Annotated in this window: 50 protein-coding genes and 1 pseudogene (2 of these 51 cut by a window edge); 29 read left to right on the top strand and 22 right to left on the bottom strand. The window is 72.2% G+C overall.

Annotated elements, in window-relative coordinates; translation table 11 throughout:
• The 3 genes from ACFYYH_RS15110 to ACFYYH_RS15120 all read left to right on the top strand — a co-directional run.
• A protein-coding gene (locus tag ACFYYH_RS15110) for an MOSC domain-containing protein (RefSeq protein ID WP_388550605.1) crosses the window boundary here: on the top strand, positions 1-298 show its 3' end. Its footprint begins 653 nt before the window's first position; only the last 298 of its 951 coding nucleotides appear in the window; the start codon falls outside the window, past its left edge; its stop codon occupies positions 296-298.
• A gap of 302 nt (positions 299-600) precedes the next feature.
• Positions 601-1,209, top strand: coding sequence for a hypothetical protein (locus ACFYYH_RS15115; RefSeq protein WP_388550609.1), 609 nt, complete (start codon positions 601-603; stop codon positions 1,207-1,209).
• Between the two features lie 304 nt (positions 1,210-1,513).
• A complete protein-coding gene (locus ACFYYH_RS15120) occupies positions 1,514-3,922 on the top strand; it encodes a right-handed parallel beta-helix repeat-containing protein (protein WP_388550611.1) in 2,409 nt (802 codons plus the stop codon).
• A gap of 120 nt (positions 3,923-4,042) precedes the next feature.
• Here ACFYYH_RS15120 and ACFYYH_RS15125 read toward each other — a convergent pair whose 3' ends face one another.
• Positions 4,043-6,508: a hypothetical protein gene (locus tag ACFYYH_RS15125; RefSeq protein ID WP_388550613.1), complete on the bottom strand. Its 2,466-nt coding sequence runs from the start codon at positions 6,506-6,508 to the stop codon at positions 4,043-4,045.
• A gap of 291 nt (positions 6,509-6,799) precedes the next feature.
• Here ACFYYH_RS15125 and ACFYYH_RS15130 point away from each other — a divergent pair, with 291 nt between their 5' ends.
• The 3 genes from ACFYYH_RS15130 (at position 6,800) to ACFYYH_RS15140 (ending at position 8,862) form a co-directional block, all read left to right on the top strand.
• On the top strand, positions 6,800-7,648 hold the full coding sequence (locus tag ACFYYH_RS15130) for a DeoR/GlpR family DNA-binding transcription regulator (RefSeq protein WP_388550615.1): 849 nt from the start codon (positions 6,800-6,802) through the stop codon (positions 7,646-7,648).
• A 236-nt stretch (positions 7,649-7,884) separates the two neighbouring features.
• The gene (locus ACFYYH_RS15135) at positions 7,885-8,349 is read left to right on the top strand and encodes an SRPBCC family protein (RefSeq protein ID WP_388550618.1); all 465 of its coding nucleotides are present in this window, start codon (positions 7,885-7,887) and stop codon (positions 8,347-8,349) included.
• A gap of 45 nt (positions 8,350-8,394) precedes the next feature.
• Positions 8,395-8,862: an SRPBCC family protein gene (locus ACFYYH_RS15140; RefSeq protein WP_388550620.1), complete on the top strand. Its 468-nt coding sequence runs from the start codon at positions 8,395-8,397 to the stop codon at positions 8,860-8,862.
• A 90-nt stretch (positions 8,863-8,952) separates the two neighbouring features.
• Here ACFYYH_RS15140 and ACFYYH_RS15145 read toward each other — a convergent pair whose 3' ends face one another.
• Positions 8,953-10,134 carry a PLP-dependent cysteine synthase family protein gene (locus ACFYYH_RS15145; protein WP_388550623.1) on the bottom strand — a complete coding sequence of 394 codons (1,182 nt, stop codon included), beginning with the start codon at positions 10,132-10,134 and terminating at the stop codon, positions 8,953-8,955.
• A 223-nt stretch (positions 10,135-10,357) separates the two neighbouring features.
• Here ACFYYH_RS15145 and ACFYYH_RS15150 point away from each other — a divergent pair, with 223 nt between their 5' ends.
• The 4 genes from ACFYYH_RS15150 to ACFYYH_RS15165 all read left to right on the top strand — a co-directional run bounded on the left by ACFYYH_RS15150 (position 10,358) and on the right by ACFYYH_RS15165 (position 12,916).
• Positions 10,358-10,675, top strand: coding sequence for a hypothetical protein (locus ACFYYH_RS15150; RefSeq protein WP_388550626.1), 318 nt, complete (start codon positions 10,358-10,360; stop codon positions 10,673-10,675).
• A gap of 267 nt (positions 10,676-10,942) precedes the next feature.
• Positions 10,943-11,467 carry an ATP-binding protein gene (locus tag ACFYYH_RS15155; RefSeq protein WP_388550629.1) on the top strand — a complete coding sequence of 175 codons (525 nt, stop codon included), beginning with the start codon at positions 10,943-10,945 and terminating at the stop codon, positions 11,465-11,467.
• Between the two features lie 164 nt (positions 11,468-11,631).
• A complete protein-coding gene (locus tag ACFYYH_RS15160) occupies positions 11,632-12,216 on the top strand; it encodes a TetR/AcrR family transcriptional regulator (protein WP_388550632.1) in 585 nt (194 codons plus the stop codon).
• Between the two features lie 130 nt (positions 12,217-12,346).
• A complete protein-coding gene (locus ACFYYH_RS15165; protein WP_388550635.1) occupies positions 12,347-12,916 on the top strand; it encodes a DUF4865 family protein in 570 nt (189 codons plus the stop codon).
• A gap of 109 nt (positions 12,917-13,025) precedes the next feature.
• Here the strand turns inward: ACFYYH_RS15165 and ACFYYH_RS15170 are convergent, their stop codons facing one another.
• Positions 13,026-14,249, bottom strand: coding sequence for an ROK family protein (locus ACFYYH_RS15170; RefSeq protein ID WP_388550638.1), 1,224 nt, complete (start codon positions 14,247-14,249; stop codon positions 13,026-13,028).
• 91 nt (positions 14,250-14,340) lie between these two features.
• Between ACFYYH_RS15170 and ACFYYH_RS15175 the strand changes: the two genes are divergently transcribed.
• The 4 genes from ACFYYH_RS15175 to ACFYYH_RS15190 all read left to right on the top strand — a co-directional run bounded on the left by ACFYYH_RS15175 (position 14,341) and on the right by ACFYYH_RS15190 (position 17,263).
• Positions 14,341-15,768 carry an MFS transporter gene (locus ACFYYH_RS15175; RefSeq protein ID WP_388550641.1) on the top strand — a complete coding sequence of 476 codons (1,428 nt, stop codon included), beginning with the start codon at positions 14,341-14,343 and terminating at the stop codon, positions 15,766-15,768.
• Between the two features lie 177 nt (positions 15,769-15,945).
• Complete coding sequence (locus ACFYYH_RS15180; protein WP_388550643.1) at positions 15,946-16,296, top strand: SCO4225 family membrane protein; 351 nt, start codon at positions 15,946-15,948, stop codon at positions 16,294-16,296.
• Positions 16,297-16,534: 238 nt separating this feature from the next.
• Complete coding sequence (locus tag ACFYYH_RS15185) at positions 16,535-16,852, top strand: DUF6332 family protein (RefSeq protein WP_388550646.1); 318 nt, start codon at positions 16,535-16,537, stop codon at positions 16,850-16,852.
• A gap of 57 nt (positions 16,853-16,909) precedes the next feature.
• Positions 16,910-17,263 carry a VOC family protein gene (locus tag ACFYYH_RS15190; protein WP_388550649.1) on the top strand — a complete coding sequence of 118 codons (354 nt, stop codon included), beginning with the start codon at positions 16,910-16,912 and terminating at the stop codon, positions 17,261-17,263.
• A 472-nt stretch (positions 17,264-17,735) separates the two neighbouring features.
• Here ACFYYH_RS15190 and ACFYYH_RS15195 read toward each other — a convergent pair whose 3' ends face one another.
• Positions 17,736-19,037 (bottom strand): geranylgeranyl reductase family protein, encoded by a 1,302-nt coding sequence (locus ACFYYH_RS15195; RefSeq protein ID WP_388550651.1) that lies wholly within the window; start codon positions 19,035-19,037, stop codon positions 17,736-17,738.
• Between the two features lie 161 nt (positions 19,038-19,198).
• Here ACFYYH_RS15195 and ACFYYH_RS15200 point away from each other — a divergent pair, with 161 nt between their 5' ends.
• Both ACFYYH_RS15200 and ACFYYH_RS15205 read left to right on the top strand, forming a co-directional pair.
• Positions 19,199-20,563, top strand: a complete 1,365-nt coding sequence (locus tag ACFYYH_RS15200; protein WP_388550653.1) for a dipeptidase — start codon at positions 19,199-19,201, stop codon at positions 20,561-20,563.
• 96 nt (positions 20,564-20,659) lie between these two features.
• A complete protein-coding gene (locus tag ACFYYH_RS15205; RefSeq protein WP_388551183.1) occupies positions 20,660-21,364 on the top strand; it encodes an MBL fold metallo-hydrolase in 705 nt (234 codons plus the stop codon).
• Between the two features lie 161 nt (positions 21,365-21,525).
• Here ACFYYH_RS15205 and ACFYYH_RS15210 read toward each other — a convergent pair whose 3' ends face one another.
• On the bottom strand, positions 21,526-22,563 hold the full coding sequence (locus ACFYYH_RS15210) for an NUDIX domain-containing protein (RefSeq protein ID WP_388550656.1): 1,038 nt from the start codon (positions 22,561-22,563) through the stop codon (positions 21,526-21,528).
• A 238-nt stretch (positions 22,564-22,801) separates the two neighbouring features.
• On the opposite strand from ACFYYH_RS15210, the gene ACFYYH_RS15215 reads away from it, so the two are divergent.
• From ACFYYH_RS15215 to ACFYYH_RS15225, 3 genes are all read left to right on the top strand, one after another.
• Positions 22,802-22,966: a hypothetical protein gene (locus ACFYYH_RS15215; protein ID WP_388551198.1), complete on the top strand. Its 165-nt coding sequence runs from the start codon at positions 22,802-22,804 to the stop codon at positions 22,964-22,966.
• Positions 22,967-23,034: 68 nt separating this feature from the next.
• The gene (locus ACFYYH_RS15220) at positions 23,035-23,502 is read left to right on the top strand and encodes a hypothetical protein (protein ID WP_388550658.1); all 468 of its coding nucleotides are present in this window, start codon (positions 23,035-23,037) and stop codon (positions 23,500-23,502) included.
• Between the two features lie 448 nt (positions 23,503-23,950).
• On the top strand, positions 23,951-26,749 hold the full coding sequence (locus tag ACFYYH_RS15225) for a BTAD domain-containing putative transcriptional regulator (RefSeq protein ID WP_388550660.1): 2,799 nt from the start codon (positions 23,951-23,953) through the stop codon (positions 26,747-26,749).
• A gap of 143 nt (positions 26,750-26,892) precedes the next feature.
• On the opposite strand, the gene ACFYYH_RS15230 is transcribed toward ACFYYH_RS15225, so the two are convergent.
• A complete protein-coding gene (locus tag ACFYYH_RS15230) occupies positions 26,893-27,879 on the bottom strand; it encodes an ROK family protein (protein WP_388550663.1) in 987 nt (328 codons plus the stop codon).
• 193 nt (positions 27,880-28,072) lie between these two features.
• Here ACFYYH_RS15230 and ACFYYH_RS15235 point away from each other — a divergent pair, with 193 nt between their 5' ends.
• On the top strand, positions 28,073-29,116 hold the full coding sequence (locus ACFYYH_RS15235; RefSeq protein ID WP_388550666.1) for a LacI family DNA-binding transcriptional regulator: 1,044 nt from the start codon (positions 28,073-28,075) through the stop codon (positions 29,114-29,116).
• Between the two features lie 43 nt (positions 29,117-29,159).
• Here ACFYYH_RS15235 and ACFYYH_RS15240 read toward each other — a convergent pair whose 3' ends face one another.
• The 5 genes from ACFYYH_RS15240 to ACFYYH_RS15260 all read right to left on the bottom strand — a co-directional run bounded on the left by ACFYYH_RS15240 (position 29,160) and on the right by ACFYYH_RS15260 (position 33,798).
• Positions 29,160-30,470, bottom strand: coding sequence for a DUF6986 family protein (locus ACFYYH_RS15240; RefSeq protein ID WP_388550669.1), 1,311 nt, complete (start codon positions 30,468-30,470; stop codon positions 29,160-29,162).
• Positions 30,471-30,662: 192 nt separating this feature from the next.
• Complete coding sequence (locus ACFYYH_RS15245; protein ID WP_388550672.1) at positions 30,663-31,625, bottom strand: electron transfer flavoprotein subunit alpha/FixB family protein; 963 nt, start codon at positions 31,623-31,625, stop codon at positions 30,663-30,665.
• Positions 31,626-31,685: 60 nt separating this feature from the next.
• Complete coding sequence (locus tag ACFYYH_RS15250) at positions 31,686-32,480, bottom strand: electron transfer flavoprotein subunit beta/FixA family protein (protein ID WP_388550674.1); 795 nt, start codon at positions 32,478-32,480, stop codon at positions 31,686-31,688.
• Positions 32,481-32,698: 218 nt separating this feature from the next.
• Positions 32,699-33,208: a flavin reductase family protein gene (locus ACFYYH_RS15255; RefSeq protein ID WP_388550677.1), complete on the bottom strand. Its 510-nt coding sequence runs from the start codon at positions 33,206-33,208 to the stop codon at positions 32,699-32,701.
• 176 nt (positions 33,209-33,384) lie between these two features.
• Positions 33,385-33,798, bottom strand: coding sequence for a TlpA family protein disulfide reductase (locus ACFYYH_RS15260; RefSeq protein WP_388550679.1), 414 nt, complete (start codon positions 33,796-33,798; stop codon positions 33,385-33,387).
• A 163-nt stretch (positions 33,799-33,961) separates the two neighbouring features.
• On the opposite strand from ACFYYH_RS15260, the gene ACFYYH_RS15265 reads away from it, so the two are divergent.
• Positions 33,962-34,378, top strand: a complete 417-nt coding sequence (locus ACFYYH_RS15265; RefSeq protein ID WP_388550682.1) for a DUF4395 domain-containing protein — start codon at positions 33,962-33,964, stop codon at positions 34,376-34,378.
• A gap of 143 nt (positions 34,379-34,521) precedes the next feature.
• Complete coding sequence (locus ACFYYH_RS15270; protein ID WP_388550684.1) at positions 34,522-35,250, top strand: lysophospholipid acyltransferase family protein; 729 nt, start codon at positions 34,522-34,524, stop codon at positions 35,248-35,250.
• A 42-nt stretch (positions 35,251-35,292) separates the two neighbouring features.
• Here ACFYYH_RS15270 and ACFYYH_RS15275 read toward each other — a convergent pair whose 3' ends face one another.
• The 5 genes and pseudogenes from ACFYYH_RS15275 to ACFYYH_RS15295 form a co-directional block, all read right to left on the bottom strand.
• Entirely contained in the window at positions 35,293-36,000 is a 708-nt protein-coding gene (locus ACFYYH_RS15275; RefSeq protein WP_388550687.1) for a B3/4 domain-containing protein, read from the bottom strand.
• Positions 35,997-36,236, bottom strand: a pseudogene (locus tag ACFYYH_RS15280) (hypothetical protein); the annotation flags it as partial. The gene ACFYYH_RS15275 and the pseudogene ACFYYH_RS15280, both read right to left, overlap by 4 nt.
• A gap of 59 nt (positions 36,237-36,295) precedes the next feature.
• A complete protein-coding gene (locus ACFYYH_RS15285; protein WP_388550689.1) occupies positions 36,296-37,381 on the bottom strand; it encodes a threonine aldolase family protein in 1,086 nt (361 codons plus the stop codon).
• Positions 37,360-38,133 (bottom strand): SDR family NAD(P)-dependent oxidoreductase, encoded by a 774-nt coding sequence (locus ACFYYH_RS15290; RefSeq protein WP_388551184.1) that lies wholly within the window; start codon positions 38,131-38,133, stop codon positions 37,360-37,362. Before ACFYYH_RS15290 ends, ACFYYH_RS15285 begins: the two co-directional genes overlap by 22 nt.
• Before the next feature lie 26 nt (positions 38,134-38,159).
• Entirely contained in the window at positions 38,160-39,554 is a 1,395-nt protein-coding gene (locus ACFYYH_RS15295; protein WP_388550692.1) for a DUF6421 family protein, read from the bottom strand.
• Positions 39,555-39,844: 290 nt separating this feature from the next.
• Between ACFYYH_RS15295 and ACFYYH_RS15300 the strand changes: the two genes are divergently transcribed.
• Entirely contained in the window at positions 39,845-40,528 is a 684-nt protein-coding gene (locus ACFYYH_RS15300; RefSeq protein WP_388550694.1) for a glycerophosphodiester phosphodiesterase, read from the top strand.
• 43 nt (positions 40,529-40,571) lie between these two features.
• Here ACFYYH_RS15300 and ACFYYH_RS15305 read toward each other — a convergent pair whose 3' ends face one another.
• The 5 genes from ACFYYH_RS15305 to ACFYYH_RS15325 form a co-directional block, all read right to left on the bottom strand.
• Positions 40,572-41,120 (bottom strand): GNAT family N-acetyltransferase, encoded by a 549-nt coding sequence (locus tag ACFYYH_RS15305; RefSeq protein ID WP_388550696.1) that lies wholly within the window; start codon positions 41,118-41,120, stop codon positions 40,572-40,574.
• A gap of 186 nt (positions 41,121-41,306) precedes the next feature.
• On the bottom strand, positions 41,307-42,149 hold the full coding sequence (locus tag ACFYYH_RS15310) for an NAD-dependent epimerase/dehydratase family protein (protein ID WP_388550699.1): 843 nt from the start codon (positions 42,147-42,149) through the stop codon (positions 41,307-41,309).
• Complete coding sequence (locus tag ACFYYH_RS15315; RefSeq protein WP_388550702.1) at positions 42,149-43,027, bottom strand: carbohydrate ABC transporter permease; 879 nt, start codon at positions 43,025-43,027, stop codon at positions 42,149-42,151. The genes ACFYYH_RS15310 and ACFYYH_RS15315 overlap by 1 nt, the downstream gene beginning before the upstream one ends.
• Before the next feature lie 16 nt (positions 43,028-43,043).
• Positions 43,044-44,003, bottom strand: coding sequence for a carbohydrate ABC transporter permease (locus tag ACFYYH_RS15320; RefSeq protein WP_388550704.1), 960 nt, complete (start codon positions 44,001-44,003; stop codon positions 43,044-43,046).
• Entirely contained in the window at positions 44,000-45,388 is a 1,389-nt protein-coding gene (locus ACFYYH_RS15325; RefSeq protein WP_388550706.1) for an ABC transporter substrate-binding protein, read from the bottom strand. Before ACFYYH_RS15325 ends, ACFYYH_RS15320 begins: the two co-directional genes overlap by 4 nt.
• 158 nt (positions 45,389-45,546) lie before the next feature.
• Here ACFYYH_RS15325 and ACFYYH_RS15330 point away from each other — a divergent pair, with 158 nt between their 5' ends.
• The 6 genes from ACFYYH_RS15330 to ACFYYH_RS15355 all read left to right on the top strand — a co-directional run bounded on the left by ACFYYH_RS15330 (position 45,547) and on the right by ACFYYH_RS15355 (position 55,189).
• Entirely contained in the window at positions 45,547-46,332 is a 786-nt protein-coding gene (locus tag ACFYYH_RS15330; protein WP_388550709.1) for an IclR family transcriptional regulator, read from the top strand.
• 103 nt (positions 46,333-46,435) lie between these two features.
• Entirely contained in the window at positions 46,436-47,728 is a 1,293-nt protein-coding gene (locus tag ACFYYH_RS15335; protein WP_388550712.1) for an enolase C-terminal domain-like protein, read from the top strand.
• Positions 47,725-48,393, top strand: coding sequence for a ThuA domain-containing protein (locus ACFYYH_RS15340; protein WP_388550715.1), 669 nt, complete (start codon positions 47,725-47,727; stop codon positions 48,391-48,393). The genes ACFYYH_RS15335 and ACFYYH_RS15340 overlap by 4 nt, the downstream gene beginning before the upstream one ends.
• A complete protein-coding gene (locus ACFYYH_RS15345; RefSeq protein ID WP_388550718.1) occupies positions 48,378-49,457 on the top strand; it encodes a Gfo/Idh/MocA family protein in 1,080 nt (359 codons plus the stop codon). Before ACFYYH_RS15340 ends, ACFYYH_RS15345 begins: the two co-directional genes overlap by 16 nt.
• Positions 49,458-49,644: 187 nt before the next feature.
• Positions 49,645-52,764, top strand: a complete 3,120-nt coding sequence (locus tag ACFYYH_RS15350) for an alpha-mannosidase (RefSeq protein ID WP_388550720.1) — start codon at positions 49,645-49,647, stop codon at positions 52,762-52,764.
• The gene (locus ACFYYH_RS15355) at positions 52,757-55,189 is read left to right on the top strand and encodes an ROK family protein (RefSeq protein WP_388550723.1); all 2,433 of its coding nucleotides are present in this window, start codon (positions 52,757-52,759) and stop codon (positions 55,187-55,189) included. The genes ACFYYH_RS15350 and ACFYYH_RS15355 overlap by 8 nt, the downstream gene beginning before the upstream one ends.
• Before the next feature lie 171 nt (positions 55,190-55,360).
• Here ACFYYH_RS15355 and ACFYYH_RS15360 read toward each other — a convergent pair whose 3' ends face one another.
• On the bottom strand, positions 55,361-56,531 hold the 3' portion of the coding sequence (locus tag ACFYYH_RS15360; protein ID WP_388550726.1) for a glycoside hydrolase family 71/99-like protein. 104 nt of this gene lie beyond the right edge of the window; 1,171 of the gene's 1,275 nt are visible here — the last part of the coding sequence; its start codon lies beyond the right edge, outside the window — the gene reads right to left on this strand; its stop codon occupies positions 55,361-55,363.

Raw genomic sequence — 56,531 nt, forward strand, 5'->3', positions numbered from 1 at the left:
ACCGCTGCCGATGGACCGGTTCCGGCCGAATCTCGTCATCGCGGGTACGGAGCCCTGGGCCGAGGACGAGTGGCGGCGCGTCGCCGTCGGAGACGTGTCCTTCCGGGTCGCCAAGCCCTGCGGACGGTGTGTCGTCACCACCACGGACCAGCGGACCGCCGAGCGCGGCAAGGAGCCGCTGCACACCCTCGGCCGCCACCGCCGGTTCAACGGTCGGCTGATCTTCGGGCAGAACCTCGTCCCCGAGTCCACCGGCACGCTCCGGGTGGGCGATCCGTTCACGGTGCTCGACCGGTAAACGGCCCCGCCTAGGACCCCCGGTCCGGCCGAGGAGTGACGGAGGAACGTCCGCGCCCGCCCCGCGGGCTGCCGTGTCCGGTCCAGGACCGCCCCGCGGGCTCCCCGTGCCCCGCGCGCGCCCGGCTCGGGCGGCACTCCGGGCGCATCGGCCCGGCACACGCGGGCACCCGGATCGGTACACCCGGCTTTGACCGCTTTGAGTGCAAGGGACAACGAAGTGAGCTTGCTCTCTCTTCGCACTCATCACGCGTAAACCGTGCTGCCCGCGGCTAAAACGGACACGGAAGGGGGTGCGGAACGGTGCGCACGATACTGGGACTCTGGCGCTGGCGGCGCAACCCCCTGCGCAGAACGACCGATCTGGTCGAGGCATGGGCCGCGCTCGTGGCGGTGGGCCTGATCGCCCTGGCCGCCCCCGCCGTCGGCTGGCTCTGCGGGAACGCCGTCGACGCGTCACTGCGGGAGACGGTCAGGCACCAGCACGACCAGCGGCACCGGACGACCGCCACGGTCGTCGGCCGCTCCACGGAGCGCCATGCCGTCGCGTTCGACGCCGAGTCGACCGCCGAGCACGACACGGGCAGCCGGGTGATCGCCACCTGGCGGGCGGTGGACGGCAGTTCGCACACGGCTCCCCTCTCCGCACCCTCACGCGAACCCCGGCCGGGCGACACCTTCGGGATATGGGCCGATGAGCGCGGCAGGCCGGTGAGGCCCCCGATGAACGCGGACAGCGCGCGCACCCACGCCATGCTGGCCGGGTTCGGCGTCGCCGTACTGGCCGCCGGTCTGGCCGAGTGCGGCAGGCGGCTGATCGTATGGCGCCTCGTACTGCGGCGGCACGAGCGGCTCGACCGCGCGTGGGCCGATGCCGGGCCCGACTGGGGCCGCACCGGCGCCGGCAGTTGAAGCCGGTGGCCAAGGGCCCGGGTGGGGAAAGTTCCGCCCGGCCTCCCGGCGGACCACGCCGCTTCCGCCGCCCTCCCCGGGGCCTCCCGTTTGGATCTTGGCGGGCTGTCCGGGCCCCGTGCCGGTTCCCCCCGCGGAACGCGGGGACGACGTCCCGTCCGAGAGCGGCCTCTCGCGTCAACTCCGGCCTGTCATGCGCGCTACGGTGGTGCCGCCCGGTCCGCCCTTGCGACCGGGGGTCCGGGGCCGGCGCCCGGGACGGCACAACACGCGCACACGCACGAGGTGGGGGCACAACAGCGCCATGGCACAGGGCACGGTCCAGGTGACGCACTCCGGAACATCGCGTTGGCGGCGCCGCACGGGCGAGTACGCCTCCCTCGCCGCCGCCCTGGAGGCGGCCGGCGACGGCGACATCCTCACCGTCGCCCCCGGCACCTACCGGGAGAATCTCATCGTGGCGCGCGCCGTCACGCTGCGCGGTCCTGAGGGCTCGCTCGGCTCCGTGCGGATCGCGCCCGCCGACGGCGTGCCGCTGACCGTCCGCGCCTCCGCCACCATCCAGGACCTCCATGTGGAGGGCCAGGACACGACGGCCCCCGCGCTGCTCGTCGAGGACGGCGCTCCCGAGCTGACGGAGCTGCGGATCGTGACCCGCTCGGCGGCCGGCATCGAGGTGCGGGGCGCGGCCCGGCCCACGGTCCGCCGCTGCACCGTCGACAATCCGGCCGGGGTCGGCATCGGCGTGCTCGACGGCGCGGGCGGGGTGTTCGAGGACTGCGAGGTCGTCGCCGCCGGACAGTCCGGGGTCGCGGTGCGCGGCGGCGCGCATCCACGGCTGGAGCGCTGCCGTGTCCACCACGCCTCGGGCGCGGGTCTGTCCGTCACCGGCGAGGGCAGCGGCATGGAGGCGATCGGCTGCGAGGTGTACGAGATCAAGGGCACCGGGGTGCAGGTGACATCCCGCGCGGCGGCCCATCTCAGCGACTCCTCCGTGCACCGCACCTCGGCGGACGGGATAACCCTGGACACCGACGCCGTCCTCACCCTCTCCGACTGCGACATCCACGACATCCCGGAGAACGCGGTCGATCTGCGTTCCCGCTCGGTGCTGACGCTGACCCGCTCCACCGTGCGGCGCTTCGGCCGCAACGGGCTCTCCGTCTGGGATCCGGGCACCCGCGTGGACGCCAACCAGTGCGAGATCCAGGACAGCACGGGCGACTACCCGGCCGTCTGGGTCAGTGACGGCGCGACGGTCGTCCTCGACTCCTGCCGGGTGCACGACGTGCCCGACGCGCTCTTCGTCCTCGACCGCGGCTCGCGCGCCGATGTCGTCGACAGCGACATCTCGCAGGTGCGGAACACGGCGGTGTCGGTGAGCGACGGCGCGACCGCGCAGCTCGACGACTGCCGGATCAGGGAGGCGTCCACCGGGGCCTGGTTCCGTGACCACGGCAGCGGCGGCACGCTCAACTCCTGCACGATCGACGCCGTGCAGACCGGCGTCATCGTCACCAAGGGCGCCGATCCGACCATCGAGCGGTGCACGGTCACCTCGCCCGCCGAGGCCGGCTTCTATGTCTCCGCCGAGGGCCGCGGCACCTTCCACAACTGCCGGGTGACGGGCAGCGGCGGCTACGGCTTCCATGTCATGGACGGCTGCCGTACCTCACTCACCCGGTGCCGTACGGAACGGTGCGCGCGCGGCGGATACGAGTTCGCGGAGGACGGCCCGACCGTCGAGGACTGCACCAGCGACGAGAGCGGCGTCCTGACGCCGTCCCCCGAACCGCCGGCCGTACTGACGGCGACCCAGACCAGTAGCGTGCTCGGCCCGATCCCCCCGCAGCCCGCCGCCACCGCGACCGCGCGGGACACCGCCCCCGCCGCGACGCCCGCGCGGTCCTCCGAGGACGTCCTCGGGGAACTCGACGCGCTGGTCGGTCTCGACAGCGTCAAGCGGGAGGTCCGCGCGCTCACCGACATGATCGAGGTCGGACGGCGCCGCAAGGAGGCGGGTCTCAAGGCCGCCTCCGTCCGCCGCCATCTCGTCTTCACCGGCTCCCCCGGCACCGGCAAGACGACGGTGGCCCGGCTGTACGGCGAGATCCTGCACTCCCTCGGGGTGCTGGAGCGCGGCCATCTCGTGGAGGTCTCCCGGGTGGACCTGGTCGGCGAGCACATCGGCTCCACCGCGATCCGTACGCAGGAGGCCTTCGACCGGGCGCGGGGCGGGGTGCTCTTCATCGACGAGGCGTACGCCCTCTCCCCCGAGGACTCGGGGCGGGACTTCGGCAAGGAGGCGATCGACACGCTGGTGAAGCTGATGGAGGATCACCGGGACGCGGTCGTGGTGATCGTCGCCGGCTACACCGCCGAGATGGAGCGCTTCCTGACGGTCAACCCCGGTGTGGCGTCCCGTTTCTCACGGACCATCACCTTCAGCGACTACGAGCCGGACGAGCTGCTGCGGATCGTGGAGCAGCAGTCGGAGGAACAGGAGTACCGGCTCGGCGAGGGCGCGGCCGACGCGCTGATCAAGTACTTCACGGCGCTGCCGAAGGGGCCCGCCTTCGGCAACGGCCGCACGGCGCGGCAGACATTCGAGTCGATGGTGGAACGGCACGCGGGCCGGGTCGCCCAGCTGCCGGAGACGAGCACGGACGATCTGACGCTGCTCTACGCGGACGACCTGCCCCAACTCCCCTGAGAGTCACCGGGGTTCCCCGGGGTGCGCCCGCGCGGCCCGAGGGTCCCGGGCGTGCTCCCCCGAGGGCCCAGGGCCTCTCGTTCGGATCTTGCCGGGCTCGCCAGATCCAAACGAAAGATCCTAAAGTGCCGGCTGTCGGCCGCCCAGCTCGCCGCGCTGCTGGGGCACCACCGGCGGGGGCAGCCGGTCGAGCAGCGCGGCCCGTTCCCCGGCGAAGGCCGGGTCCGCCTGGTAGTCGGAGTGTCCTAGGACCGGCTCCGGCAGCGGATGCAGTGCCGTACGTCCATAGGCGAGCGGGTCCTTCAGCGGTCCCCGGTCCACCTCGGGACGGTCGGCCACGGCGGGGACACGGACCGGGCCGCCGATCGGGTCGGTGGCCCGCCACAGATTGCGCCAGCAGTGCACCTCCCTGCTCAGGTCGCTCAGCGGTCCCGCGCCGAAGTAGGCGGGGAACCAGCGTCCGTACAGCCGCTCCAGCGGAGATCCGTACGTCAGCAGCGCCACCCGGTGGCGTGTGGCGGCGGGGAGCTGCCAGACGGCCGCCGCGGCCAGCACACTGCCCTGCGAGTGGCCCGAGAGGACGAGCCGGCCGCCGGTGCGTCCGGTCCAGGAGGCGATCCGCCAGGTGAGGTCGGGGACGGCGCGCTCGGCGTAGCAGGGCGGCGCGAACGGATGGGCGGCACGCGGCCAGAAGGTGCCCACGTCCCAGAGGATGCCGATGGTGCGCCGGGCCGACGCGTCCCGGTAGGCGCGGCGGCCCCAGGTGACGAACAGTATGAAGCCGAGGCCGACCAGCCAGGAGCCCAGTGCCTGCGCGGTGTCGGCCACTGACTCCACGAAGGAGTCGGTGCCCTCCGCCGCCTGGCCGGGCACCTCGCCGCTCAGCCACGAGCCGGCGATCGCGGCGGCACCGAGCAGCAGGGAGGCACCGGAGACCAGACCCACGAGCCAGGGCGCGGCGTCGGTGAGCATGGCCCTGGCGCGGGTGCCCGCCACCTGACGGGTACGGATCGCGTCCGGCGTCACCGTGCCGTACTCCGCCTCGACGACGGGCGTCAGCCGGCGGGTGGTGCGTACGGTGCGTACGGCGAGGACGACCACCGGGATCAGCATCAGGACGAGCAGTACGGGGATGACCGAGGCCTGCCAGCTCAGCAGCACCGGCGGTCCCACGATCGCGCCCTCGCCCATTCCGGGGGTGGCGTCGCCGTCGAGCCAGTCGGCGACGCGCTGGGCGACCCCGCCGGTCATCACCCCGCCCAGCCCGCAGGCGAGCATCGCGACGGCGGGTCCGCCGAGGCCGTGCATCGCCGTCCTCGCGTGCGGCGCGCGGCGGTGGAGCGCCTGGGCCGTGACGGCGAGCGCGATGACGAGGGAGACCTGCGAGAGGGCGATCACCCGGAAGGCCGTGTCACCGGGGAGCGCGCCGGCGGAGACCCAGCCGGGCCTGGACCAGGCCGCGTACACCACGGCCAGGACGAGCAGAGTGAGCGCGGCGGCGGGCAGCCGGCTGATCAGCATCCGGTCGAGGCCGGTGTCGCGTCGGCGCTCGCTGCGGCCCCGGCTGCACACCACCTGGACCACGACGGCCGCGCAGACGAGGAGCGCCGCCTGGAGGAGCCGGCCCACCACGGCGGGCGAGGTGTCGGCGGAGCCGCTGTCGTGCTCGGTGGCGGCCGTCGTCAGCGCGGCGGCGACGGTGAGGAAACCGGCGGCGGTGTGCGCGGCGCGGAGCCGGGCGACGAGCCGGCGTCCGTACCAGAATCCGGGACGGCCGAGCGCGGGCCGCATCCGCGCCGGGCCCTCGCCGGGGGCCGGAGGACCGTCGACGCCGTCGGCGGCACTGGCGGTGGCGTCGGTGGCACTGGCGGTGGCATCGGTGGCACCGTCGGTGGCGTCGGCGGCAGCACGGGCGTTGCTGTCGGCGTGGGTGCCGAGGCCGGCTGACGAGGCGTCGGTGGGCGGGCGCTGGGCCTCGTACGCGCTCCACGTACGGTTGGACAGGTACCAGAGCAGCCCCACCAGCGCCGTGGGCACCAGTGCCGCGAGGGCGAGCCGCCGGCCGGGCTGTGACCACCAGCCGTGCCCCTCCGGCGACAGGAAGCCGAGCCAGGACCGCTCCGCGACACAGTCCGCGGAGCCCGCGCACTGCCACGCCGTCAGATCGAGCGCGACCTCGCAGGCCGCGGCGGTCAGCAGCACGGTGAGGGTCAGGGCGACCAGCCGTACGAGGACCCCGTACACCCGCTGGGACTTGCCCAGGCCCTTGGTGGCGGGTCGCATCCAGTGCGCGAGGTTGACCACCATGAAGGGGAGCAGCAGAAGCCAGAGTGCGCGCGAGCCGTTCCCGGAGGTGAGGTTGGACCAGCAGTACGCCTCGGGGATCGGCCGCTCCGCATAGCGCCCGGGATACCGCTCCGCGTCGGCGTCGTCCGTACGCCGGTACACGGCGGCCGTCTCGTCACCGGTGATCCTGACCGTGCGCGGATCGTCCAGCATCTCCTGCGGGGTGGCCCCGCCGACGCCGTGGACGAGCAGTTCGAGCGCGGCTCCGCCACTCTGCGGATCCGGGGTTTCTGATGGCACTTCGGTGGCTCGCTCTCGGAGTGACAGGGTGGGCCGGGCACGGTCCGCGCGACAGGGGGCACCAGAATCCGGGATCCCGTCCGTTCGCCGTGCGCCCCTCACGGAATCTCCCCGGAGCCCGCCTCCGCCAACCCCCGGCACGGGTGTCCGAACCCCGTGGGAGGATGAGGGACCCGTACCGATCGGACATCCCCGGCCATCGGGGACGACAACGTACGACGACGACGCACGACGACGACGCACGACAGCGACAGCGACAGCGACGAGGACGCGGAAAGGACCGGCCCGGCGGTGAGTGACAGTCAGAATCTCCTCGCGGAACAGCGACGGGCCCTGATCCTGGACGAGGTACGCCGACGCGGCGGGGTCCGGGTCAACGAGCTGACGCGCAGGCTCAAGGTGTCCGACATGACGGTGCGGCGGGACCTGGACGCGCTGGCCCGCCAAGGGGTCGTCGAGAAGGTGCACGGCGGTGCGGTGCCGGTGGTCGAGACGAGCACGCACGAGCCGGGGTTCGAGGCGAAGTCGGCGCTGGAGCTGGCCGCCAAGGAGGACATCGCGCGGGCGGCGGCGGCGATGGTGGTGCCCGGGAGCGCGATCGCGCTTTCCGGCGGCACCACGACCTATGTTCTGGCGCACCATCTGGTGGACGTACCGGATCTGACGGTGGTCACCAACTCGGTGCGGGTCGCGGAGGTGTTCCACGCGGCGCGGCGGGCGGGCACGGCGGGCGGTGACCAGCCCGGGGCGGCGATGGTGGTGCTGACCGGTGGGGTGCGCACCCCGTCGGACTCGCTGGTCGGCCCGGTGGCCGACCAGACGATCCGCTCGCTCCACTTCGATGTGCTGTTCCTCGGGGTGCACGGCATCTCGGCCCAGGCCGGGCTGTCCACGCCGAATCTCGGCGAGGCGGAGACCAACCGGCGGTTCATGCGGTCGGCGCGCCGGGTGGTGGTGATCGCGGACCACACCAAGTGGGGCACGGTGGGGCTGAGTTCCTTCGCGACACTGGACCAGGTCGACACGCTGGTGACGGACGCGGGACTGCCGGAGGAGGTCCGTGAGGAGATCGCCGAGCTGCTGCCGGACCTGGTGGTGGCGGGTGGACCCGAGGAGCTGTCACCGCCACGGGACGCGTGAGGTGCGACGCGTGAGGTGCGACGCCTGACATGCGACATGTGACGTGGCCGCTGCTCGGCGTCCGAGAGCCGGGCCTCGCCCGCCGGGAGCACGGGCAGGGAGCACGGGTGGGGACGCGCCTGCCGGGAGCACGAACGAGGAGCGCACGGGCAGGGAGCACGCGGGCGGGGAGCGGGGGCGGGGAGCGCGCGGGCGGGGAGCGCGCGGGCCCGGCCCGTCCGGCTTACGATCGGGGCGTGAGCGCCTTCCGTATCGACCGCACCACGCCGCTCTCCCCCGACGAGGCCTGGCGGCGGCTCACCGACTGGCCGGCGCACGCGGGGCAGGTGCCGCTGACGGAGATCGCCGTCCTGACCCCCGGCCCCACCCGCGTCGGAACGGTCTTCGTCGCGCGCAGCGGTCTCGGCCCTGCGCGGTTCGAGGATCCGATGGAGGTCGTCGGCTGGCAGCCGCCCTCCCCGGGCGTCCCGGGCCACTGCCGGCTGGAGAAGCGCGGCAGGGCCGTCACCGGCTGGGCCGAGATCCATGTCGTCGGGGACGGTCCCGTCACCCGGGTCCGCTGGGAGGAAGAGCTACGGCTCCGTCCGCTGCCGCGGCTGCTCGACACACTGACCGCCCGCGCGGGACACCTCGTGTTCGGGCGTGCCGTCAGCCGTTTGCTGCGTGACGGACCAGGGCATTCATCACGTTCCACGCATTAAAGTGTGCGGTCCCACCCGTCGACGCCGCCCAGGGATGTGCTGTCCATGGCTCGCCAACTCCGCTCCGTGGAACTGGACTTCGCCGAAACGGCGCCGGTGCGTCTGGTGTACACGGATGTGCTGGGCGCGCCGCCCGAGGCGGTGTACCGGGCGCTCGCCACCGAGACGGAGGCCTGGCCCGAGTGGTTCAGCGCGGTGACCTCCGCCACGGCCGTACCGGACGGCCGTACCGTCCGGCTCAGGGGCGGCTCGCACTTCCGTGAGACGGTCCTGGCCGCCCAGCCGGACGTGCTCTACGCGTACCGCTCCGACGAGACCGACGCACCGGGCGTACACGCCCTGTTGGAGGCGTGGCGGCTGGCACCGTCGGGCAGCGGCACCCGGGTGCGGTGGACGGTGGCCACGGACGGGACGACGCTGTACCGGTCCGTCGTACGGCTGGCCCGCCCTGCCATGGGCCGGACCTTCCGCGGGGCGGTACGCGCCCTGGACCGACGCCTCGCGAGCGGCTGAGGCCTGTCACCCGGATCGGGCCCCGCTCGGCTCGCCCGGATCAAGGCCCGCTCCGGCTCGGGGCTCAGGGTCCTGCCCCGCTCGTCCCGCTCAGGTCCCGGGCCCTGCCCCCTCGGCTTCCAGCCAGACGCCGCCGGCGAGGAAGTGGTCCAGCGTGCGCGTGTACGGGGCGATGTCCAGGCCCTGTTGGGCAAGCCAGGTGTCCGAGTAGTACTTGTCGAGATAGCGGTCGCCGGGGTCGCAGAGCAGGGTGACCACACTGCCGTGCCGTCCCTGCGCCACCATCTCGGCCACGATCCTCAGCGCGCTCCAGAGCCCCGTGCCGGTGGAGCCCCCCGCCTTCCGGCCCATGGCCCCTTCCAGCGCGCGTACGGCGGCCACACTCGCCGCGTCCGGCACCTTCATCATCCGGTCGACGGCCCCCGGCACGAAGCTCGGTTCCATCCTCGGCCGGCCGATGCCCTCGATCCGGGAGCCGTGCTCGCTGCGTGCCAGCGGGTCGTCGCGGGTCCAGCCGTCGAAGAAACAGGAGTTCTCCGGGTCGGGCACACAGATCAGGGTGTCGTACTGCATGTAGTGCACATAGCGCGCGATGGTCGCCGAGGTGCCACCGGTCCCGGCGGTGGCGACGATCCAGGTGGGCTCCGGATAGCGCTCCAACTCGAGTTGCTGATAGATCGATTCGGCGATGTTGTTGTTGCCGCGCCAGTCCGTCGCGCGTTCCGCGTAGGTGAACTGGTCCATGTAGTGACCGCCCGTCCTGGCGGCCAGGCCCGCGGACTCCTCGTACAGCGTGCGCGCGTCGTCCACGAAGTGGCAGCGACCGCCGTGGAATTCGATGAGCCGGCACTTCTCGGCGCTGGTGGTACGGGGCATGACCGCGATGAACGGCACCCCGATCAGCTTCGCGAAGTAGGCCTCGGAGACCGCCGTCGAACCGCTGGACGCCTCGATCACCGGCCTGCCGGGACGGATCCAGCCGTTGCACAGACCGTAGAGGAAGAGCGAGCGGGCGAGCCGGTGCTTGAGGCTGCCGGTCGGATGGGTCGACTCGTCCTTGAGATAGAGATCGATGCCCCACCCCTCGGGCAGCGGGAAGCGCAGCAGATGCGTGTCGGCGGAGCGATTGGCGTCGGCCTGGACCTTGCGTACGGCTTCCTTGAGCCACGCCCGGTACTCGGAGTCGCTGCGGTCCACGTCGATGGTGGCCCTGATCCCACCGCCGGCCGGGGCCGGAGCGCCGTCCGTTCCCGTACTGTCTCGTCGCGTCATGCCCGCGGTCCTCGTCTCGTCGCCACCGGTCCCGGTCCCCGGTCCCGCGCTCCCCACGACCGGTCGCCCCGCTTCTGAAGGTACCCTCACCACCTGCGCAAACGTCTCCTTTGGGGTTCCATAGCGCTGCCTTGGACACCCCGCGCGCCACGCGCTCTGGCGTCCGTACGCATACTTGGGCAGACTGCCTGTGAGGGGTATGGCACGGAGGGGGCTGAAGGCCATGGCGGAACCGGAGTTCGACGCGCGCGGGGTACGGATCGAGCGGTGGCCCCGCTCCCTCACCACGGCGGGCCAGGTCCTCATCCAGGACGGCAGGCTGGCCCTGCTGACCAGCTACGGCCGGGTGATCGACAGCGCGCCGCTGCGGGCCGTACGGGCGGCGCGACCCTGGTTCGCGGGCCGCGGCAGCACGGTCGCCACCGTGAACGGCATCCGCTACCGGCTGACCATGGGCCAGCGCGGTCACCGGCCCGACGCGTCCGCGCTGGCCGTGCGGTTCATGGAGGCCGTCCGCCGGGCGGGCCGCCAGAACACCTGACCGGCCCTGGACCCGGCGGGTTCCGGATCCGGGAGGTCCTGGGTCTGCCCCGGGGCCGGGCCGCTCCGCCCCCGACCTGCCCCTGATCCGCCGCGAGTTGCGAAGCCGGACCCCCTGGTTCACTCTGGTCTCACATCACTCAGGGTGAACCGGCGGTCACACTGCGATCCAGCCCCGCCGGGCCGGGAACGGCAGCGAGCCGGCGAGCGAGTTGCTGGACCCGATCCTTCGTCGTCTTCCGGACCTCATTATCGGGGAGTCGCAGCCGTGATCAGCCAGCCCAGCAGGCACTGCACGGTGGAGCTCCAAGCCCTGCCGTCGCGGATCGGTCAGGTCCGCAGAATCATCTCCGCCCAATTGCGCTCCTGGCATCTCGATCCTCTGATCGACCGAGCGGCACTCGGCGTCACCGAGCTGCTGACCAACGTCCACCGCCACGCACAGCCCGACAAACTGTGCACCGTCGACATCGAGCTGCTCCTCGAACGGCTCATGGTCTCGGTCAGTGACCACGACCCCCGGATACCGACGGTCAACCGTGCCAATCCCTTCGACACAGGCGGCCGCGGTCTCGCACTGATCGCGGCTGTGAGCGAGAGCTGGGGCGTGCGCGCCCGGGGCGATACGGGCAAGAGCATCTGGTTCACGCTCCCCGCGCCGCCGGCCGCCCTCTCCCTGGCCATGCGGCCGGTGTACGGAGCGACGACCGACGGCCCCTTCCCGGGCCTCGCGTTCGGCGTTCTGGCCGGCGAGGACGGAGCCGCCACGGTCAGGTCGGTCATGGTGAGCTGACCCGTAGGCGACCGCGCGTCACCACGCGCACCACAGCGGCGCGATACGCCTGCGCGCGATATGCCGGGGCGCGATACGTCGGTGCGCGATACGTCGGTGCGCGATATGGCCGGGGAGGCACGGCGCGGTGTCTGTCGCCTGCGTTAGCTTCTGTACCTACTAATATGTACATTTGCCTTATGGGCACGTCTGAACGGCTCATCGAAGCAACCCGGGAGCTGCTGTGGGACCGGGGCTATGTGGGCACCAGCCCCAAAGCCATCCAGCGGCGGGCGGGCGCCGGCCAGGGCAGTATGTACCACCACTTCTCCGGCAAGCCGGCACTGGCACTGGCCGCGATCCGGCGCAGCGCCGGGGAGCTGCGGGTGGCCGCCGGGGCGACGCTCGACGGCGACGGTTCGGCGTACGACCGGATCTCGGCGTATCTGCTGCGCGAGCGTGATGTGTTGCGCGGCTGTCCGGTCGGGCGGCTGACGATGGACCCCGACATCATCGCCGACGAGACCCTGCGCGCCCCGCTCGACGAGACGGTCGAGTGGCTGCGCGGCCGACTGGCCGACGTCGTGGAAGAGGGCCGGAGACGGGGCGAGTTCGCCGCCGGTGTCGTTCCGGAGGAGATCGCGTCGACGGTCATCGCGACCGTACAGGGCGGTCATGTGCTGGCCCGCGCCACTGGTTCGCCGGCCGCCTTCGACGCGGGTGTACGCGGACTGCTCACGCTGCTCGCCCCCGGTGCGTCCCGTCCCTAGACGCTGACGAGGCCCGGCGCGGCCCGCCCGGCGCCCGGCCCCTGCGCACACCTCAAACCCATGACACAGACCCGTTGTACAAACCCGTCATACAGACCCGTCATACAGACTTCAGGAACGGGAGCACCCTATGCAGGCCATGCAGTACGAAATCACCCTTCCCGCCGACTACGACATGGAGATCATCCGCAAGCGCGTCTCGAACATGGGGCCGGTACTGGACGACTTTCCCGGGCTCGGTCTGAAGGCGTATCTGATCCGCGAACGCGAGGAGGGCTCGCCCGTGAACCAGTACGCGCCGTTCTATCTCTGGACCGCTTCCGAGGGAATGAACGCGTTCCTCCTGGGGCCCGCGTTCGACGGTCTCGTGGGGGACTTCGGACGGCCGGTGGTGCGGTACTGGTCGGGTCTGCTCCACACCGAGGGACCCGCCCAGGCGAGCACTCCGCGCACGGCCGTACGCCGCAGCCAGCGACTCCCCGAGGGGACGCCCCTGGCCACGCTCGCCGACACGGCCGTACGGGAGACCGAGCGGCTGGCCGGTCTCGACGGGGTGGTGTGCGCGGCGCTGGCGCTCGATCCGCGCCGTTGGGAGCTGGTCCACTTCACGCTGTGGGAGCACGACAGCCCGGCCGAAGAGGGCGAGCGCTATCAGGTGCTGCATCTGTCACAACCGCAGCGCGCGGAACTCAGCGCGTGAGCGCCAGGGGACGGGGGCTGTGTGTGAGTGCCACGGGACGGGGGCTCAGCGCGTGAGCGCGGCCGGCGGACCCGGGCTCAGCGGGTGAGCGCGGTCGGAGCGCCCGGACTCAGCGCGTGAGCGCGCCCAGGGGATCGTCGAGCACCGGCTGCCACGCCAGCTCGGCCGCGCCCACCAGGCTGTTGTGGTCGAGTGTGCAGGGCAAAATCGGAACGCCGCCGCCACGGCCCCACAGACTGCGGTCGGCCACGACCGCGTGCAGCCGTTCCGGGTCCGCGTCGAGCAGTTCGCGGTGGAGTCCGCCAAGGATGATCCGGTCGGGGTTGAGGATATTGACCAGCCCGGCGAGCCCCAGCCCCAGCCGGTCGATCAGCTCCTCGGTGGCCCGGCGTACAGCGGGGTCGGCGTGTTCCGTACGGAGGAGATCGCGCGCCTGCTGGAGCAGTGACACCTCCGGGCCCGGCGCGCGGCCCGCGGCGGTGAGGAACGCCAGCGGGTCCGCCTCCACGTCGAGACAGCCCTTGCCGCCGCAGTAGCAGGGCCGCCCCTCCGGATTGACCGTGAGATGGCCGACTTCGAGGGCGAGACCCGAACTGCCCGTGTGCAGACGGCCGTCGAGGACGAGCGCGCCTCCGACACCGCGGTGTCCCGTGGCGACGCAGAGCAGATGCTGCGCCCCGCGGCCGGCGCCGTGCCGGTGCTCGGCGAGCGCGGCGAGGTTGACATCGTTCCCGGTGAAGGCCGGGCCCTCGATACCGGCCGCGCGGACTCGCTCGGCGAAGACGTCCCGGACCGGGGCGCCGGCCCGCCAGGCGATGTGCAGCGGGTTGAGGGCGGTGCCCTCCGGCTCGGCGACGGCCGAGGGCACGGCGAGGCCCGCGCCCACACAGCGCCGTCCGGTGGTGCGCAGGAGTGCCGCGCCGGCCTCCACGGCCTCCCCGAGCACCTGCGCCGGGTCGGCCGAGACCGTACCGCAGCCGGGCGCCGTGGCGACGATACGCCCGCCGAGCCCGACCAGCGCGACCCGGAAGCCGTCGACATGGACCTGGGCGGCGAGGGCGACGGGGCCCGTGTCGTCGACGGAGAGCCGGTGCGAGGGCCGCCCCTGGGAGCCCGCGGCCGCGCCGGGCCGTGAGTCGACCCGGATCAGCCCCAGGGCCTCCAGCTCCGCGGCGACCGCGCCGGCCGTGGCGCGGGTGACGCCCAGCTCCGCGGTGAGCACGGCGCGTGTGGGCGCGCGGCCCGTATGGACCAGTTCCAGTGCGGGGCCGAGCGCGCCGCGGCCTCTCTCCAGTCTCGTCCGGGTGGTGGTCCCCGTCCCCTTGCCGTTCATGGGGGCGAGTCTCCCATGATCCGAAGGTGGGGCGGCGTCCTCGTCCCCAGGTCGGGTTGTACGGTCCGCCCCCGGCGCCTATGGTTACTTTGTGCCGCATCTAAACAAAGTAGGGACGGCCGTCTCGGGGGGCGACGACGCGGACCTCGCGGCACGGTCCTCGCTGTCCCGTCTCCGTACCGCCCTGACCGTCTTCTTCGCCCTCGACGGCTTCATGTTCGCCGGCTGGGTGGTCCGTATCCCCGCCGTCAAGGAGCAGACCGGCGCCTCCGAGAGCGGTCTGGGGCTCGCCCTGCTCGGCGTATCGGCGGGTGGCGTCGTCACGATGGTGTTCACCGGGCGGCTCTGCCGGCGGTACGGCAGCCTTCCCGTGACGGTGGTGTCCGCCGTGCTGCTCTCGCTGAGCATCGTGCTGCCGCCGCAGGCGCACTCGGCCCTGACGCTCGGTCTGGTGCTGCTGGTCTTCGGCGCGGCCTACGGGGCGCTGAATGTCTCGATGAACAGCGCGGCCGTCGATCTCGTCGCGGCCCTGCGGCGGCCGGTGATCTCCAGCTTCCACGCGGCGTTCAGCCTCGGCGGCATGGTGGGGGCGGGGCTCGGCGGGCTGGTGGCGGGCGGTCTTTCCCCCACCGTCCACCTTCTGCTCCTGACCGGTCTGGGACTGCTGGTGACCGCCGTGACCGGCCCTGTGCTGCTGCGCCGGTCCGCACCCGCACCCGTGGCGGAGCCTGTGGCAGGAGCCGAGGCGCGTGGCGCCGAAGCGGGCAGGACCGACATGAGCAGGGCTGCCGGGACGGCGGAAACGGGCAAGGCGAAAGCCGGCGGGGCGGAAACGGGCGGGGCGGAAACGGGCAGGACGAAAGCGGGCAGGACGAAAGCAGGCAGGGCGGAAACGGGCGGGGCGCGCGGACGTGACCGGGGCACCCGCCGGGTGGTCCTGCTCTTCGGCGTGATCGCCCTGTGCACGGCGTACGGCGAGGGGGCGATGGCCGACTGGAGCGCGCTCCATCTCACCGAGGACCTCGATGCCTCCCCCGGCCTCGCTGCCGCCGGTTACTCCCTCTTCGCCCTCGCCATGACAGCGGGACGGCTGTGCGGCACGGTTCTGCTGGAGCGGCTCGGGCAGACCCGCGCCCTGGTCCTCGGCGGACTCACGGCGGCGCTCGGCATGCTGCTGGGCGCCCTGGCACCGAACGCCTGGGCCGCTCTGGTGGGCTTCGCCGTGGCCGGGCTCGGCCTCGCCAACATCTTCCCCGTGGCCGTCGGCCGCGCGGGCGCGCTGGCGGGACCCAGCGGGGTCGCCACCGCGTCGACACTGGGGTACGGCGGGATGCTGCTGGGCCCGCCCGCCATCGGCTTCCTGGCCGAATGGCTCTCCCTGCCGCTCGCCCTGACCACCGTCGCGCTGCTGGCTGCGGCGGCCGCGCTCGTCGCCCACGCGGCGCGGAGCCTGTCGGCGGAGCCCGAGCCCGCGTCGCGGCCGACGCGCCGGGAGGCACCTCAGCAGGCGCAGGCGTGAACGGGCCGGGAACGAGCAGACGGGAAGGAGCGGGCCCATACGGCCGGGCATGCATGAGCGGGCCTGGTGCGCAGGCCGGTGAGCACGCGGGGTGAGTAGGCCGGGTGAGTAGGCGTACTCAGGCACAGCCGTTCGATCCGGCGCACCCTGGAAGGACCACACCTACGGGAGAAGACCATGGCTTCTGGACTGCTGACCACACTCGCGCGGCTGACCTTCGGCAATCGCGCGTCCCAGATTTACCTCGGTCTGGTCGCGGTGACGACAGCCTTCGTCACGATCGACACGCTCTTCGTGGACCACCAGGACGCGTCGTTCGCCGGGGTGTGGCTGTTCTTCCTCGCGGCGCCGACCATCTTCGTGTTCTTCATCGGCGGTGAGCTGCTCGGCGGGACGTTCGCCGACTCCGCGGCGTTCGTCTATCCCGCGCTGGTGCTCTCGGTGCTGATCCAGGCGGCGGCGCTGGGTGGTTTCGTACGGCTGTTCCGCGACCGGCCTGGGCGTCCGTCGCGCCCCCGCGAGGCCTGACGAGGCCGGCCCGCACGGCCCGGCACCACAGCCCCGGCAGCCCGGGGTAACCCGACCGGCCCAACGCCGTCGGCCGACCTGATGCCCGGTCCGCGCGCGAGACGTCCGCCGTCGTCCGACAGCCCCGCTCCGAGCGGGTCCTGACGGGTCCCGGTGAGTCGGGGCGGGTCCCGGTGAGTCGGGCGGGTCCGGGCGGGGCGTCTTGCCCCGCGCCCGGGAGCGGCAGCACACTCGCTCCATGGGGACACGGAGCGATGCCGCGCGGGACGCCATCACGGTCGAGATCGGCTTCGCCGTGGTGACGGGGGCCTTCGTGGCGGGGCTGGTGTTCACGGCGGTCGCGGGGACCGCGTCGTACTTCGAACTGCCCGAGGTCTTCGGACGGATCGCCGCGGCCGCCGCGGCCCTGGCCTTCGTGGCACGGGTCGTCCAGGTGCTCTGGCGCTTCCCCCGGCGGCGGCCGGACGGCGAGCCCGGCACGGAAGCCACCACGCCCGCCCGGCCGGAGGTGCCCGGTCAGCCGGGCCGGCCCGGCCGTACGAGCCCCGACTCATAGGCCGGCACCACCAGTTGCCCCCGGTCGCGGGCGTCCCGGCAGGTCTAAGCTTGGCGGATGACCTTGGAATGGGAACAGGTAATCGTTCACTCGGCGGATCCGGCGGCCTTGGGGCAGTGGTGGGCCGAGGCCCTTGGCTGGGTTGTGGTCTACTCCTCTGATGAGGAGTTCGAGATCCGCCCGGAGCCACATCGCCTGCCGGGGTTGGATTTCGTCCGGCTCGATGAGAGCAAGAAGGCCAAGAGCCGGCTGCATCTCGACTTCAGGCCTGATGACCAGGACGCCGAGGTGGCCCGTCTGGTGGCTCACGGCGCACAGCGCGTTGACATCGGCCAGGGTGATCAGTCGTGGGTCGTACTGGCAGACCCCGAAGGCAATGAGTTCTGTGTCCTTGGCCAGCGGCGTCCGTAAGGCTCACGCCTGAGTGGGGTCGATGGTGAGGCTTTTCTCGGCGGTCACCCGGATCCGGGGGTGGTACGGCCGCGTTCGGACGCGTAGGGGTATGGCCGCGAACGCGTTCGGACGCGCAGGGGTACGGGGGCGGGCGCGGAGGGGGAGGGGGCACGGCCCCCCGCCGTCCGCGGGGCCCCCAACCATGGCTTTCTTCAAGTTCCCCGGACGGGCAAGAGCCGCCCGCCCGGAGCGTACGCGGCCCGGATCCGTCAGCCTTCGCGGCACCCGTCAGCCTTCGCGGCACCCATCAGCCTCCGTCGGCCCCATCGGCCTCCGCGGCCCCCACCGGGATCCGTGAGCACTCGGGGACTCCGTCGGTGTCCGCCGGCATCCGGCCGTGCCCGTCGGGGTCCTTACGGAACCGCCGTCCGGGCGGCGGGGGCCGGCGGCTCCCGCCCCGGCCCGCCCGTGGCCGGACCACGGGCCCCGCTCACTCCTTGGCGCCCGCCTCCGACCCGGCCGCGGCGGTCTCCGACGCGCTCTCCTCGGACGGGGCGGCCGATGCCGCCGACGCCGCCTGCTTGCGGTCCAGCATGTCCAGCGCGCGCCGGGCCAGCGGACGGTTCCGTACGAGACCCGCCAGCGAGGTCGATCCCCGGGCGATGTCCGCGAACGCGTTCCACGCGGGGCGCAGACCGGTGATCGCCGCGTGCAGCAGCCCCGGCCGGCGCTCGAAGATGGCCAGCATCCGCCGGCCGACCCCCATCTCCACCCCGAGGCCGGCCTTGATGGCGAACGCGTAGTTCAGCGCCTGGCGGCGGGCGTCCACCGCGTCATGCGCCTCGGAGATCCGTACCGCCCACTCCCCCGCCAGCCGTCCGGACCGCAGGGCGAAGGAGATCCCCTCCCTGGTCCAGGGCTCCAGCAGCCCCGCCGCGTCCCCGCACACCAGCACCCGGCCGCGCGAGAGCGGTGAGTCGTCGCTGCGGCACCGGGTGAGATGCCCGGAGGAGACCGAGGGCTCGAACCCGGCCAGCCCGAGCCGGGCGATGAAGTCCTCCAGATAGCGCTTCGTCGCCGCGCCCTCGCCGCGCGCCGAGATCACGCCGACGGTGAGCGTGTCGCCCTTGGGGAACACCCAGCCGTAACTCCCGGGCAGCGGGCCCCAGTCGATGAGCACCCGCCCCGCCCAGTCCTCCGCGACCGTCGGCGGCACCGGGATCTCCGCCTCCAGACCCAGGTCCACCTGGTCGAGCTTGACCCCGACATGGGCCCCTATCCGGCTGGCGCTGCCGTCGGCGCCGACCACGGCACGCGCCAGCACCGTCTCGCCGTTGGCGAGGACGACGGCGACCGTACGGCGGTCGGGCACGGCGGGGCCGTGCTGCTCGACCCGCGAGACGGTCACGCCGGTACGGAGCACGGCCCCGGCCTTCTGCGCGTGCTCCACCAGACTCGCGTCGAACTCGGGACGGTTGATGAGCCCGAAGAGCATCCGCTTGGAGCGGCGGGTGCGGGCCAACTTTCCGTTCAGCGAGAACGTCACCGCGTGCACCCGGTCCCTGAGCGGCAGCTCGAAGCCCGGCGGCAGCGCGTCGCGCGAGGGCCCGATGATCCCGCCCCCACACGTCTTGTAGCGGGGCAACTCGGCTTTCTCAACCAGCAGCACCTGACGGCCCGCGACCGCCGCCGCGTATGCCGCGGAGGCCCCCGCCGGCCCTGCGCCGACCACAACGACATCCCATACCGGCTCGTCGTGCTCGCTTCCGGCGTCTGCGTTCTCGCTGCTCACGATGTGCTTCTGCTCCTGATCCGACCGGTGGCCCCTGTTGTCGAACGGCATCCTACGGCGCTGGCCCGGCAAGCCCGCTGTGGGAGGATCTGCTGAGCCCTTCGACATACACCCGACATACACCCGACTGAGACAACGACGTACCCACCAGGAGCGTGCCCATGACCGCGAATCCGATCGCCGAGACCGTGGCGTCCCTGCTGCCCCGTGCCCGCACGGAGCTGGCGGAGCTGGTGTCCTTCCGTTCGGTGGCGGATCCCGCGGTGTTCCCGAAGAGCGAGTGCGAGGCCGCCGCGGTGTGGGTCGCCGACGCGCTGCGCGCCGAAGGATTCCAGGATGTCTCCGTCTTCGACACCCCGGACGGTACCCAGTCCGTCTACGGTCTGCTCCCCGGCCCCGAGAACGCCCCGACGGTGCTGCTCTACGCGCACTACGACGTACAGCCGCCGCTCGACGAGTCGGACTGGCTGACCCCGCCCTTCGAGCTGACCGAACGCGACGGCCGCTGGTTCGGACGCGGCGCGGCCGACTGCAAGGGCGGCTTCCTGATGCATCTGCTCGCCCTGCGCGCCCTCAAGGCGAACGGCGGGGTGCCGGTGACCGTCAAGGTGATCGTCGAGGGGTCGGAGGAACAGGGCACCGGCGGTCTCGAACGGTACGCGGAGGCGCACCCGGAGCTGCTCGCCGCCGACACGGTCGTCATCGGTGACACCGGGAACTTCCGGCTGGGGCTGCCGACGGTCACGGCCACCCTGCGCGGGATGACGATGCTGCGGGTACGGATCGACACGCTCGAAGGCAATCTGCACTCGGGGTCGTTCGGCGGAGCGGCGCCGGACGCGCTCGCCGCCCTCATCAGGGTGCTGGACTCGCTGCGCGCGGAGGACGGTTCCACCACCGTGGACGGCCTGGCCGCGGACTCCGTCTGGGACGGACTCGCCTACGAGGAGGCCGACTTCCGCGAGGACGCCCAGGTCCTCGACGGGGTCGGACTGATCGGCCACGGCTCGGTCGCCGACCGGATCTGGGCGCGTCCCGCCGTGACCGTCCTGGGCATCGACTGCCCGCCGGTGGTCGGGGCCACACCGTCGATCCAGGCGAGCGCGCGGGCGACGGTCAGCCTGCGGGTACCGCCGGGCCAGGACGTGGCCGAGGCGACGAAGCTGCTGACCGCGCATGTCGAGAAGCACACGCCGTGGGGCGCGCGGGTGTCGGTGGAACAGGTCGGCCGGGGCGAGCCGTTCCGCGCGGACACCAACAGCCCCGCGTACACCGCCATGGCGGACGCGCTGGGCGTCGCGTACCCGGGACAGACCATGCAGACGGCCGGTCAGGGCGGGTCCATCCCGCTCTGCAACACGCTGGCCGCGCTGTATCCGGAGGCGGAGATCCTGCTCATCGGGCTGAGCGAGCCGGAGGCGCGGGTGCACGCGGTGAACGAGAGCGTCTCGCCGGACGAGCTGCGCCGCCTCTCGGTGGCCGAGGCCCACTTCCTGGTCAACTACGCGCGCTCCCGGCAGGCCTGAGTTCCGGCGGCCCGTTCAGCGGAGAGCGGAGATCGCCGAAAGCGTAGATCCATACGGCGGACGTACCCCCCTGCGTACGTTCGCCGTATGGACCTCATCGACCTCGTGGAGATTCGTCCGCGACTGCACATGCTGCGCTTCCCGATCGGCCAGGCGTATCTCTGGCGCGACCGGCGCGGCGGCCGTGACGGCGCCGACAGCGACGGCGACGGCCGTGACCGCGAGGAACTCACCCTCGTCGACGCGGGACACCGCCATGCCGCACCGGACATCGAGCGGGCGATCAGAAGCCTGGGGGCGAGCCCCGAGGCCCTGCGCCGTATCGTCCTCACCCACTGCCACCGCGACCATGTGGGCGCCGCGGGGGAGCTGGCGGAACGGTACGGCGCCGAGGTGCTCGCGCACCGGCTCGACGCCCCGGTGGTGCGCGGGGACCTGCCGGTGCCCGAACCGGCGCTGCTGGACTGGGAGATACCGCTGTACGAGCACGGGCTGACGGTGCCGGAGGCGCCGCCCACCCGGGTCGACCGGGAGCTGGAGGACGGCGACGAGCTGGACTTCGGCGACGGGGCCCGGGTGGTGCACACCCCCGGACACACCGACGGCTCGATCGGCGTCCATCTGCCGCGCCACGGCGTGCTGTTCGTGGGCGACACCATCGCCTCGGTGGGCGGGATCAGGCTGGGCGTCTTCCATGTGGACCGCGAGAGGGCGCAGGCGTCGATGCGCAGGCTCGTGGCACTGGCCCCGTCCACGGTCTGCTACGGCCACGGAGACCCCACCCCGGGCTTCGGCCCGTAGCGCGTATCGCGCGCCCTGGGGCCCGTCCGTCCGCCGGGGCGGACCGGGACGGAGTGCGCGTCGGGGCCGGTGCCCGCCCGCCCTGGCCGGCCGGATCGCGGTCGGGCTCGGGGTCGCGGTTGGGCTCGGGGTCGCGGTTGGGGTCGGGGTCAGGGTCGGGGTCAGCCGACCGGGACTCCGTCCTCCAGGTTCAGCACCGTCCCGCGCTCCCGCGCCCGCAGTGCCCAGCGCAGCCGCTCGTAGCGGCCCGGGGGGAGCAGCCCCGCCGCCTCCTCCTCGTCGACAAAGCGCCAGCCCCTCAGCTCGGGTCCCGGCAGCAGCAGGGTCTCCGCCAGCCGCGCGGGCAGCCGTCCGCCGTCGAACAGCAGCCGCAGCCCGCCGTATCCCGGTGGCCGCGGCGGCTCCCAGTCGACCACCAGCAGCCGGGGCACCTCGGTCAGCTCTATGCCTATCTCCTCGGCGACCTCCCGTATCCCCGCTCGCGCGGGCGCCTCGCCGGCCTCCACCACCCCGCCGGGGAACTCCCACCCGGGCTTGTACGTGGGGTCCACGAGCAGCACCCGGTCCTCCTCGTCGAAGAGCAGCACGCCGGCCGCGAGGGTCTCGGCGGTCGGCTCGGGCGTCTGGACGATCTCGCAGACGCCGGCCGTGCCGGTCCGCAGCGCCGCGGCGATGGAGACGGCCGTCTCCCGTGGTGTGAGACCGGTGTTGTCGATCACATGCGCGTCACCGGTCAGCCAGCCGAGCGCCGCGCGGTAGGGCTCGATGTGTTCGTAGCACCACCGCCGGGCGCGCTCGTTCACCTCGGGGTCGCCCTCCGCCACCTCCCGGGCCGCTATCCGTCCCCGCAGGATCGTTTCGTCTGTTCTGAGCAACACATGCCGGACCGGGATACGGCGGGAGGCGAGCCCGCCGAAGATCTCGTCCCGGTACTCCTGCCGCAACAAAGTCATGGGCACGACAAGCGCCCCTCCCACCTCGGTCAGCAGAGCCGCCGCGGTGTCGACCACCAGACGCCGCCAGATCGGCAGATCCTGGTAGTCACCGACCTCCGCGAGCCGCTTCTGCGGCAGAAGCCGCTCCACTTCCCCGCCGATCAGCTCGGGGTCGTACAGCGTGCAGTTCGGGATCAGGTCGATCAGTTCGCGCGCGGTACTGGTCTTGCCCGCTCCGAACGCACCGTTGATCCAGACGATCACGGTTCCCCCTCTTCCGTAGCCTCCAGTGGACTGCCCGCAACACCCTGCCCCGGAAACCCCCGCCCGGCCGGGCCAGGGGCTCACAGGCCGTGCTGTGGCCGAGCTGTGGCCGGTTCGATGTCGTACCGAGGCCCGCGACGTCCACTGTACGAACCGATGTCCGTGCCGGGCCGTAACACAATCCCGAGGAACATCGTTGGAACTCGATGTGACGAGGGGGTATTCAATGTGTCGGACCGTGCTGGAGAGGTTTCCCGCCGGAGGGCCGCGCGGGAGCTGGCCCGCTGAGGAGTTCGCGCGGGCGCGGAGGAACGAGGGGACGCCCGCGGAGGTCGTGATGGACCTCGACTCCGATGTCTTCCTGGTGGTCGTGCCGCAGCAGGCGACCGATTCGTCCTCGTAGGAGCGCGTGGGGCGCCGTGCCGCCCCGGTCCCACAGCCGAGCACCGTACGACCTGGAGGAATCCCGCCATGCGTCTGCCCGGAACACCGGCCGCTCCGGCCGCCCCCGCTCCCGCCCCCGCCGAGTCCAGGGCCGGGTCCACGGCCACGGTGCCGGGCCCGGGACGGCGCCCGCGCGGGCGCCGTCCCGCCCTGACCCTCGCCCTGGCGGGTATCGCCGTCTCCCTGACCGCGACCCCCGCGACCGCCGACAGCAGCGCCTGCACCCACCATTTCTCGGGGCCGCAGATCTGTATCCGGCTGGACGGTGAGGGCGGACGGAACGCGGTCACCGGGATCTGGACCAATCCGCCGGACCACGTCACCTCCCGGCCGGTGTCGCTCTTCCGTAACGGGCGACGCGTCGACATGGCGTTGGCGACGCGCTCGGGCAAGGCGCTGACCCATGCCTGGCCGACCGCGCGCACCGGCACCGACGCCGAGCTGTGCGTGAAGTTCCGCGGCAGCCGGCGCATGGCCTGCCAGACAACTCACTAGGGCCTGCCGGGGGCTGTGGGCCTGCCGGGGCCCGCTGTTCACAGGCCCCGGCCGCCGTGGTCGCCGTGCGAACCGTACGCGCCACACGCACACCCGGCACGTCACGCGCATCACACGCGACACGCGTCGCACGGCCCGTACGTGTCACACGCGTCGCACGGGTCACACCGCCTTCCGTCACCCGTGCCGGGCACCGACGGCATGCGCCGAACGGCGCCGGCCGGGCCACGCCCCCCGTGCGTGGCCCGGCCGCGGAGCCGTCCCGCGGCCGTGCCGTGGTCCGGCACGACCTCCCCCACCGCTCTTCCGGCCGGCTCCCGCGTCGAGGAGTATTCTGCTGGGCCGACTTTGGGCCAACCTTGGGAAGACCTGGAAAGACCAGGTCGGCCCGGCATTTCGACGTTAGGGTCCGGGCCAGGGGGTGATCGGATTGCGGGTGGAGTTCGGCTTGCTGGGATCCGTCGAGGCACGGCTCGACGGCCGGCCCGTGGAGCTGGGGCATGCCCGGCAGCGCTGCGTGCTCGCCGCGCTGATGGTCGACGCGAACCGGGCCGTAGCGGTCGACCGGCTGATCGACCGGGTGTGGGGCGAGCGTCCTCCGCAGCGGGCGCAGGCCTCGCTCTACAGCTATGTCTCCCGGCTGCGCCAGGCCCTCTCCCCCGCCGCCGGGGACGCGGACATCGAACGGCGCCCCGGGGGCTACGCGCTGGCCGTGGACACATACGCCGTGGACCTGCACCGCTTCCGCGATCTGGTCGAGCGGGCGCGCACGGCCGACGACAGCGACGCGGTGGCCCTGTTCGAGCAGGCGCTCGCGCTGTGGCGGGGGGAGGCCGCCGCCGCGCAGGACAGCCCGTGGTTCAACTCCCTGTACGAAGCACTGCACCGGGAGAGACACGCGGCGGAACTGGACCTGGTGGACGTCCTGTTACGGGCGGGCCGGCACACCGGGCTGCCGGCGGAGCTGGCCACCCGGGTCGAGGCGCACCCGCTGGACGAGCGTCTGGTCGGCCAGCTCATGCTGGCGCTGTACCGCGGCGGCCGGGCCTCCGACGCCCTCGCCCGCTACGAGGAGACCCGGGGACGGCTCGCCGCCGAGCTGGGCACCGACCCCGGGCCGTCGCTGCGCGAGCTGCGTCAGCGGATCCTCACCGCCGATCCGGCGCTGGACACCCCCGCGCCCCGCTCCGCCGTGGGACCGGCGGCCCCGCCCGCTCCCGTACCACGGCAACTGCCCGCCCCACCGCCGATGTTCACCGGCCGCAACCGCGAACTCGCCCGTCTCGGAAAGCTGCTGGAGCCACGGGCCGAACGCGGCGGCACGGTGGTGATCTCGGCGATCGGCGGCTCCGGCGGCATCGGCAAGACCTGGCTCGCCCTGCGCTGGGCGCACAGCCGCCAGGAGCACTTCCCCGACGGACAGCTCTACGCCGATCTGCGCGGCTTCTCGCCCTCCGGGCCCCCCGTACCGGCGGCGGTGGCCGTACGGGCCTTCCTCGAAGCCCTCGGCGCGCCCCCGGGCTCGATCCCCGCGGACCCGGACGCGCAGGCCGCGCTCTACCGGAGTCTGACCGCGGGCAAACGCCTGCTCATCCTGCTCGACAACGCCCGGTCCACCACCCAGGTCCTGCCCCTGCTGCCCGGCAGCCCCACCTGTACGGTCCTGGTCACCAGCCGCCACCAGCTCACCGGGCTGACCGCGGCCCACGGCGGCACGCCCCTCACCCTGGACGTCCTCACCGAGACGGAGGCGCTCGAACTGCTGACCAGGCATCTCGGGGCCGCCAGGATCACCGACGAGCCCGAAGCCGCCGCCACCCTGCTGAGGCACTGCGCGGGGCTGCCCCTGGCCATCAGCATCCTGGCCGCCCGCGCCACGACGAACCCCGCGCTGACGCTGGCGGCGCTGGCCGCGGAGCTGCACGAGGCGGCGACCCGGCTCGACGCCCTGGACGCGGGCGAGACCGCCACCGACCTCCGCGCGGTCTTCGCCTCCTCCTACGAGGCGCTCGACGCGCCCACGGCCCGGGTGTTCCGGCTGCTGGGCCTCGCGCCGGGCACCGATATCGGGCTGCCCGCCGCCGCCAGTCTCACCGGGCTCCCGCCCTCCCGTCTCCGTGCCCATCTGCGGACCCTGCACGCCGCGCATCTCGTCCAGGAGTACACGCCCCGCCGCTACACCTGCCACGATCTGCTGCGCGCCTACGCGACAGAACTCTCCAGGACCTTCGACACGGAGGCCGAGCGGGACACCGCGCTGGACCGGCTGCTCGACCACTATGTGCACAGCGCGTACGCCGCCGACAGGCTGCTCCTTCCGCACCGGGACCCGCTCGCGCTGCCCGCGCCCCCGGACGGCGTGGTCCCGGAACAACTCGGTGACCGTGACGAGGCGATGGAGTGGTTCACCCGCGAACACACCGTGCTGAACGCGGCCGTCGAACAGGCCGCGCGTCTCCGACGCGACACCCGTGTCTGGCGGTTGGCGTGGGCCACCCTCACCTTCCAGTCGCGGCGCGGGCACTGGCACGAGGTGGAGAGCGTGCAACGCGCGGCGCTGGCCGCGGCCGTACGGCTGGACGACCGCTCCGCCCAGGCCGAGTGCCGCCGGGGGCTGGCCTGGGCCCTCGCCCAGACCGCCCGTTCCGACGAGGCCCGGCGCCAACTGGAGCTGTCGCTCGCCCTGTCGGCGGACCTCGGTGACGACACGGGCAGGGCCCACGCCCATCTCACCCTGAGCTGGGTGTGCGGACTCGAAGGAGACGAGCAGGCGGCGTTCCGGCACGATCTGCTGGCCCTGGACCTCTTCACAGCGGCCGGCCACCGGTCCGGACGCGCGAGGGCGCTCAACGCGGTCGGCTGGGACCGTATCCAGCACGGCGACTACCGGCAGGCCGTCGTGGACTGCGAGGAGGCCCTCGCGCTCCAGCGCGAACTCGACGACGAACGCGGCCAGGCGGGCACCTGGGACACCCTGGGCTACGCCTACCAGCGGATCGGCGACTACGGGAACGCCAAGGAGTGCTACCGGCGCAGTCTGCGGCTGAACCGGGCGCTGGGCCATCGTTTCAACGAGGCGGAGACCCTGGTCCATCTGGGGGAGACGCACCACGCGACCGGCGCGGTGCCCGCCGCCCGGGAGGCCTGGCAGCAGGCCCTCACGATCCTCATCGGCATCGGCCACCCCGACGCCGAACTCGACCCGGTCCGCGCGAGGCTCCAGGAGCTCGACACCCCCCGCCCCTGACCGGCCGCCGCGCCAGCAGCCCCGAACCGCGTCCCGGAGCGCGCCCCGGCCACGACGGGTGTTCCGGGCCGGTCCGTTCCGGACGGTCCCGGTCCCGGGGCCGGCGGGTGGCGGGTGGCGGGTGGCGGGTGGCCGGGCCCGGGTCAGCCGGCCGCCGGGGCCGTGACCGGCGCCGCCGGCGCCGACGGCGCCGTCCCGTCCCGCCTCGCGAGCGTGGCCGCCGCGGCGGCGCCCACCAGGCCCGCGTCCGTACCCGTCAGCGCCGGGGTGACCTTGATCGACCGTACGAAGGAGAGCGTGGCGTAGTCCCGGAGCGAACGGCGCAGCGGCGCGAAGAGCAGCTCGCCCGCGTTCGCCACGCCGCCGCCGATGACGGCGATACGGATCTCCACCAGCGTGGCCGTCGCGGCGATCCCCGCCGCCAGCGCCTGCGCCGCCCGGTCGAAGGAGGCGAGGGCGACCGGGTGGCCCGCCCGCGCCGCCGCGGCCACGGCCGCGGCGGAGGTGTCACCGTCGGGGCCGGGCTCCCAGCCGCCCTCCAGCGCCCGGCGGGCGATGTTGGGCCCGCTGGCGATCCGCTCCACACAGCCGCGCGAGCCGCACGGGCAGAGATCACCGTCCAGGTCGACACTGATATGGCCGATGTGCCCGGAGTTGCCCGTCGGTCCCGGGTGGACCTTCCCGTTCAGCACGAGCCCGCCGCCGACCCCGGTGGAGACCACCATGCACAACGCGTTGTCGTAGCCACGGGCCGCGCCCTGCCAGTGCTCCGCCGCCGTCATGGCGACCCCGTCGCCGACCAGCGTCACCGGCAGCCCGCCGGTGGCCAGCCCCACCCGCTCGACCAGCGGAAAGCCGTGCAGGCCCAGGACGTTGACCGGGTTGACCGTGCCCGCCGACGCGTCCACCGGTCCGGCGCTCCCGATACCGACGGCCGTGGCCGACGCCCACAGCGGCGAGGCCGAGACCTCCGTGAGGACCTCCTCGATGGCCCGCATCACCGTCTCGCCGTTCTCCCGCGCGGGGGTCGGCCGCTGCGCCCGGACGAGAATCCTGCCGCCGCCGTCCACCAGCGCGCCGGCGATCTTGGTGCCGCCGATGTCGAGTGAGACGACGGAGTCGGTATGCATCGGGTCGGATCTCCCGGGGATGAGGCATCCCCGCGTGGAGGGGGGGATGTACGGAACTGCGGCTTCGGTGAACAGTCTCCATTCACCTGACAACGTTGTCCAGGGCCTATGCTCGTCGCCACGGCCAAGGATGACAATCCCCCGGCGCACCGCCGGAAGAATCACCGAAGAAACGACGACAGGACAGCGCACTGTGGCAGACACCGCCCGCCGCCCCGAACCCCGTTACGGTAACCGGCCCACCATGAAGGATGTGGCCGCGAGGGCGGGGGTGGGGCTCAAGACGGTCTCACGCGTGGTCAACGCGGAACCGGGTGTCACACCCGACACGGAGCGCCGGGTGCAGGAGGCCATCGAGGCGCTGGGGTTCCGGCGCAACGACTCGGCGCGGGTGCTGCGCAAGGGCCGCACCGCGAGCATCGGACTGGTCCTGGAGGATCTCGCGGACCCCTTCTACGGTCCGCTGAACCGGGCGGTGGAAGAGGTCGCCCGCGCCCACGGCGCGCTGCTCATCAACGGATCGAGCGCCGAGGACCCGGACCGCGAGCAGGAACTGGTGCTGGCGCTGTGCGCGCGCCGGGTGGACGGGCTGATCGTCATTCCGGCGGGACACGACCACCGCTATCTGGAGCCCGAGATCAAGGCCGGGGTGGCGACCGTCTTCGTGGACCGTCCGGCGGGCCGGATCGACGCGGACGCGGTCCTCTCCGACAGCTTCGGCGGGGCCCGCTCCGGCGCGGCGCATCTCATCGCGGGGGGTCATCGCCGGATCGGTTTCATCGGCGACCAGCCCCGGATCCACACGGCGATCGAGCGGCTGCGCGGGTATCGCACCGCGATGGCGGAGGCGGGCCTGGAGATCCACGACGACTGGGTCTCGCTGGGTACGACCGTGCCGGAGCGTGTGCGGGACGCCGTGACCGCGATGCTCGCGGGCCCCGAGCCGGTCACGGCCATCTTCGCGGGCAACAACCGTGTGACGGTGACGGCGATACGGGTGCTGGCCGCGCACCACCGCCCGGTCGCCTTCGTCGGCTTCGACGACATCGAACTCGCCGATCTGCTGAACCCCGGTGTCACGGTGATCGCGCAGGACGCGGCGACCCTGGGGCGTACGGCGGCGGAGCGCCTCTTCCATCGGCTCGACGGCGCGGCCGACGCCCCGTCGCGGGTCGTGGTGCCGACCCGGCTGATCGCCCGTGGCTCGGGGGAGATACCTCCGCCGTCGGACGGCTGAGGCCGGCGCCACGAGCCGGGCGTGATGCGCGCCGGACAGGCCCCTAAGGACGCGCCTGAGGACCGCCGACCGCCGGGGCCGCACGGCGGGGGATCGCGAATCCCTCCAGGTCGGGGCGGGTGAGACCGGTGAGCCGGGACACCTCGTCGGCGTCGAGCGCGCCGCAGTCGAGGCCGCGCAGCAGATAGCCGCTGAGGGCCTTCGCGGTGGCGGGCTCGTCCATCACCGCGCCACCCGCCTTCGCGGCGTACGCGGCCAGCCTCGCGGCGGCCGGCTCCAGCCCCTCGCGGTAGAAGGCGTACACCGCGGCATACCGGGTCGGCAGATGCCCCGGGTGCATGTCCCAGCCCTGGTAGTAGGCGCGGGCGAGGGCGCGCCGGGTGAGGCCGTAGTGCAGCCGCCACGCCTCGTGGACCTGGGCGGCCGGGCCCACCGGGAGGACGTTGGTGGAGCCGTCGCAGACCCGTACGCCCGTTCCCGCCGCGGCGACCTGCATGACGGCCTTGGCGTGGTCGGCGGCGGGGTGGTCGCTCGACTGGTACGCGGCGCTGACCCCAACGCAGGCGCTGTAGTCGAATGTGCCGTAGTGCAGTCCGGTGGCACGGCCCCCCGCCGCGTCGATCATCCGGGCCACGGTGGCGGTGCCGTCCGCGGCGAGGATGGACTGGCTGGTCTCGATCTGGATCTCGAAGCCGAGGCGCCCCGGCTCCAGCCCGCGCGCCTTCTCGAACTCCTCGGCCAGCCGCACCATCGCGGTGACCTGCTCCGGGTAGGTGACCTTCGGCAGCGTCAGCACCAGGCCCTGAGGCAGGCCGCCCGCCTCCACCAGGCCGGTGAGGAAGATGTCGAGGGTCCTGATGGCCCGGTCCCGTACCGCGGCCTCCAGCCACTTCATCCGGATACCCATGTACGGGGCCGCGGTGCCGTTCCCGTACGCCTCGTGGACCAGCCGGGCGGCGCGCGCCGCGTCGTCGTCCTCCTCGCCGTCCGGACGCGGGCCGTAGCCGTCCTCGAAGTCGATCCGCAGGTCCTCGACGGGCTCGCGCTCCAGCTTGGCCCGTACGCGCGCGTACACCGGCTCCGCCAGCGCGTCGGAGAGACCGAGGGCACGGGCCAGCGCCCCCGCGTCGGGGGCGTGTTCGTCGAGGGCGGCCAGTGCCTGGTCGCCCCAGGAGCGGATCGTGCCCGCGTCGAAGGCGTCGGCGGGCACATAGACGGTGTGGACGGGCTGGCGGGTGCCGGGATCGCCCGGGTAGCGACGGGCCAGGTCCGCGTCGACCGCCGCGAGGGCGCGGCCGATGCCGGCGCCGACCGTGCCCGCGAGGCTTGTGGCCACCTTCTCCCGCCGCCCCATGCCCGCCCACACCCTTCCGCTTTCCGCCGCGCGGAATCAACAATCCGTTGAAAGAAGCTAGTCGGCGGGTCCGATCCCCGTCAACGGTCCCCATGGTGGCCGGGGGGCGCGCCCGCGGCCGGATACGGCGCGGGGCCGCGCGGTGGGAATCACCACGCGGCCCCGGGACCGTACGCACGGCACCGTCGCCGCTCAGCCCTTGCGGGTCTTGACCTCTTCGGTGAGCTGCGGGACGACCTCGAAGAGGTCTCCGACGACGCCGTAGTCGACCAGGTCGAAGATCGGGGCCTCGGCGTCCTTGTTGACGGCCACGATCGTCTTCGACGTCTGCATCCCGGCACGGTGCTGGATCGCACCCGAGATCCCGGAGGCGATGTAGAGCTGCGGGGAGACCGACTTGCCGGTCTGGCCGACCTGGTTGGAGTGCGGGTACCAGCCCGCGTCCACCGCGGCGCGCGAGGCGCCGACGGCGGCGCCGAGCGAGTCGGCCAGCGCCTCGATGATCGCGAAGTTCTCCGCGCCGTTGACCCCACGGCCGCCGGAGACGACGATCGCCGCCTCGGTCAGCTCCGGGCGGCCCGTCGACTCACGCGGGGTGCGCGAGACGACCTTGGTCCCGGTGGAGCGCTCGCCGAAGGTGACGGTCAGCTCCTCCGCGGTCCCCGCGGCCGGGGCGGCCTCGACCGGGGCCGAGTTCGGCTTCACGGTGATGACCGGAACGCCCTTGGAGACACGGGACCTGGTGCTGAACGCGGCCGCGAACACCGACTGCGTGGCCACCGGGCCCTCCTCACCCGCCTCCAGATCGACGGCATCGGTGATCAGACCGGAACCGACACGGACCGCCAGACGCGCGGCGATCTCCTTGGCCTCCGCGGAGGACGGAAGAAGAACCGCGGCCGGCGAGACGGCCTCGTAGGCGGCCTGGAGCGCGTCCACCTTCGGCACGACGAGATAGTCGGCGAACTCGGCGGCGTCGGCCGTGAGGACCTTCACCGCGCCGTGCTCGGCGAGCACGGACACGGTGTCGCCGGCGCCCGCGCCCAGCGCCACCGCCACCGGCTCACCGATCCGGCGGGCCAGCGTCAGCAGCTCCAGAGTGGGCTTGCGGACGGCGCCGTCCACGTGATCGACATAGACAAGAACTTCAGCCATGAGAATTGCACTCCTGCGCATACGGGAAACGAGAGGGACGGTCGGGGCTCCGCACGAGCCTCAGATGAACTTCTGGCTCACGAGGAACTCGGCGAGCTGCTTGCCGCCCTCGCCCTCGTCCTTGACGATCGTGCCCGCCGTACGGGCCGGACGTGCCGCCGCCGAGTCCACCGCGGTCCAGGCACCCCCGAGACCGACCTCGTCCGCGTCGATCTCCAGGTCCTCCAGGTCCCAGGACTCCACCGGCTTCTTCTTGGCGGCCATGATGCCCTTGAAGGACGGGTACCGCGCCTCTCCCGACTGGTCCGTCACCGAGACGACGGCCGGCAGGGACGCCTCCAGCAGCTCGCTCGCGGCGTCGCCGTCGCGGCGGCCCTTGACCAGGCCGTCCTCGACGGAGACCTCGGAGAGCAGGGTGACCTGCGGGACTCCGAGCCGCTCGGCGAGGATCGCGGGCAGGACCCCCATCGCGCCGTCGGTGGAGGCCATGCCGGAGATCACCAGGTCGTAGCCGGTCTTCTCGATGGCCTTGGCCAGCACCAGGGACGTGCCGATGACATCGGTGCCGTGCAGATCGTCGTCCTCCACGTGGACCGCCTTGTCGGCGCCCATGGAGAGTGCCTTGCGCAGCGCGTCCTTGGCGTCCTCGGGACCGACGGTCAGCACGGTGATCTCCGCGTCGCCGTCACCGTCGTAGTCACCGGCGATCCGCAGCGCCTGCTCGACCGCGTACTCGTCCAGCTCCGACAGCAGACCGTCCACATCGTCGCGGTCGACGGTCAGGTCATCGGCGAAGTGCCGGTCGCCGGTGGCGTCGGGCACGTACTTCACAGTGACAACGATCCTCAAGCTCACGCCGGCTCTCCTACTGCATCGTCATTTCCGGGCTGCCTTGTTGCACGCAGCATAGGCGCCTTATCGGGCGGTTTCCGGTCGGGGGGACCGGCGCACCGGAGTAAATATTACTCGCCAGTACAGCCAGAGGATTCCCCCTGAGCAAGCGCTTGTAACTGTGAGCTTGCCAACGCCTGGTACCGGGCGACGGGAGGCAGAGCGTCGTGCCGGAGCGTGTGTCAGTCGCGCAGCGCGTTGAAGCGTCCCTGGTGGTACAGGAGCGGCCGGCCCGTCCCCGTGGGGTCGCCCGCGATGGCCTGCGCTATCACCAGACGGTGGTCCCCGGCGGGGACGCGCGCGACCACCCGGCAGACCAGCCACGCGAGGACGCCGTCGAGCACCGGGACGCCCTCGGGTCCGGCACGCCATGCGGTGGGCGGCGCGAAGCGGTCCGCGCCGCTGCGCGCGAAGGTGGCGGCCAGCTCGCTCTGGTGCTCACCGAGGACATGGACACCGACATGGGTGGCCTCGGCGAGGACCGGCCAGCTCGACGACGAGAGGCCCACGCCGAAGGAGACCAGCGGAGGCTCCGCGGCCACGGAGTTCAGCGAGGTGGCGGTGAAGCCGACCGGACGGTCGTCCTGGGCGGCCGTGATGACCGCCACACCGGCGGCGTGCCGCCGGAACACGGAGCGAAGCAGTTCGGAGGAGGCAAGCTGAGGGGTGCCGAGTCCGTGGGTCGCCGTCATCGAATTGTCCTTCTGCGGGCTGCGGGAGATACGAAAGGGGCCGTGGCTGCTCAGCAGCCCGGACAGCGCGCACTCGCGTTGCGGGCCAGGTCGACATGGGCCCGCCCGAAGAGAAGGAGTTCCTGGGGCACGTCGTCAGGGTGACGATGCGTGGCGCGCGCAGTCAAGTACGTATGTCACACCGCCTCGCCCAGCGCGGCGATCACATCGACCTTGCGGGGCTGTCCGGCCGCCCTCTTCACGATGCGGCCCCCGGCGTCGAGGACCAGGACCGTGGGTGTCTTGAGAATGCCCAGCTCCCGTACGAGTTCCAGCCGCTCCTCCGCGTCGAGTTCGACATGGGAGACCCCCTCCACCATCCGGGCCACCTCGCTGAGGGTGCGTCTGGTCGCCCGGCAGGGCTGGCAGAACGCGCTGGAGAACTGGACGAGCGTGGCCCGCTCCCCCAGTTCGGCGCCCAACTCGGCCGCGCCGAGGCGCTTCCCGCCGTCCTTCACCCGCATCCTCAGTCTCCCGTCGACGCGACGGCGCAGCAGCCCGAAGGCGCTCGCCACGGCGAGCACCGCCGCGCACACCACCAGTCCCGTCATCCCATCCGTCCTGACATCGGCACTCCGTCGCCGTCACCGGCGGAACCGTCACCGGCGCACCGGTACGGCTGTCCGCCACACCGGCGTCTTCGCTTGCAGCGTTCACACAACCGCAAAATATTCCGAGGTCCCACGGCGTGCCCGGCGAGGGATGCTGGGCGTCATGGACATCGACATCCGGGGGCCGCGTTTCGGAGCGGCCGTCACCAGCGTCGTACTCGCCGTGGTACTGATCACCGGCAGCGGCGCACTGCTCGCCTGGCAGGCGCTGTGCTTCGCGCTGGGCGCGGTGGGCGGCGTGGGGCGCTCACCGTACGGCCTGCTGTTCCGCGGCGTCGTCCGGCCACGGCTCGGACCGCCGGTGGAATTCGAGCCGCCCGAGCCGCCGCGGTTCGCCCAGGCGGTCGGGCTGGTCTTCTCCCTGGTGGGGCTGGTCGGCTATTTCTGGGGACCGCTCTGGCTCGGCATGGCGGCCACTGGATGCGCGCTCGCCGCGGCCTTCCTGAACGCGGCGTTCGGCTACTGCCTGGGGTGCGAGATGTATCTGCTGGTGCGGCGCACCGAGGCGGGGCTGCGCTGACGTGACAAGAATCTCGCCTTACGCGCAGACCAGGACTGGCCACAGGGCCGCGTATGGGGCACCATCGGCGCAATGCCGAAAACCTACGGCTGCGTAACTTCCGCCGGGAGAACCCTCCCCGGAACAGAAAGGGTCCCCACCAGATGGCAGAGCTCGTCTATCGGCCGGTCATCGGCGCCGCCCGCACGATGTTCAAGGCGCTGGACCTGAAGATCGACACGCAGGGTTCGGAGCACATCCCGCGCACCGGTGGCGCCGTGCTCGTGAGTAACCACATCAGCTATCTGGACTTCATCTTCACGGGACTGGCCGCACTGCCGCAGAAGCGCCTGGTGCGCTTCATGGCGAAGGAGTCGGTGTTCCGGCACAAGGTCTCCGGGCCTCTGATGCGCGGGATGAAGCACATCCCCGTCGACCGTGAGCAGGGTGAGCAGGCGTACGCGCACGCACTGGACTCACTGCGCTCCGGCGAAATCGTCGGTGTCTTCCCCGAGGCGACCATCTCGCAGTCGTTCACGCTGAAGAGCTTCAAGTCGGGCGCGGCGCGTCTGGCGCAGGAGGCCGGCGTACCGCTGATCCCGATGGCGCTGTGGGGCACCCAGCGGCTGTGGACCAAGGGGCGCCCGCGCAACTTCCGGCGCGGCCACATCCCGGTGACGATCCGGGTCGGTGAGCAGATCGAGGCCGCGGCTGACCAGTACGCGGGCGCGATCACCCGGCGGCTGCGGGAACGGGTGCAGGAGCTGCTGGAGGCGGCGCAGCGCGCGTATCCGGTGCGCCCCAAGGACGCGCACGACACCTGGTGGGTGCCGACGCATCTGGGCGGCACCGCACCGACCCCGGCCGAGGCCCGCGAGCTGGAAGCGAGCTGAGCCGCTCCGGCCGAAACGTCTCTGCCGGGCGGGAACCACCCGTCACGCGCGTCGTGGCGGGCCCGCCGGGTGGACCGTGACATGGGCGCCGGGGCTCAGTTTCTCGAGTGACTCGGCGAGTTCGGCGCCGGCGGCGTCGAGTTCGGTGAGCGTCATGGGCGCCAGGCACTCCAGCAGGAAGACCGCGTTCACCGAATCCTCGGTGAGCCGGGTGCGAGTGCCCTGGCGCCAGTTCCAGCGACGGCAGGTGACGCCTTCGTCGTCGCGCCAGACGACCTCGCCGGGCTCGGGGTACTCCACCGCCGGTTCACCGCCCGCGACCGTCGCGAACGGCTCGTCGCCCGTGGCCCGCACGAGCCGCATACCGCCGACGATACGGTCGGTGTCCTCGCCGCCGACGGGGATGAGATGGGCGACGCTCACCGCGTTGTAGAGGTCGACGAGCAGATTGATCCGCGGCAGTCCGGAGTCCGACAGGGCGCGCCTGGCCAGGGCTTCCGCGGAGTTGCGGGTACGGGACGGCTTGGCCCCGAAGGCGGTGTACGTCGCGCGCCAGGCGGCCAGCCGCGGGTCCTCGTGCGGGGCGCGTCCCGCCAGCCGGCCGGCGAGCCGCCGGGCCGCGTCGTCCAGCAGAGCCGAACTGTCGGCGGTGCTGGGGCCGTTCACCAGGCCGTGGGCCTCGACGGCGAGAGCGGTGAAGCCGGGTGCGAGGGTGCGTACCTCGTCCGACACGGTGAGCGTCAGGGTCATGATCTGTTGTGCCTCAGGGCTTTCCGGGGTGGCTGTCGGAGTGCGGTGGGGAGTGTCCGCCAGAGGGACGGCCGGCCGGGGGTGGCACGCGGCGCGCTCGGAACGGCCGGATGGGGTGCATCGCAGAGTACCGGATAGTCCACCTCATTGCACTCGGCTCGTACGGCCCATGCCAGCCGCTCGCGCTCCAGCGAGAACTGCGCGTCGACGCCGGGCCTGTTGCCGCGCGGCTCCTGGGCACGCGAGCCCAGCAAGATCCGAACGAGAGGCACCGGGCCGTGTCTGAGGACACGGCCTAGGCGGCCATCTCTTCCTTCAGGGCCTGCACGAACGCGTCGACATCGTCCTCGGTGGTGTCGAAGGCGCACATCCAGCGGACGTCCCCGGCCTTCTCGTCCCAGAAGTAGAACCGGAAGCGCTTCTGGAGACGCACGCTCACCGCGTGCGGCAGCCGGGCGAAGACCGCGTTGGCCTCGACGGGATGGAGGATCTCCACTCCGTCCACCGCGCGCACGCCCTCCGCGAGCCGCTGGGCCATCGCGTTGCTGTGCCGGGCGTTACGGAGCCACAGATCGCCCGCGAGCAGCGCCTCCAACTGCACCGACACGAACCGCATCTTGGAGGCCAGTTGCATCGACAGCTTGCGCAGATGCTTCATCGCCCCTACGGCGTCCGGGTTCAGGACGACCACGGCCTCGCCGAAGAGCATGCCGTTCTTGGTGCCGCCGTACGAGAGGACATCCACGCCGACGGCATTGGTGAAGGCGCGCATCGGCACGTCCAGCGACGCGGCCGCGTTGGCTATGCGCGCCCCGTCGAGATGCACCTTCATCCCCCGCTCATGGGCGTGGGCGCAGATGGCCCTTATCTCGGCGGGGGTGTAGACCGTGCCCAGCTCGGTGTTCTGGGTGATCGACACGACCTGGGGCATGGCCCGGTGCTCGTCCTCCCAGCCCCAGGCCTGCCGGTCGATCAGCTCGGGCGTGAGCTTGCCGTCGGGCGTGGGGACGGTCAGCAGCTTGAGGCCGCCGACCCGTTCGGGCGCGCCGCACTCGTCCACATTGATATGCGCGGACTCGGCGCAGATCACCGCGCCCCAGCGGTCCGTGAGCGCCTGGAGCGCCACGACATTGGCACCGGTGCCGTTGAAGACCGGAAAGGCCTCCGCGGTCTGCCCGAAGTGGCTGTGCATGATCCGCTGGAGATGACCGGTGTAGTCGTCATCGCCGTAGGAGACCTGATGGCCTCCGTTGGCGACGGCGAGCGCGGCGAGGATCTCGGGGTGGGCACCCGCGTAGTTGTCACTGGCGAAGCCGCGCACCTCGGGATCGTGGTGCCGGCGCGCGTCCGTCGTACGGCTCACGGCTCGGGGGTCAGCCACAGGCGCTTTCCATTCACTTCCCTGGCGGGCCGCTCCCAGACTCCGGCGATGGCCTCGGCCAGATCCGTGACGTCCGTGAAGCCCGCGAACTTGGCGTTCGGGCGCTCGGCGCGCAGCGCGTCGTGCACCAGCGCCTTGATCACCAGAATGGCACCCGCCGCGCGCGGCCCCTCCTCGCCCCCCGCCTTGCGGAAGGCGTCGGCAAGGGCCAGCGTCCAGGCCTCCGCGGCGGCCTTCGCCGCGGCGTAGGCGGCGTTGCCCGCGGTGGGCCTGGTCGCGCCGGCGGCGCTGACCAGCACGAACCGGCCGCGGTCGCCGCGCAGCAGACCGTCGTGGAAGGCGAGTGAGGTGTGCTGGACGGTACGGACCAGCAGCTTCTCCAGCAGATCCCAGTCGGCGAGATCGGTCTCGGCGAAGGAGGGGCTGCCGCGCCAGCCGCCCACGAGATGGACCAGTCCGTCGATCCGGCCGAACTCCTTCTCGGTCCTGTCCGCCCAGGCCCGGGTGGCACCCAGGTCGAGCAGATCCACCGTGTCACCGATGACCGTGGCTCCGCCGTGCGCGTACCGCGCGGCGTCGACGGCTTCCGCCAGCCGCGCCGGGTCCGCGTCGGCGGCGACGACCGTGGCGCCCGCCCCGGCCAGCCGCAGCAGCGCGGCGCGGCCCGCCGGGCCCGCCGCTCCCGCCACCGCGACGACCGCGCCGTCCAGCGCGCGCCCGCCCGTACCGCCGTTCCCGCCGCTCTCGTCCATGCCCGTCGCCTCCCGCGGGTGAGGGGTCACGCGGCCACCCGCTCACTGCACGTGGCGGTGATCCCCTTGGTGGAGGCGATCACGTTCTTGAGCTTCTTGGCAAGCGCCTCGTAGAACATGCTCAGCGGAAACTCGTCCGGCAGCACGTCGTCGACGAGCTTACGGGGCGGCTGGGACAGGTCGAGGGCCTCGGGGCCCTTGGCCCAGCGGGAGCCGGGGTGCGGGGGGAGATACGCCGAGACGAGGTCGTACGCCGCGAACCAGTGGACCAGTTTGGGGCGGTCGATACCGGCCCGGTACAGCTCCTCGATCTCCGCGCAGAGCCGGTTGGTGACCTCGGGGGCGCGCTCCCAGTCGATGCGCAGGGTGTTGTCGGTCCAGCGCAGCACATCGTGCTGGTGCAGATAGGCGAAGAGGAGCTGGCCGCCGAGGCCGTCGTAGTTCCGTACCCGCGCGCCGGTGACCGGGAAGCGGAACATCCGGTCGAAGAGCACGGCGTACTGGACGTCGCGGCCCTGCGCGACACCGTCGGCCTCCAGCCGCACGGCCTCACGGAACGCGGTGAGGTCGCAGCGCAGCTCCTCCAGGCCGTACATCCAGAACGGCTGGCGCTGCTTGATCATGAACGGGTCGAACGGCAGATCGCCATGGCTGTGGGTGCGGTCGTGGATCATGTCCCAGAGGACGAAGGCCTGCTGGCAGCGGTCCTGGTCGGCGACCATCTCGACGATGTCGTCGGGGAGTTCCACACCGAGGGTGCGTACGGCCGCGTCGGTGACCCGGCGGAAGCGGGCGGCCTCGCGGTCGCAGAAGATCCCGCCCCAGGTGAACCGCTCCGGGGCCTCGCGCACGGCGATGGTCTCCGGGAAGAACACCGCGGAGTTGGTGTCGTACCCGGCGGTGAAGTCCTCGAAGGTGATGCCGCAGAAGAGCGGGTTGTCGTAGCGCGTGCGCTCCAGTTCGGCCAGCCAGTCGGGCCAGACCATGCGCAGCACGACGGCTTCGAGATTGCGGTCGGGATTGCCGTTCTGCGTGTACATGGGGAAGACGGCGAGATGCTGGAGGCCGTCCCGCCGGTCCGCGGCGGGCTGGAAGGCGAGCAGCGAGTCCAGGAAGTCGGGGACACCGAAGGCGCCGTCGGACCATGCGCGGAGGTCCGCGACGAGCGCCGCGTGGTAGGCGGCGTCGTGGGGCAGCAGCGGGGAGAGCTGTTCGACGGCGGAGATCACCCGGTCGAGCGTCATCTCGGCGAGCCCGCGTGCCGGCGCGCCCTCGGCGTCGAAGTCGATCGAGCCGTCCTCGGACTGCCAGGGGCGAATCTCCTCGACGGCATTCTTGAGCTGCGGCCAGGCCGGGTGCTCGACCACCCGGGCAGCAGGCGTTATGCCGGGTGCGGCGTCCTGCGCAAGAATTTCCGTCATGTCACTTCCTCCACGCGAGATCTTGGCGTAAAGACACCGTATAGGTCTCTCGTTCCGCCATACAAGAACGACCATGACAAATTATCCTGCCGACCCCCCATGGTCACCGATGTTTTTCCTGTGACAAGGGAGGAGGACGCACACTTCCATCGTGCCGTACGGGCCTTCGGCGGGCCACCGCTCGCCCCGATGGCCGACCCGCGACCGCCCGGCGCGCGACGGGTTCCCATCCGGTGGGCGGCCACTAGGCTGCCGCGCGGGAGCCGCCGTCGACGGAAGCGAGAAGAGTCTTGACTTTCCAGACCATCGGTCATCGTGGAGTGATGGGTGTCGCACCGGAGAACACCCTGCGTTCCTTCGTGCACGCCGAGCGCGCCGGCATGGACGCCATCGAACTGGATCTGCATCTGAGCAAGGACGGCGCGCTCGTCGTGATGCATGACACCGAAGTGGACCGTACGACCGACGGCACGGGCGCCGTCGCCGACCGGACCCTCGCCGAGCTGCGGGAGCTGAACGCGGGCGACGGCGAGCGGGTCCCGGTCTTCGAGGAGGTCCTGGACGCCGTACGGTCACCGCTCCAGGCCGAGATCAAGGATGTGGCCGCGGCGCGGGCACTGGCCGAGGTGATACACCGGCGCGGGCTGGCCGGACGGGTCGAGGTCTCGTCGTTCCACGACGAGGCGGTCGCCGAGATCGCGGCGCTGGTACCGGGCGTACGGACGGTACTGATCGCGAGCCGCTGGGGCGCGGACGTGGTGGACCGGGCCGAGGCGGTGGGCGCCGCCTCACTGGCCCTGAACATCCGCAGGCTGACCCTGGAGGTCGTCGAACGCGCGCACGACAGGGGGATCCGGGTGATCGGCTGGGTGGTGAACACCCAGGACCAGCTACGGCTCGCGCGGGCCTTCGCACTGGACGCGGTGACCACCGATCTCCCGGAGATCCGGCGGACCGGGCGGTTCACCGCCTGAGCCGCCGGTCCCGGGCGCCCGGTCTCAGAGCAGCGGCTTGACCTCAGACCAGCGGCTTGACCAGCAGCTCGAACACGAGATCGTCGCGCTGCGGGATGCCGAAGCGCTCGTCGCCGTACGGGAACGGGGACAGCTTTCCCGTACGGCGGTAGCCGCGCCGCTCGTACCAGGCGATCAGTTCCTCACGGACCGTGATCACGGTCATGTGCATCTCCCGGACCCCCCAGGCCTCGCGCGCGACGCGCTCCGCCTCGGTGATGATCCGGCGGCCGAGACCCGCGCCCTGCGCGCCGGGCAGTACGGCGAACATCCCGAAGTAGGCGGCCTCACCGCGGTGTTCGAGCTGGCAGCAGGCGATCAGCCCACCGTCGCGTTCCACGGCCAGCAGCCGGCTGCCGGGGGACTCGATGACCTCCAGCACACCCTGCGGGTCCGTGCGCCGGCCCTTCAGGATGTCGGCCTCGGTGGTCCAGCCCGTACGGCTGCTCTCCCCCCGGTAGGCCGACTCGATGAGGGCGACGAGCGCCTCGGTGTCGGCCGCCGTGGCGTCCCGGTAGGTGAGTTCGCCGGTGGGGCGCGAGGCGGTGTCCATGGTGCGCGTTCTCCGTATCCGGTCGTGCGGGGTCGGTCTGAGGGCGTCCGCAGCCTAACCCGGACCCGTGAGGACGCGTCCGGGCGGTGGGCGCCGGAGGATCCGCGCGGACGTCAGGGCGGTGTCCGGCACCCCGTCCGCACTGTCCGTACTGTCCGCCTAGTCCGCCTTGTCCGCCCCGGTCGATCAGCCGTGGCGCGGGCGGTCGTGGCGCGGTACGAACCCCAGCAGCCGGGCGCAGGCGCCGGTGTCGAACAGCGAGACATGACCCGCCAGCTCGGCGAAGACGGGGATCCCTGCGTGGTAGCGCTCCATCAGCTCGGCGGTCGGCAGCGGTGAGCTGGTGTCGCGCGCGGCCACCTGGAGCACATGGCAGCCGGTCAGCTCCGCCTCCAGCGCGCGGGCGACGGCCCCGGCCGCGTCCCGGGTGTCCAGCCAGCCCCACAGGTCCATCCGGTGGGCGGCGGGATCGGCCCGTACGGCGTCGAGCTGGCTCCGGAGCCGTTCCCCGGTCCCGGTGAAGGGGAACCGCAGACAGACGATGTCCGTCCCGTAGCGCCGGTGGGTGGCACGAGCGGTCTCCTCCAGGACGATCTTCGACAGTCCGTAGGGATCCTGGACCAGCGTCGGATGCTCCTCGTCCAGGGGGACGTACCGCGGCGACTGCGGCACCGGCGACCAGGCGAGCCCGACGGCGGCCATGCTGGAGGCCGCCACCACCCGGCGGACACCGCCGCGCCCCGCCTCGTCCAGCACCCGGTGCGCGGTCAGGCAGTTGGTCGCGAAGAGATCGCTCGCGTCGTCCACGTTGGGGTGCGGGATGGCGCCGAGATGGACGACCGCCTCGGCCCCGTCCATCGCCTTGCGCACCAGATCGGGATCGCGGAGGTCCCCGGTGTGGACGGACTCGGCGCGCGGCTCGTCGACCGGGACCAGATCGGTGGCGACGACCCGGTGGCCCCGGGCCAGGAGATCGTCGAGCACATACCGTCCGATGTGGCCGGCGGCTCCGGTGACCAGCACCCGCATCAGCCCTTCACCGCCCCGACGAGTCCGTTGACGAAGTACCGCTGAAGGCTGAGGAAGAGCAGGATGACGGGGATGACCACGATGAGCGCGCCCGCCATCAGATTGTTGTAGTGCGGCACGTTCTCCGCCGAAAGCGTCTGGAGCCCCAGGGGCAGGGTGTAGGTGGACGGGTCGTTCAGCGAGACCCGGGTGAGCAGGAACTCGTTCCAGGTCGGGATCGCCGTCAGCAGCGCCACCGTGATCAGCGCGGGCCTGGCCAGCGGCAGATAGACACTGGTGAAGATCCGCAGCTCGCTCGCGCCGTCGACCCGCGCGGAGTCGCGCAGTTCGCCGGGGACGGCCAGGAAGGCCCCGGTCATCAGCAGGACGGACAGCGGGGCGCCGCCGTTGACGAAGGGCAGCACCAGACCGAAGTGCGTGCCGAGGATGCCCATCGTGTTCTCCAGCAGCACGATTGGCAGCATCACCGTGATGCCGGGAACGAACAGCAGCGAGACGAAGAGCTTCTGGAGTATGCCCCGGCCGGGGAAACGCAGTACGGCGAAGGCGTAGCCGGCCGCCGCGTAGATCACCAGCGTCAGCACCACCGTGTAGCCCGTGACCAGCAGGCTGTTCAGGAAGAAGTCGAAGAAGTGCAGTTCGTTCCAGGTGTCGACGAGGGTGTCGAGCGTCGGGTCGTCCGGGATGAGATGTCCGCCGCGTACGACCTCGATCTGGTCCTTGAAGGCCGCCGACACCATCCACAGGAACGGGTAGACGCTGACGAGCGCGTACAGCGCGAGCAGGACGCCGACCACGGTACGGGCGACCAGCCGGCGGGTGCGGGCGGCGCGTTCGTCGGGCGGGCCGGTGCGCGCCTTGAGCGATATCGATGTCATGTCGTGCTCCGCGATGTCATGTTCTGCTCCGCAGCGCGCGCAGATTGATCAGGGCGAGGACCAGGGCGACGGCGAACAGGATCCAGCCGAGCGCGCTGGCGAGCCCCAGGGTGGGCGCGAGGTTCTTCAGGAACGCGAGGCGGTACGCCTCCAGGCCCAGCACATTGGTGTGGTCCCCCGGGCCGCCGTTCGTCATCACCAGGAAGGTCTGGAAGCCCTGGAGCGACTCCCGCAGATTGAGCAGGATCACCACCGCGGTGATGGGCCGTACCAGGGGCCAGACCACCGAGGCGTTGGTACGCCACCAGCCGGCGCCGTCCAGTTCGGCGGCCTCCAGCACGCTCCGGTCGATGCCCTGGAGTCCGGTGAGATAGAGCAGCATCGCGACCGGGACCTGTCCCCACACCGTCACCACGATCATGGTGGGCAGCGCGGTGGACGGGTTGCCGAGCCAGCCCTGCGGCTGCTGGAGGGAGCCCAGTCCCAGGCTGCCGAGCAGGACGTTGACCGCGCCGTCCGGCTGGAGGATGTACTGCCAGGCGAAGAAGACCGCGACTCCGCTGGTGACATACGGCAGGAAGTACACCGAACGCAGCACCGACCGGAACCGCTTGACCCGGTTGAGCAGAACGGCCAGCGGAAAGGAGACCGCGACGGTCAGCGCCGGCGCGGCGACCATGACCCAGAGCGTGTTGAGCGCGGCGTGCCGCACCCGGGGCGCATAGACCGGGCTGCGCCAGAGCAGATCGGCGTAGTTGTCGAGCCCGACCCACTTCCAGTTCGGGGTGAAGCCGTTCCAGGTGGCGAAGCTGAGCGCGAAGCCGTAGCCGACCGTGTACAGGCCCATGACGCAGAACAGCACCACGGCGGGGCCGACGAACAGGTACCCGGTGAGCGCCTCGTACGAGCGCGGGCGCCGGCGGCGTGTATCACCTGCCGCCGGCGCCTCGGTCACCGCGCCGGGAGCGGTTGTCACCGTGCCGCCGCCCAGTAGGAGGCGTTCAGTTCGCGGAGCTGCCTGGCCGTCTCCTCGACGGACCGCTGCTTGAGCGGGGTGAGATCGGCGAGGATCGCGCCGGCGTCGTCCTGCTCGTAGCCCGGTGCGCGGAACTCGTTGCCGCGGCTCGGGTCATAGGTGTTCTGCGGGGTGCCCTTGAAGCTGTCGACCATGGCGGAGAGCGCCGGGCCGAGGACCGCGGCGGAGTCGGCGCCGAGTTCGGTGGCCGGTACGTCGGAGGCGTCCTTGGCGAACCGTGCGGCGACCTTCTGGGTGGAGAGGAACTCCATCCACTTCTTGGCGTTGTCGGGCTGGTCGCTGGTCGCGCTGACGCTGAGACCGGTGAGCGCGAGCGGGCCGAGCGCGCGGTCCGGTACGGCGCCGTCCTTCGGGGCGGGCAGCCCGAACGCGAACACGTCGTCGGGGTCCATGCCGTTCTGCTGGAGGAAGGCGAGGGTGAAGGTGCCGCCCACGGCGAAGGCCGCCTTGCCCTGGGCGAAGGCCTGGTCGGCCTGGTCGATGGTGAGCGACTGGGTGCCGGGCATCCAGTACGGCGTGAGCTGGTCGTACATGCTCAGCACCTTGATCCCGGCGGGCGAGGCGAAGTCCGTGGCCTCGTCCTTGCCGAAGAGGCTCTCGTACCCCTGCTGTCCGAGCTGGCTGAAGGCGAGCGGCTGGAGGACCCAGGTCAGTCCGGTCGCCTGGACCTTGAGGCCGAGGGCGAGACCGCCCGTGGTGGGGTTCTTGGCGGTGGTGGCCTTGAGCGCGGCCAGGAAGCCGGCCCAGTCGGCCGGGGGTTCGGTGATGCCCGCCTCGGCCAGCATCTTCTTGTTGGCGTAGACGATGCCGAAGGTGCCCACGGTGAGCGGCACGCTGTAGCGGGCGCCCTTCTCGATGCCGTGGTCGTTGGCGGTCTCGGGCTGTGCGTCCTTGAAGCGCTGTTCGGTGACGAGGCCGGACTGCTGGACGGGCCGCTGGACACGTTCCGCCCAGGCGCCCTTGAAGTCGTCACGGAGGTCGGCGACGATCCCCGCCGCGCCGAAGACCCGGTCCTCGCCGTCGGAGTGCACTTCGAGCACATCCGGCAGATCGCCGGTCTTCGCCGCGCTCTGCACCTTGGTGACGTACGCGTCGTCGGGGGTGTACGCCTCGACCTCGACGGAGATACCGGTCTGCTTCTTGAACTCGGCCGCCGCCGTGCGCAGCGCCCCGACATGGGACTGCTTGAAGGTCCACATCTCCAGCGAGGAGGAGTCTCCCCCGGAGCCGGACGATCCGCCGCAGGCGGCGAGGGTGGTCAGTGAGAGCGCGGTGGCCGCGGCGACCGCCGCGAGCCGGACATTCCGCGAGAAAGGTATGCGCATCGCCCCTACCTAAGGATCAACCGTTCAGAAGGCCGAATGACGTTGGAGTGACTGAACTTATGGTCGGGGTGATATAGCGTCAAGACGCACGTCGAGATTTCGTGCTGACCGGATCGCCGAGGGGCGCCGGTGCGAGAAGCGGAGGTTCCGTGGAATCGGTGGCATCAGCAGCGCGCGGGCGCAAGCCCGAAGAGGTCAAGTCCGCCGCTCGGGTACTGGAAGTGCTCGAACTACTCGGCGCGGAGGGCGCCCGGCTCTCGCTCGCCGAGATGGCCGGCGCCATGGCCGTGCCCAAGAGCAGTCTGCACGCGATCCTCCGCACGATGGAGGCACGGCACTGGGTGGATCTCGACGCGTCGGGCACCCGCTACAGCCTCGGCCTCAAAGCCCTGCTGACGGGCACGGCCTATCTGGAGGGCGACGACGTGGCGAGCCTCGCGGGACCGGTGCTCGACGCGCTCGCCGAGGAGACGGGCGAGTCGGTGCACCTGGGCAGGCTCGACGGTACGGACGTGGTCTACCTGGCCAAACGCGAGTCGCGGCACGCGCTGCGGATGTACTCGGCGGTGGGCCGCAGACTGCCCGCGCACGCCACCGCGCTGGGCAAGGCGATGCTCTCCCAGTACGACTCTTCCGAGGTGCGGATGCGGCTCAACTGGCCGCTGGAACGGCTCACTCCGGACACCGTCACCGATCCCGACGCCCTGCTGGGCCAGCTCTCCGAGGCGCGGCTGCGGGGCTGGGCGATGGACGACGGCGAGAACTCGCCGGACATCCGGTGCGTGGCCGTGGCGCTCGGCACCGGCCACGGCGGCGGCGACGCGATCAGCTGCTCGGCGCCCAAGAGCCGGATGGACGACGCCCGCGCCGAGGAGGTCGCCCGCGCGGTCACCGAGGCGGCCCACTCCCTGGGCACTCTCCTCAAGCGGCTCGGCCAGCACTGACGGCTCGGGACCGATGTTCGGTAGAGTCATTGACAAATGAATCTCCCTCTCCATACGTTCGGATGGCCGTACATCATTCTGCTATCTGTACGCTGGAGTTCGCATGGCTCAGCCTGATGCCCGCTCCGATCTCCTCGCCCCCGCGCCCTGGGTCGAGGAACGCGGCGCCAAGGTCCGCATCACGGCCGTACGCACCTTCCTGACAGCGCCGCACGGCTGTCCCCATCTCATCGTCCGTGTCGAGACCACCGAACCGGGGCTGTACGGGCTGGGGTGTGCCAGCGATCCGCAGCGCACCCTCGCCGTACGGTCCGTGCTCGACGACTATCTGGCGCCGCTGCTCGTCGGGCGCGATCCCGACGACATCGAGGACCTCCACCGGCTGATGCTCAACAGCGCCTACTGGCGCGGCGGTTCGATCACCGGCAACGCCCTGGGCGGTGTCGACGTGGCCCTCTGGGACCTCAAGGCCAAACGGCTCGGCGCCCCGCTGTACTCCCTGTTCGGCGGACGGGTCCGTACCCGCGCCGACGCCTACACCCATGTCGACGGCGCCGACGCCGACGAGATCTCGGACAAGGTGACGGCCGCGCGGGAGCGCGGCTACCGGCATGTCCGGGTCCAGGCGGCGGTCCCCGGCTCGGACACCTACGGCACGAGGCCGGCGGGACCGGCCGACGCGTGGGCGGCGCGCCACCGCGCGGTGCCCTGGGACTCCGCCGCGTACGTACGGACCGTGCCGGGCATCCTGACCGGGGTACGGGAACGGGTCGGCGACGGGACGGAGCTGCTCCACGATGTGCACGAGCGGCTCGATCCCCGCCAGGCACGGGACTTCCTGCGCCGGGTCGAGGGGGCCGGGCTCTACTTCGTGGAGGACCTGCTCGCCCCCGAGGACGCGGCGCACTTCGCGGGGGTGCGCGCGGGCTCCTCCGTACCGCTGGCCGTCGGTGAACTCTTCAGCGACGTGGGCCAGTTCCTGCCGCTGCTCGAAGGCCCCGTGCCGGTCATCGACTTCGCCCGGGTGCGGATCCCGACCCTGGGCGGGCTGACGCCCGTCCGTAAACTGGCCGCCCTCTGCGAGCTGCGCGGGGTACGGCTCGCCCCGCACGGACCCGCCGATGTCAGCCCCGTCGCCCAGGCCGCCACCCTCGCGCTGGACATCAGCAGCCATGCCTTCGGGGTCCAGGAGGCCGCGGTCTTCGAGCCGGCCGTCGCCGAGGTCTTCCCCGGCACCGTCACGGCCCACGACGGGGGCCTCGCCCCGCACGAGACGCCCGGCCACGGCGTCGACTTCGACGAGAGCGCCGCCCGCCGCCACCCCGTGCCCGAGCCACTGGAGCACGACCGCTGGGCCCTGCTGCGCAACACCGACGGGAGTGTGCAACGACCATGACCTCCGAGACCTCCGACACCCGAAGGGCCCTGGTCGTCCGGGGCGGCTGGGAGGGACACCGGCCCGTGGAGATCACGGAGCTGTTCCTGCCCTTCCTGCGCGCACGCGGCTTCGACCTCCGGATCTCCGGCAGTCTCGATGTCTACGCGGACACCGAACTCCTCGCCGCCACCGATCTGGTGGTCCAGTGCTGGACGATGGGCGAGCTGACACCGGAGCAGAGCACCGGACTCGTCGCGGCGGTCCGCGCGGGCACCGGGCTGGCCGGCTGGCACGGCGGGATCGTCGACTCCTTCCGCGGTGATGTCGGCTATCAGCTCCTCACCGGCGGCCAGTTCCTGATGCACCCGCCCGGCTTCTCCGACCACGCGGTCACGCTCGCCGAGGAGCACGCGGACCATCCGGTGATCGCCGGGCTCGGCGGCTTCCGGGTCCACACGGAGAAGTACTGGCTGGCCACCGACCCGCTGATCGACGTCCTGGCCACCACGGAGTTCGCGGCGGACGAGGACCGGGCGCGCCCGGTCACCATGCCCGCCGTCTGGACACGGACCTGGGGGGCGGGACGGGTCTTCGTCTCCGCCATCGGCCACAAGCCGGACGACTTCGACGTGCCCGAGGTAAGGACACTCACCGAGAGGGGCCTGCTGTGGGCGAGCCGCTGAGGATCGGCATGGTCGGCGCGGGCAAGATCAGCGGCGCCTATCTGGACACACTGGAACGGCTGGACGGTGTCACGCTCACGGCCGTGACGGATCTCGATCCCGGGCGTGCCGCCGCGGTGGCCGCCCGGGTGCCCGGGGTGGCGGTCAGCGGCTCGGTGGCCGAGCTGGTGGCACGTCCCGATGTCGACGCCGTACTGAATCTCACGGTCCCCGCGGTCCATGCCGAGGTGGCCCTCGCGGCGCTCGCCGCGGGCAAGCATGTGTACGGGGAGAAGCCGCTCGCCGCCACTCGCGCGGAGGCGGACGCCGTGCTGGCCACGGCCGGGGCCGCCGGGCTGCGGGTCGGCTGCGCGCCGGACACCGTTCTCGGCACGGGTGTCCAGACGGCGCGCAAGGCGGTGGACGACGGGCTGATCGGCACACCGGTCGCCGCGACGGCCTTCATGACCACCCCGGGACATGAACGCTGGCACCCGGACCCGGAGTTCTACTACCGGCCGGGCGGGGGCCCGCTGCTCGACATGGGTCCGTACTACCTCTCCGCCCTGGTGCACCTGCTGGGACCGGTCGTCAAGGTCACCGGCGCGGCCTCACGCCCCCGCGCCGAGCGGGAGATCGGCAGCGGCCCCCGGGCGGGCGGACGGTTCGCGGTCGAGGTGGACACCCATGTGACCGGCGTACTGCACCACACCGGCGGGGTGCTCACCACCCTGGTGATGAGTTTCGACATCCACGCGGCGCGGCTGCCGAACATCGAGGTGCACGGCACCGGGGGCTCCCTGTCGGTGCCCGACCCGAACGGTTTCGACGGGCCCGTGGCCCTGCACCGGGACGGCGGCGGGTGGGAGACCCTTCCGGTGGCGGCCGGCTACGCCGGGGCCGGACGCGGTACGGGACTCGCCGATCTGGCCGAGGCCCTCGCCGCCGGCCGTCCGCACCGGGCGTCGGCCGAACTGGCGCGCCATGTCCTCGACATCATGCTGACGCTGCTCGCCTCTGCGCGGGAGGACAGGAGCCTGCGGGTGGAGAGCGGGTGCGCCAGGCCGGAGCCGGTGAGCCGGTAGTCCTCCGCGTACGAAAGGCTGTCAATTCACTTACTTTCCGGGGCCTTCACTATTCGGATAATTATTAACCTGACAAGTACTCCATAGGCCCTCACCACCTGGAACAAGAAGGAACGGGGAAAGGCGTTGACTTGATAACACTCTTGGTTTTACATGGCGGTTACTGGCTGGACAGGAAGGGCCGCCCATGCATGACCGCAGGAAGTCCGGAGAAGAGCGGATAGCCCATTTCCTCGCCGCCCGTCTGCGCCCCGCGCTCTACACCGGGCGACTTCCGATGGAGGTCGGTGCCTGGCACATCCCCGGTGAGCCGGTTCCTGTCGAAGTGGCCCTGCGGGCCGCCTACACGCCCTTCGCCGTGGGCGACCTGTGGGGCGGCCCCTGGTCCACCACCTGGTTCCGGTTCCGCGCCACCGTCCCGGAGCGCTGGGCCGGCCGCCGGGTGGAGGCCGTCTTCGACCTCGGTTTCGACCACCACGCCGAGGGGCTCGCGCACGACGCGCTCGGCACCCCCCTCCAGGGACTGCACCCGCTCAACCGGTCCCTGACCGTGTCGGCCGCGGCGAGCGGCGGCGAGCAGGTCGGACTGCTCGTGGAGGCCGCCGCCAATCCGCCGATCGACGCCGGGTCCAGCACCGGGTCACCGTACGGCGACCCGGTCACCGCGGGCGACGAACCGGTCCACCGGCTGCTCCGCGCCGATCTCGCCGTCCGCGACGAGGACATCTGGCATCTCATCCATGACATCGATGTCCTCGACGGACTGATGCACGCGCTCCCGGTGGAACTGCCCCGCAGACAGGAGATCCTGCGCGCGCTGGAGCGGGCCGTGGACGCCGTCGATCCGCGCGATGTCGCCGGGACCGCCGGAGCCGCCCGCGAGATCCTCTCCCCCGTACTGGCCCGCCGCGCCCACGAGTCGGCCCACACCGTCGCCGCCGTCGGCCACACGCCGGCGGACGAGGCCCGGCTGTGGCCGATGCGCGAGGCCGTACGGCGGACCGCCCGCGCGTTCAGCACGGTGACCGCGCTGGCCGAGGAGTATCCGGAGCTGACCTTCGCCGCCTCGTCGGCCCAGCGGTACGCCTGGATGAAGGACCACCACCCGCATGTCTTCGAGCGGGTGCGCAAGGCCGTCGCCGACGGCAACTGGGCACCGGTCGGCGGGATGTGGGTGGAGCCCGACGGCACCCTGCCCGGCGGGGAGGCGCTGGTCCGGCAGTTCGTGTACGGCCGCCGCTTCTACCGCGAGGAACTGGGCACCGACTCCGACGGTGTCTGGCTGCCCGGCTCGTCCGGTATGAGCGCCGCCTTCCCGCAGGTGGCCGCGCTCGCCGGGGCCCGCTGGTTCCTCGGCCGCCGGCCCGCCCCGGACGGCGCGGACGGCCCGTCCCGTCCGACCTTCCGGTGGGAGGGCCTCGACGGCACCCGGCTCTTCAGCCATGTCCCGCCCGCCGCCGGCCGGGGCTCCGCCCTCACCGGCGGTGAACTGGCCGACACGGTGGCCGGGTTCACCGCCTCCGCCGCGGACGCCGACGGGAGCGCGGCAAGCCGCTCGCTGCTGCCCTTCGGCCACGCGGACGGCGGCGGCCCGACCCGCGAGACGCTGGAGCGCGCCCGCCGGCTGGCCGATCTGGAGGGCTCACCACGGGTCGGGATCCGGCACCCCTCGCACTTCTTCCGGGACGCCCTCGACGAGTCCCCCGACGCCCCCGTATGGCGCGGCGAGCTGTTCACCGCGGCCCGGGGCGGTACGTACACCAGCCAGGCGCGCACCAAGCGCGGCAACCGCCACGCCGAGTCGCTGCTGCGCGAGGCCGAGCTGTGGTCGGCGACCGCCGCGGTGCGGGACGGCATCCCGTACCCGTACGACGAGCTGGAAGCGCTCTGGAAGAAGGTCCTGCTCCACCAGAGCCATGACATCCTGCCCGGCACCTCGATCGCCTGGGTGCACCAGGAGACCGAGCGCGGCCACCGCGAGATCCACCGCGGTCTCGGCCAGCTCATCCGCCGCGCCGTCGGAACACCCGACGGGGGCACGGCCGTCTTCAACGCCGGGCCACGGCCGCGCCGCGAGGTGGTCGTCCTGGACGGGGACCTCCCCGCCGACGGCGGTCAGCGGCTGCCCGACGGCAGGACCGCCGTGCTGGCCCAGGCACCCGCGCTCGGCCGGGGCACGGTCGGCCGGACCCCCGACGGGGTCGCGCCCGTGACCGTACGGCCCGTGGACGGCGGCGGACTGCTGCTGGACAACGGGCTGCTGCGGATCCGTCTCGACACCCAGGGGCTCGTACGCTCCGCGCTGGACCTGACCACCGGGCGGGACGCGATCGCGCCGGGAGCCGCGGGCAATCTGCTGCGGCTGTACCGCGACGACCCGGCGCACGGAAGCGCCTGGAACCTGGACCTGCGCCACCGGGGGTCCTGCCGGGACCTCGACCGCGCGTGCGAGACCGAGGTGACGGCGCGCGGACCGCTGCTGGCGTCCGTGCGGGTGGTTCGGAGCACGGGCAGGTCCACGATCGAGCAGGTGCTCTCCCTGACCGCGGGCAGCCGCGTCCTGACCATCGGCACGGAGGTCGACTGGCGCGAGCGTGACACCCTCCTCAAGGCCGTCTGGCCGCTGGACGTGCACGCCGAACACAGCACGGGCGAGATCCAGTTCGGCCATGTCCGCCGCCCCACCCACGAGAACTCCGGCCGGGACGCGGCCGGTTGCGAACTCTGGGCACACCGCTGGATCCATGTCGGTGAGCACGGCTGGGGCGTGGCGCTGGCCGGTGACTCCTCGTACGGATACGACGTCTCGCGCCACACCCGCGACGACGCGGGCACCACCACGACCGTGGGGCTCTCCCTGCTGCGCGCCGCGCACAGCCCCGATCCGCACGCGGACCGGGGCCCCCAGCGCTTCCGGCACACGCTGCGGCCCGGCGCGGACATCGGCGACGCGATCGCCGAGGGGTACGCCCTGGCCCTGCCGCTGCGCCCGGGGGCCGCCGGGCCCGCCGTACCGCCGCTGGTCTCCGTGGACCATCCCGATGTCGTCGTGGAGGCGGTGAAGCTGGCCGACGACCGCTCGGGGGATGTGGTCGTACGGCTCTACGAGTCCCGTGGCGGCCGGGCCCGTGCGGCGCTGACCGCCGGCTTCCCGGTCGCCGCCGTACGGGAGACGGATCTGCTGGAGGAGACGCTCACCGAGCGTCCGCACGAGAACGGCACGGTCGCGCTGGCGCTGCGGCCGTTCCAGATCCTCACCCTGCGGCTGGTGCGCGGGGAGCACGCGGCCGGGGGCAGCGATGCCTGACGCCACCCTGGACGACGGCCCGGCCGGCTCTCTGCCCCCGGAGCACCGGGCCGTCCTGCGCCGCTGGGCCGAGGAGGGCGGCCCGCTCGCGACGCGCGCGAGCGTCGTGCTGCTCGCGGCCGACGGGCTGCGCGACGCCGAGATCTCCCGCAGGCTCGGGGTGTCCCGGCAGACCGTGGGCAGTTGGCGGCAGCGCTGGACGAGCGCGGGTCTCGACGGGCTCGAACACCGGCCGCGCACCGGCAGACCCGCCACGGTCGACGAGGCGGAGGTCGTCACCCGTACGCTGCTGGCGCCCGGCGGGAGCGGAGCCTCCCGGGCCGTGGCACGGGAGCTGGGACTCTCCCACGCCACGGTCGCCGGGATCCGGCGGCGCTGGCGGCTGGGCCCCGACGAGGCGCGGGCGCCGTCCGTACCCACCCGACCGCCGCTGCCCGGCGCCGCCGTCTGGCTGATGGGGCTGTATGTGGACCCGGTGCGGGCCGTGCTTCTGGCGGGCACCCGACGGGGGCCGGCCCCGCCCGCCACCGCAGGGACGGTGATCGGCACGGAGGTGCTCGCCGGGCTCGACCGGGCGCTGGAGGCCGCGCTGACGGCGGCGAAGGCGCGGGAGGCCGACGGAACCGGGGCGGGCTCGACGATGGGAGCGGGATCGACGGCGGGGGCGGGCCGGGCCGAGGACACACGATCGGGATCGGGACCGGGAACGGGAACGGGAACGGGAACGAGAGCGGGAGCGGGAGCGCGCGGGGGCGGGGGCACCAGCGCGGATACGGATACGGGAACGGGCACGGCACACGGTCTGGCGGAGTATCTGGCCGAGGCGAGCCGCAGCCATCCGGATCTGGGCCTGCACGCGATCACCCTCTGGGACTCCGGGGACACGTCCGGCGCCGGCCCCCTTCCCCCGGCCCCGGTCCACGGCAGCGGTGTGACACGCCATCACATCCCGGCGCGGTCGACCTGGCGCACCTTCCTGCGGGCCATGGTCGCGCTCGACAGCACCAGCCATCCCGAGTCCTCGCGCCGGGTCTATCTCGATCTCGCCGCCGAACTGGAGCGGTACGCCACGGCGCGGTCCGACCGGCCGTGCGCGGCGGTGCGCTGGCTGCGCGAGAACGTGGCCGGGCATCTCGGCGCCGACCGGGCGCCCGGCGCGGTCGAAGGCGCGTCCCGCGGCCACTCCTGGAGCGGGGTCAACCAGATCGACCTGGGGTCGTTCAACGAGTGCGTGGTCATCGAGACCGTACGGCTCTCGGGCACCATCACCCGGGGCGAGATCGCGCACCGCACCGGTCTCACCCAGCAGTCGGTCTCCAGGATCGCGCGCTCGCTGCTGGACCGGGGCATCCTGATCGAGGACGCCCAGCGCCGTGCCACCTCGGGCAAGCCCCGTACACCGGTGCGGCTCTCCGGCACGGCGGCGCACGCGCTGGGCATCCATATCGACCCGGAGGTGCTCACCGCCGTCGTCATCGACCTGGACGGCGCGATCGTCCGCACCCGCACCCGGCCCGTCACCGCCGACATCGATCCGGCGGAGTTCGTGGAGCGGGTGGCCGCGCTGGGCCGCGAGACGCTCGCCGAGGCGCGCGGGGCGGTGCGGGAGGACGGTTTCCTCGGGATCGGGGTGGCCGTGCCGGGACCGGTCGACATCGCGTCGGGCACGGTGCTGGGGCCGCCGCTGATGTCGGCGTGGGGCGACCTGCCGCTGCTGTATCTGCTCAAGGACCACTTCCCGTGCCCCGTCCTGATGGAGAAGGACTCCACCGCTGCCGCCGCCGGGGAGCGGTGGATCGGCCGCGACCGCAGGGCGCGGGACTTCGCGTATCTCTATCTCGGTACGGGAGTGGGCACCGGGCTCTATCTCAACGGTGACCTCTACCGAGGGATCAGCGCCAACGCCGGGGAGTTCGGTCAGCTCTGCGCGATCGCGCTGGGACGGGTGGGCAAGGACGGCCGTCCGGAGATACTCCCCGAGTGCAATCCGCCGGTGTCCGTGCCCGATCTGGCCGTACGGGGCGGGATGCGGCCCGTACCGACCGCGTCGGGGAGCACCGCGGCGTATCTGGCGGTGGGCGAGGCCGCCGCCGCGGGTGATCCGGCGGCCTCGGCGGCCGTACGGGAGGTGGCGCAGGCGGTGGGGCGCGGGGCGCTGGGCCTGGTCGATCTGCTGGACATCGATCTGATCGTGCTCGGCGGGCCCTTCTTCACGGACGATGTCGCCGGGTTCTATCTGGACGAGATCACCCGTACGGTCAACGAGTTCCCGACGGCCAGAAGGCTGCGCAGGGTCGAGGTCGAGCCGTCCGTGCTCAGCGCCGAGGCGGCGGCGGTCGGGGCCGCCTCGACCATCTTCCACGCGACGTTCACCCCACGGCTGCGGGGGCGGGAGAGCCGGGCACGACATCTGCCGGCGGGCTGAACTCCCCGAGGACGGGTACGGGGCGGGGTGCGGGACGGGGCGGCACGGGGATGACGCCATGGCACCGGGGCACGGGGGCGCGCCACGGCACCGGGGCACGGGGGCGGACGACATGACGGCGCGGGCCGCCGGGAGAGTGATCCCGGCGGCCCGCGCCCGGTGTGACCGCTGTCAGACCCGGGGCCGGGTGGGCCTGGTCGCCGTCAGCCCGATCTGTCCCTTGAGCATCCGGCCGCCGTCGCCGGTCAGCCGCAGATAGTAGTCCGACGAGCAGGACGTGCCGTCCTCGTCGAGCGCCCAGATTCCCGAACCGGAGGGCACCTGTGCACCGTTCTCGGCGGTCTTGGCGATCTGGTTGCCCTCGTTGAACTCGTCGAACATCGAGATGTAGATGCCCTGCGCGCCGAGCCTGACCATGTTGTAGAACTGCCGCCACATGAAGTCCCCGTGGGCGCGGTGGCGTTCCTGGAGGTCGCCCGGCAGCACACAGGGCTGGTAGTCGATGCCCCGCGCGTTGCACTCGGCCTGGTCAGGGGTGTTGACGTCACGGAAGAACCGGTCGGTGTCGGCGGCATTGGAGATCCGCCCGACCATCCAGGGCGAGATCATGTTGAACGAGCGGTACACGTCCTGGAAGCCGGGCCGTGAGTCGTCGGTGCTGTTGCGCCAGTGGGTGGGCACTCCGCCGATGACATAGCAGCCCTGGGCCTTGAACCAGTCGACGACCTCCTTGCACGGCCCGGGGGCGAACGGACGGCCGGGGTCGTTGAAGCCGAAGCCCCAGATGCACACCACGGGCTTGCCGTTCTGGCGGGCGTAGGCGCTGGACGCGGTGTGCGCCCGCATCTTCGACGTCCAGTCCTCCTTGATCTGGGACTGCATGGACGTCCAGCCGGTGACGTCGTACATGATGTAGAACTTGCGGCCGTTGGCCTCGGCGGACTGACGCACCTTCTGTGCCATGGCGTCGCGGGTGGGGCCCTCGGGGCTGAAGGGGTTGAACCGCTGGAGCGCCGCGGTGTCGCAGTTGTTCTCCCGCATCCAGCGGAAGTGGGTGTCGACGGTCTGCTGGTCCCATGAGGAGAACAGCGTCGCGGGCTGGCCGCCGTTCAGGTTCGCGTAGGCGGTGGGGTATCCACGTGAGTATTCCCTCATGTCCGGCCACGACTTGATGGTGGTATTGCTCGGCGAGGGCGGCTGGCTCATGTTCTGACTCCAGTGCCACCACCCATTGATGGGGGCACCGTCGCCCCCGCAGGCGAACCAGCCCTGGTAGCCCACGGTGATTTTGCCGACCACGTCCCCGGGCGGGCTCGCGGCGGGTCCCGGCTGGGCGCGGCGC

The sequence above is a fragment of the Streptomyces sp. NPDC002018 genome (assembly GCF_042890865.1).
Lineage (GTDB): Bacteria > Actinomycetota > Actinomycetes > Streptomycetales > Streptomycetaceae > Streptomyces.

What these genes read in the sequence shown, in the direction of transcription:
- ACFYYH_RS15290 (WP_388551184.1), bottom strand. Translation starts at nt 38,133, where the DNA reads ATGGACGAGAGCGGCGGGAACGGCGGTACGGGCGGGCGCGCGCTGGAC.
- ACFYYH_RS15260 (WP_388550679.1), bottom strand. Translation starts at nt 33,798, where the DNA reads ATGACGGGACTGGTGGTGTGCGCGGCGGTGCTCGCCGTGGCGAGCGCC.
- ACFYYH_RS15185 (WP_388550646.1), top strand. Translation starts at nt 16,535, where the DNA reads ATGGGGACACGGAGCGATGCCGCGCGGGACGCCATCACGGTCGAGATC.
- ACFYYH_RS15350 (WP_388550720.1), top strand. Translation starts at nt 49,645, where the DNA reads ATGCATGACCGCAGGAAGTCCGGAGAAGAGCGGATAGCCCATTTCCTC.
- ACFYYH_RS15335 (WP_388550712.1), top strand. Translation starts at nt 46,436, where the DNA reads ATGGCTCAGCCTGATGCCCGCTCCGATCTCCTCGCCCCCGCGCCCTGG.
- ACFYYH_RS15230 (WP_388550663.1), bottom strand. Translation starts at nt 27,879, where the DNA reads ATGCATACCGACTCCGTCGTCTCACTCGACATCGGCGGCACCAAGATC.
- ACFYYH_RS15190 (WP_388550649.1), top strand. Translation starts at nt 16,910, where the DNA reads ATGACCTTGGAATGGGAACAGGTAATCGTTCACTCGGCGGATCCGGCG.
- ACFYYH_RS15305 (WP_388550696.1), bottom strand. Translation starts at nt 41,120, where the DNA reads ATGGACACCGCCTCGCGCCCCACCGGCGAACTCACCTACCGGGACGCC.
- ACFYYH_RS15315 (WP_388550702.1), bottom strand. Translation starts at nt 43,027, where the DNA reads ATGACATCGATATCGCTCAAGGCGCGCACCGGCCCGCCCGACGAACGC.
- ACFYYH_RS15180 (WP_388550643.1), top strand. Translation starts at nt 15,946, where the DNA reads ATGGCTTCTGGACTGCTGACCACACTCGCGCGGCTGACCTTCGGCAAT.
- ACFYYH_RS15240 (WP_388550669.1), bottom strand. Translation starts at nt 30,470, where the DNA reads ATGGGGCGGCGGGAGAAGGTGGCCACAAGCCTCGCGGGCACGGTCGGC.
- ACFYYH_RS15270 (WP_388550684.1), top strand. Translation starts at nt 34,522, where the DNA reads ATGGCAGAGCTCGTCTATCGGCCGGTCATCGGCGCCGCCCGCACGATG.
- ACFYYH_RS15325 (WP_388550706.1), bottom strand. Translation starts at nt 45,388, where the DNA reads ATGCGCATACCTTTCTCGCGGAATGTCCGGCTCGCGGCGGTCGCCGCG.
- ACFYYH_RS15275 (WP_388550687.1), bottom strand. Translation starts at nt 36,000, where the DNA reads ATGACCCTGACGCTCACCGTGTCGGACGAGGTACGCACCCTCGCACCC.
- ACFYYH_RS15145 (WP_388550623.1), bottom strand. Translation starts at nt 10,134, where the DNA reads ATGACGCGACGAGACAGTACGGGAACGGACGGCGCTCCGGCCCCGGCC.
- ACFYYH_RS15255 (WP_388550677.1), bottom strand. Translation starts at nt 33,208, where the DNA reads ATGACGGCGACCCACGGACTCGGCACCCCTCAGCTTGCCTCCTCCGAA.
- ACFYYH_RS15140 (WP_388550620.1), top strand. Translation starts at nt 8,395, where the DNA reads ATGGCTCGCCAACTCCGCTCCGTGGAACTGGACTTCGCCGAAACGGCG.
- ACFYYH_RS15170 (WP_388550638.1), bottom strand. Translation starts at nt 14,249, where the DNA reads ATGAACGGCAAGGGGACGGGGACCACCACCCGGACGAGACTGGAGAGA.
- ACFYYH_RS15200 (WP_388550653.1), top strand. Translation starts at nt 19,199, where the DNA reads ATGACCGCGAATCCGATCGCCGAGACCGTGGCGTCCCTGCTGCCCCGT.
- ACFYYH_RS15120 (WP_388550611.1), top strand. Translation starts at nt 1,514, where the DNA reads ATGGCACAGGGCACGGTCCAGGTGACGCACTCCGGAACATCGCGTTGG.
- ACFYYH_RS15150 (WP_388550626.1), top strand. Translation starts at nt 10,358, where the DNA reads ATGGCGGAACCGGAGTTCGACGCGCGCGGGGTACGGATCGAGCGGTGG.
- ACFYYH_RS15245 (WP_388550672.1), bottom strand. Translation starts at nt 31,625, where the DNA reads ATGGCTGAAGTTCTTGTCTATGTCGATCACGTGGACGGCGCCGTCCGC.
- ACFYYH_RS15160 (WP_388550632.1), top strand. Translation starts at nt 11,632, where the DNA reads ATGTACATTTGCCTTATGGGCACGTCTGAACGGCTCATCGAAGCAACC.
- ACFYYH_RS15165 (WP_388550635.1), top strand. Translation starts at nt 12,347, where the DNA reads ATGCAGGCCATGCAGTACGAAATCACCCTTCCCGCCGACTACGACATG.
- ACFYYH_RS15340 (WP_388550715.1), top strand. Translation starts at nt 47,725, where the DNA reads ATGACCTCCGAGACCTCCGACACCCGAAGGGCCCTGGTCGTCCGGGGC.
- ACFYYH_RS15295 (WP_388550692.1), bottom strand. Translation starts at nt 39,554, where the DNA reads ATGACGGAAATTCTTGCGCAGGACGCCGCACCCGGCATAACGCCTGCT.
- ACFYYH_RS15355 (WP_388550723.1), top strand. Translation starts at nt 52,757, where the DNA reads ATGCCTGACGCCACCCTGGACGACGGCCCGGCCGGCTCTCTGCCCCCG.
- ACFYYH_RS15310 (WP_388550699.1), bottom strand. Translation starts at nt 42,149, where the DNA reads ATGCGGGTGCTGGTCACCGGAGCCGCCGGCCACATCGGACGGTATGTG.
- ACFYYH_RS15265 (WP_388550682.1), top strand. Translation starts at nt 33,962, where the DNA reads ATGGACATCGACATCCGGGGGCCGCGTTTCGGAGCGGCCGTCACCAGC.
- ACFYYH_RS15220 (WP_388550658.1), top strand. Translation starts at nt 23,035, where the DNA reads ATGCGTCTGCCCGGAACACCGGCCGCTCCGGCCGCCCCCGCTCCCGCC.